General features: G+C 73.1%; 50 protein-coding genes and 2 pseudogenes (1 of these 52 only partly in view). 27 read left to right on the top strand and 25 right to left on the bottom strand.

Translation table 11 applies throughout. The features are described 5' to 3' along the window. Positions 1-769: the 3' end of a 1,4-alpha-glucan branching enzyme gene (gene glgB, locus ACIBAI_RS21660; RefSeq protein ID WP_399036477.1), read on the top strand. It extends 2069 nt beyond the left edge of the window; 769 of the gene's 2838 nt are visible here — the last part of the coding sequence; its start codon lies beyond the left edge, outside the window; it ends in the stop codon at positions 767-769. Positions 770-778: 9 nt separating this feature from the next. Here glgB and ACIBAI_RS21655 read toward each other — a convergent pair whose 3' ends face one another. The 3 genes from ACIBAI_RS21655 to ACIBAI_RS21645 form a co-directional block, all read right to left on the bottom strand. After that, positions 779-3079 (bottom strand): HelD family protein, encoded by a 2301-nt coding sequence (locus tag ACIBAI_RS21655; RefSeq protein WP_399036494.1) that lies wholly within the window; start codon positions 3077-3079, stop codon positions 779-781. A 149-nt stretch (positions 3080-3228) separates the two neighbouring features. Beyond that, positions 3229-3561, bottom strand: a complete 333-nt coding sequence (locus ACIBAI_RS21650; RefSeq protein WP_399036476.1) for a thioredoxin family protein — start codon at positions 3559-3561, stop codon at positions 3229-3231. Continuing rightward, positions 3558-5249, bottom strand: a complete 1692-nt coding sequence (locus tag ACIBAI_RS21645; RefSeq protein ID WP_399036474.1) for a cation:dicarboxylate symporter family transporter — start codon at positions 5247-5249, stop codon at positions 3558-3560. The genes ACIBAI_RS21650 and ACIBAI_RS21645 overlap by 4 nt, the downstream gene beginning before the upstream one ends. A 181-nt stretch (positions 5250-5430) precedes the next feature. On the opposite strand from ACIBAI_RS21645, the gene ACIBAI_RS21640 reads away from it, so the two are divergent. Continuing rightward, entirely contained in the window at positions 5431-7107 is a 1677-nt protein-coding gene (locus ACIBAI_RS21640) for an ATP-binding protein (RefSeq protein ID WP_399036473.1), read from the top strand. Next, positions 7104-7796 carry a response regulator gene (locus ACIBAI_RS21635; RefSeq protein ID WP_399036472.1) on the top strand — a complete coding sequence of 231 codons (693 nt, stop codon included), beginning with the start codon at positions 7104-7106 and terminating at the stop codon, positions 7794-7796. The genes ACIBAI_RS21640 and ACIBAI_RS21635 overlap by 4 nt, the downstream gene beginning before the upstream one ends. A 100-nt stretch (positions 7797-7896) precedes the next feature. Here the strand turns inward: ACIBAI_RS21635 and ACIBAI_RS21630 are convergent, their stop codons facing one another. Continuing rightward, positions 7897-8922, bottom strand: a complete 1026-nt coding sequence (locus ACIBAI_RS21630) for an ATP-dependent 6-phosphofructokinase (protein ID WP_344603499.1) — start codon at positions 8920-8922, stop codon at positions 7897-7899. A gap of 282 nt (positions 8923-9204) precedes the next feature. Here ACIBAI_RS21630 and pta point away from each other — a divergent pair, with 282 nt between their 5' ends. The 3 genes from pta (at position 9205) to pyk (ending at position 14076) form a co-directional block, all read left to right on the top strand. Then, a complete protein-coding gene (pta, locus tag ACIBAI_RS21625; RefSeq protein ID WP_399036471.1) occupies positions 9205-11298 on the top strand; it encodes a phosphate acetyltransferase in 2094 nt (697 codons plus the stop codon). After that, positions 11295-12560, top strand: coding sequence for an acetate kinase (locus tag ACIBAI_RS21620; RefSeq protein WP_399036468.1), 1266 nt, complete (start codon positions 11295-11297; stop codon positions 12558-12560). Before pta ends, ACIBAI_RS21620 begins: the two co-directional genes overlap by 4 nt. An 82-nt stretch (positions 12561-12642) precedes the next feature. Continuing rightward, positions 12643-14076, top strand: coding sequence for a pyruvate kinase (gene pyk, locus ACIBAI_RS21615; RefSeq protein ID WP_399036466.1), 1434 nt, complete (start codon positions 12643-12645; stop codon positions 14074-14076). A gap of 130 nt (positions 14077-14206) precedes the next feature. Here the strand turns inward: pyk and ACIBAI_RS21610 are convergent, their stop codons facing one another. The 4 genes from ACIBAI_RS21610 to ACIBAI_RS21595 form a co-directional block, all read right to left on the bottom strand. Beyond that, positions 14207-15766: a hypothetical protein gene (locus ACIBAI_RS21610; RefSeq protein ID WP_399036465.1), complete on the bottom strand. Its 1560-nt coding sequence runs from the start codon at positions 15764-15766 to the stop codon at positions 14207-14209. Beyond that, the gene (locus tag ACIBAI_RS21605; RefSeq protein WP_399036463.1) at positions 15756-16310 is read right to left on the bottom strand and encodes a DUF6114 domain-containing protein; all 555 of its coding nucleotides are present in this window, start codon (positions 16308-16310) and stop codon (positions 15756-15758) included. Before ACIBAI_RS21605 ends, ACIBAI_RS21610 begins: the two co-directional genes overlap by 11 nt. 131 nt (positions 16311-16441) lie before the next feature. Next, a complete protein-coding gene (locus ACIBAI_RS21600; protein ID WP_399036462.1) occupies positions 16442-17095 on the bottom strand; it encodes a DUF6230 family protein in 654 nt (217 codons plus the stop codon). Between the two features lie 647 nt (positions 17096-17742). Continuing rightward, positions 17743-18714, bottom strand: coding sequence for a tetratricopeptide repeat protein (locus ACIBAI_RS21595; RefSeq protein WP_399036459.1), 972 nt, complete (start codon positions 18712-18714; stop codon positions 17743-17745). A 369-nt stretch (positions 18715-19083) separates the two neighbouring features. On the opposite strand from ACIBAI_RS21595, the gene ACIBAI_RS21590 reads away from it, so the two are divergent. Beyond that, complete coding sequence (locus tag ACIBAI_RS21590) at positions 19084-19701, top strand: TetR/AcrR family transcriptional regulator (RefSeq protein WP_399036458.1); 618 nt, start codon at positions 19084-19086, stop codon at positions 19699-19701. A 56-nt stretch (positions 19702-19757) separates the two neighbouring features. Here the strand turns inward: ACIBAI_RS21590 and ACIBAI_RS21585 are convergent, their stop codons facing one another. The 5 genes from ACIBAI_RS21585 to ACIBAI_RS21565 form a co-directional block, all read right to left on the bottom strand. Next, complete coding sequence (locus tag ACIBAI_RS21585; RefSeq protein ID WP_399036456.1) at positions 19758-21458, bottom strand: methylmalonyl-CoA mutase; 1701 nt, start codon at positions 21456-21458, stop codon at positions 19758-19760. Positions 21459-21538: 80 nt separating this feature from the next. Next, complete coding sequence (locus ACIBAI_RS21580) at positions 21539-21877, bottom strand: DUF3817 domain-containing protein (RefSeq protein WP_399036454.1); 339 nt, start codon at positions 21875-21877, stop codon at positions 21539-21541. 55 nt (positions 21878-21932) lie between these two features. Then, entirely contained in the window at positions 21933-22442 is a 510-nt protein-coding gene (locus ACIBAI_RS21575) for a MarR family transcriptional regulator (protein ID WP_344603521.1), read from the bottom strand. A gap of 247 nt (positions 22443-22689) precedes the next feature. Beyond that, positions 22690-22983 (bottom strand): MTH1187 family thiamine-binding protein, encoded by a 294-nt coding sequence (locus ACIBAI_RS21570; protein ID WP_030187368.1) that lies wholly within the window; start codon positions 22981-22983, stop codon positions 22690-22692. Further along, positions 22980-23324, bottom strand: a complete 345-nt coding sequence (locus ACIBAI_RS21565) for a DUF3817 domain-containing protein (RefSeq protein ID WP_399036452.1) — start codon at positions 23322-23324, stop codon at positions 22980-22982. Before ACIBAI_RS21565 ends, ACIBAI_RS21570 begins: the two co-directional genes overlap by 4 nt. Positions 23325-23517: 193 nt before the next feature. On the opposite strand from ACIBAI_RS21565, the gene ACIBAI_RS21560 reads away from it, so the two are divergent. The 4 genes from ACIBAI_RS21560 to ACIBAI_RS21545 all read left to right on the top strand — a co-directional run bounded on the left by ACIBAI_RS21560 (position 23518) and on the right by ACIBAI_RS21545 (position 26168). Then, the gene (locus tag ACIBAI_RS21560; protein ID WP_399036492.1) at positions 23518-24150 is read left to right on the top strand and encodes an AIM24 family protein; all 633 of its coding nucleotides are present in this window, start codon (positions 23518-23520) and stop codon (positions 24148-24150) included. Between the two features lies 1 nt (position 24151). Beyond that, positions 24152-24802, top strand: coding sequence for an AIM24 family protein (locus ACIBAI_RS21555; RefSeq protein ID WP_344603708.1), 651 nt, complete (start codon positions 24152-24154; stop codon positions 24800-24802). After that, a complete protein-coding gene (locus ACIBAI_RS21550; RefSeq protein WP_399036450.1) occupies positions 24799-25596 on the top strand; it encodes an AIM24 family protein in 798 nt (265 codons plus the stop codon). Before ACIBAI_RS21555 ends, ACIBAI_RS21550 begins: the two co-directional genes overlap by 4 nt. 95 nt (positions 25597-25691) lie before the next feature. Next, positions 25692-26168 (top strand): MarR family winged helix-turn-helix transcriptional regulator, encoded by a 477-nt coding sequence (locus ACIBAI_RS21545; protein WP_399036448.1) that lies wholly within the window; start codon positions 25692-25694, stop codon positions 26166-26168. A gap of 12 nt (positions 26169-26180) precedes the next feature. On the opposite strand, the gene ACIBAI_RS21540 is transcribed toward ACIBAI_RS21545, so the two are convergent. Both ACIBAI_RS21540 and ACIBAI_RS21535 read right to left on the bottom strand, forming a co-directional pair. Next, on the bottom strand, positions 26181-27617 hold the full coding sequence (locus ACIBAI_RS21540; protein ID WP_399036446.1) for a sensor histidine kinase: 1437 nt from the start codon (positions 27615-27617) through the stop codon (positions 26181-26183). Continuing rightward, positions 27614-28333 (bottom strand): response regulator transcription factor, encoded by a 720-nt coding sequence (locus ACIBAI_RS21535; protein WP_399036444.1) that lies wholly within the window; start codon positions 28331-28333, stop codon positions 27614-27616. The genes ACIBAI_RS21540 and ACIBAI_RS21535 overlap by 4 nt, the downstream gene beginning before the upstream one ends. Positions 28334-28448: 115 nt before the next feature. Between ACIBAI_RS21535 and ACIBAI_RS21530 the strand changes: the two genes are divergently transcribed. After that, complete coding sequence (locus ACIBAI_RS21530) at positions 28449-29174, top strand: PepSY domain-containing protein (RefSeq protein WP_399036442.1); 726 nt, start codon at positions 28449-28451, stop codon at positions 29172-29174. 88 nt (positions 29175-29262) lie between these two features. Here ACIBAI_RS21530 and meaB read toward each other — a convergent pair whose 3' ends face one another. Both meaB and ACIBAI_RS21520 read right to left on the bottom strand, forming a co-directional pair. Further along, entirely contained in the window at positions 29263-30222 is a 960-nt protein-coding gene (gene meaB, locus ACIBAI_RS21525; RefSeq protein WP_399036440.1) for a methylmalonyl Co-A mutase-associated GTPase MeaB, read from the bottom strand. 47 nt (positions 30223-30269) lie between these two features. Then, complete coding sequence (locus tag ACIBAI_RS21520) at positions 30270-31475, bottom strand: acetyl-CoA C-acetyltransferase (RefSeq protein ID WP_399036438.1); 1206 nt, start codon at positions 31473-31475, stop codon at positions 30270-30272. A 149-nt stretch (positions 31476-31624) separates the two neighbouring features. On the opposite strand from ACIBAI_RS21520, the gene mce reads away from it, so the two are divergent. The 7 genes from mce (at position 31625) to ACIBAI_RS21485 (ending at position 41409) form a co-directional block, all read left to right on the top strand. After that, positions 31625-32065 carry a methylmalonyl-CoA epimerase gene (mce, locus tag ACIBAI_RS21515; protein ID WP_399036436.1) on the top strand — a complete coding sequence of 147 codons (441 nt, stop codon included), beginning with the start codon at positions 31625-31627 and terminating at the stop codon, positions 32063-32065. A gap of 208 nt (positions 32066-32273) precedes the next feature. After that, positions 32274-36254 carry a polarized growth protein Scy gene (gene scy / locus ACIBAI_RS21510; protein WP_399036434.1) on the top strand — a complete coding sequence of 1327 codons (3981 nt, stop codon included), beginning with the start codon at positions 32274-32276 and terminating at the stop codon, positions 36252-36254. Between the two features lie 183 nt (positions 36255-36437). Further along, positions 36438-37373 (top strand): cellulose-binding protein, encoded by a 936-nt coding sequence (locus ACIBAI_RS21505; protein WP_344603544.1) that lies wholly within the window; start codon positions 36438-36440, stop codon positions 37371-37373. 84 nt (positions 37374-37457) lie between these two features. After that, complete coding sequence (locus tag ACIBAI_RS21500; protein ID WP_399036433.1) at positions 37458-38411, top strand: ABC transporter ATP-binding protein; 954 nt, start codon at positions 37458-37460, stop codon at positions 38409-38411. Positions 38412-38413: 2 nt separating this feature from the next. Beyond that, on the top strand, positions 38414-39184 hold the full coding sequence (locus ACIBAI_RS21495; RefSeq protein ID WP_399036431.1) for an ABC transporter permease: 771 nt from the start codon (positions 38414-38416) through the stop codon (positions 39182-39184). A gap of 120 nt (positions 39185-39304) precedes the next feature. Then, complete coding sequence (locus ACIBAI_RS21490) at positions 39305-40537, top strand: ABC transporter ATP-binding protein (protein ID WP_399036430.1); 1233 nt, start codon at positions 39305-39307, stop codon at positions 40535-40537. After that, entirely contained in the window at positions 40534-41409 is an 876-nt protein-coding gene (locus tag ACIBAI_RS21485; protein ID WP_399036428.1) for an ABC transporter permease subunit, read from the top strand. The genes ACIBAI_RS21490 and ACIBAI_RS21485 overlap by 4 nt, the downstream gene beginning before the upstream one ends. 16 nt (positions 41410-41425) lie before the next feature. Here the strand turns inward: ACIBAI_RS21485 and ACIBAI_RS21480 are convergent, their stop codons facing one another. Beyond that, on the bottom strand, positions 41426-41758 hold the full coding sequence (locus tag ACIBAI_RS21480) for an ATP/GTP-binding protein (RefSeq protein ID WP_399036426.1): 333 nt from the start codon (positions 41756-41758) through the stop codon (positions 41426-41428). A gap of 242 nt (positions 41759-42000) precedes the next feature. On the opposite strand from ACIBAI_RS21480, the gene ACIBAI_RS21475 reads away from it, so the two are divergent. After that, the gene (locus ACIBAI_RS21475) at positions 42001-43029 is read left to right on the top strand and encodes an LLM class flavin-dependent oxidoreductase (protein ID WP_399036425.1); all 1029 of its coding nucleotides are present in this window, start codon (positions 42001-42003) and stop codon (positions 43027-43029) included. 103 nt (positions 43030-43132) lie between these two features. Here the strand turns inward: ACIBAI_RS21475 and ACIBAI_RS21470 are convergent, their stop codons facing one another. Beyond that, a complete protein-coding gene (locus tag ACIBAI_RS21470) occupies positions 43133-43525 on the bottom strand; it encodes an SCO5389 family protein (protein WP_265566588.1) in 393 nt (130 codons plus the stop codon). Positions 43526-43864: 339 nt separating this feature from the next. Between ACIBAI_RS21470 and nucS the strand changes: the two genes are divergently transcribed. Then, on the top strand, positions 43865-44545 hold the full coding sequence (nucS, locus tag ACIBAI_RS21465; RefSeq protein WP_399036423.1) for an endonuclease NucS: 681 nt from the start codon (positions 43865-43867) through the stop codon (positions 44543-44545). Between the two features lie 111 nt (positions 44546-44656). Here nucS and ACIBAI_RS21460 read toward each other — a convergent pair whose 3' ends face one another. From ACIBAI_RS21460 to ACIBAI_RS21445, 4 genes and pseudogenes are all read right to left on the bottom strand, one after another. Then, a complete protein-coding gene (locus tag ACIBAI_RS21460) occupies positions 44657-47245 on the bottom strand; it encodes an ATP-binding protein (protein WP_399036422.1) in 2589 nt (862 codons plus the stop codon). Positions 47246-47518: 273 nt separating this feature from the next. Beyond that, positions 47519-47842, bottom strand: a complete 324-nt coding sequence (locus ACIBAI_RS21455) for an STAS domain-containing protein (protein WP_399036420.1) — start codon at positions 47840-47842, stop codon at positions 47519-47521. A 245-nt stretch (positions 47843-48087) separates the two neighbouring features. Continuing rightward, on the bottom strand, positions 48088-48936 hold the full coding sequence (locus ACIBAI_RS21450; RefSeq protein WP_344603563.1) for a 3-hydroxyacyl-CoA dehydrogenase family protein: 849 nt from the start codon (positions 48934-48936) through the stop codon (positions 48088-48090). A gap of 209 nt (positions 48937-49145) precedes the next feature. Beyond that, a pseudogene (locus ACIBAI_RS21445) lies at positions 49146-49607 on the bottom strand (TetR/AcrR family transcriptional regulator); the annotation flags it as partial. Here ACIBAI_RS21445 and ACIBAI_RS21440 point away from each other — a divergent pair. The 3 genes and pseudogenes from ACIBAI_RS21440 to ACIBAI_RS21430 all read left to right on the top strand — a co-directional run. Beyond that, positions 49596-50327 (top strand): annotated as a pseudogene (locus ACIBAI_RS21440) (ABC transporter ATP-binding protein); the annotation flags it as partial. The pseudogenes ACIBAI_RS21445 and ACIBAI_RS21440 sit on opposite strands and share 12 nt — an antisense overlap. A gap of 10 nt (positions 50328-50337) precedes the next feature. Further along, a complete protein-coding gene (locus ACIBAI_RS21435) occupies positions 50338-51087 on the top strand; it encodes an ABC transporter permease (RefSeq protein ID WP_399036418.1) in 750 nt (249 codons plus the stop codon). A 13-nt stretch (positions 51088-51100) separates the two neighbouring features. Continuing rightward, entirely contained in the window at positions 51101-51673 is a 573-nt protein-coding gene (locus ACIBAI_RS21430) for a cob(I)yrinic acid a,c-diamide adenosyltransferase (RefSeq protein ID WP_399036416.1), read from the top strand. On the opposite strand, the gene ACIBAI_RS21425 is transcribed toward ACIBAI_RS21430, so the two are convergent. Both ACIBAI_RS21425 and ACIBAI_RS21420 read right to left on the bottom strand, forming a co-directional pair. Then, a complete protein-coding gene (locus ACIBAI_RS21425; RefSeq protein WP_399036414.1) occupies positions 51670-51858 on the bottom strand; it encodes a DUF5708 family protein in 189 nt (62 codons plus the stop codon). The genes ACIBAI_RS21430 and ACIBAI_RS21425 overlap by 4 nt on opposite strands. Beyond that, a complete protein-coding gene (locus ACIBAI_RS21420; RefSeq protein WP_399036412.1) occupies positions 51858-52442 on the bottom strand; it encodes a hypothetical protein in 585 nt (194 codons plus the stop codon). Before ACIBAI_RS21420 ends, ACIBAI_RS21425 begins: the two co-directional genes overlap by 1 nt. A gap of 152 nt (positions 52443-52594) precedes the next feature. Here ACIBAI_RS21420 and ACIBAI_RS21415 point away from each other — a divergent pair, with 152 nt between their 5' ends. The 3 genes from ACIBAI_RS21415 (at position 52595) to ACIBAI_RS21405 (ending at position 56370) form a co-directional block, all read left to right on the top strand. Next, positions 52595-53794 (top strand): sensor histidine kinase, encoded by a 1200-nt coding sequence (locus tag ACIBAI_RS21415; protein ID WP_399036411.1) that lies wholly within the window; start codon positions 52595-52597, stop codon positions 53792-53794. Beyond that, the gene (locus ACIBAI_RS21410) at positions 53791-54432 is read left to right on the top strand and encodes a response regulator (protein ID WP_399036409.1); all 642 of its coding nucleotides are present in this window, start codon (positions 53791-53793) and stop codon (positions 54430-54432) included. Before ACIBAI_RS21415 ends, ACIBAI_RS21410 begins: the two co-directional genes overlap by 4 nt. Positions 54433-54549: 117 nt before the next feature. Continuing rightward, positions 54550-56370, top strand: coding sequence for a glycosyl hydrolase family 18 protein (locus ACIBAI_RS21405; RefSeq protein WP_399036408.1), 1821 nt, complete (start codon positions 54550-54552; stop codon positions 56368-56370). Positions 56371-56511 lie beyond the last annotated feature (141 nt).

Here is a 56511-nt window from a genome sequence, read left to right as displayed (position 1 = left end):
CGGGTTCGGGCTGAAGTGGAACATGGGCTGGATGCACGACTCGCTGCAGTACATGAGCCACGAGCCGGTCCACCGCAAGTACCACCACCACGAGATGACCTTCTCGATGGTGTACGCCTACAGCGAGAACTACGTGCTGCCGATCTCCCACGACGAGGTCGTGCACGGCAAGGGCTCGCTGGTGTCGAAGATGCCGGGCGACTGGTGGCAGCGGCGCGCCAACCACCGCGCCTACCTGGGCTTCATGTGGGCGCACCCGGGCAAGCAGCTGCTGTTCATGGGGCAGGAGTTCGCGCAGGGCGCGGAGTGGTCCGAGGCGCACGGCCCCGACTGGTGGCTGCTCGACCCGGGCTACGGCGCCGAACCGGACCACCGGGGGGTCAGGGACCTGGTCCGCGACCTCAACGCCGTCTACCGCGCCACCCCCGCCCTGTGGCAGTACGACACCCGTCCCGCCGGCTTCCGGTGGGTGGTGGGGGACGCCGCCGAGGACAACGTCCTCGCGTTCCTGCGGTTCGACGCGGACGGCGCCCCCCTGCTGGCGGTGTCGCACTTCTCCCCCGTGGTCCGCCACGACTACCGTCTCGGCGTCCCCGACGACGTGCCGGCCTGGCACGAGGTCCTGAACACCGACGCCGCGCGCTACGGCGGCAGCGACGTGGCCAACCCCGACCCGGTCAAGCCCGAGCCGCAGGGCTGGCACGGCCACCCGGCCAGCATCCGCCTGACGCTGCCGCCGCTGGCCACGGTGTGGCTGCGCCCGGCCTGACGGGCTCCGCTACCTCCCGGTCCCGGAGCCGCCCGCGAAGGCGCCCGCCAGCGCCTTCGGCAGGTCGCCGGTGTGCAGCACGCCCAGCCGCTGGGTGGCCCGCGTCAGCGCGACGTACAGGTCGCTGGTGCCGTACCGGCCGGGTTCGACGACCAGGACGGAGTCGAACTCCAGGCCCTTGGCCTGGCGCGGGTCCAGCAGGACGACCGTGCGGGTCAGGTCCGGCTCCGCACCCGCCGTCACGCCGTCCAGCCGGGCCGCCAGCCGCCGGTGGAGGTCGCGCGGCGCGATCACCGCGAGCCGTCCCTCGGCGGGGGTCAGCTCCTCCACGGCCTCGGCGACGGCCCCCGGAAGGTCGTCGGTGGCGCGGGCCCAGGGCCGTACGCCCGCCGAGCGCACGGAGCTCGGCGGTTCGAAGTCCGGGTGCTCGGCACGGACCACGGCCGCCGCCACCTCCATGATCTCGGCGGGGGTGCGGTAGTTGACGCCGAGGCGGGTGTGCTCCCAGCGGTCCTCGACATAGGGTTCGAGGATCTTCGCCCAGGAGCCGACGCCGGCCGCCTCGGCCGTCTGCGCGGGATCGCCGACCAGGGTCATCGAGCGGGTCGGGCAGCGCCGCATGAGCAGCCGCCACGCCATCGGCGACAGCTCCTGCGCCTCGTCGACGATGATGTGCCCGAACGCCCAGGTGCGGTCGGCCGCCGCGCGCTCGGCGGCGCTGCGGTGGTCCTCCTCCTCCTGGCGCTCGGCGAACCGCTCGGCGTCGATGATGTCGTGCGCGGACAGCACCTCCGACGCCTCGGGGTCGTCCTCCTCCTTGTCCTCGAACTCGTACGTCCGGGACGCGTACGACACGTCCAGCACGCCCTGGGCGTAGGCGATCCGCTCCCGCCGTTCCCGTTCCGCGCGCTCGCGCGCCACCCGGTCGTCCTCGCCGAGGAGTTCGGCCGCCTCGTCGAGCAGGGGCACGTCCGCCACGGTCCACCGCCGGGTCACCGGGCGGCGGACGGCGTCCGCGTCCTCGGCGGGGAGGAAGCCCTCGGGGGCGGCGAGGAAGTCCGCCACCAGCTGCTGCGGGGTGAGTCTCGGCCACAGCTGGTCGATGGCGGCCCAGACCTCGGGGTTCTCGGCGAGCTCGTCGCGGATCTGGGTGAGGTCGCTCGCGTCGAGCAGGCTGGAGCCGTCGTAGGGGTCGGTGCCGATGCGTTCGGCGTACAGGTCGGTGAGCGTGTTGAGGATGTGGCCCTCGAAGTGCTCGCGCGCGAGGTTGTGCGGCAGCTTCGCGGCGCGGGCGCGCTCGCGGGCCACGCGCACCAGGCCGTCGTCCAGCATGAGGATCTCGCGGTCGTGCTCGATCGCGATGACCGGGTCGGGCAGCGCCTGCCGGCTGCGGACGACCTCGGCGAGCACGTCGGCCATCTCCGCGCGGCCCTTCACGGCGGCGGCCTCGGGGGTGTCGGCGGCCGTCGCCCTCACGCCGGGGAACAGCTCCCCGACGGTCGCCAGCAGCACGCCCGTCTCGCCCAGGGAGGGCAGCACCTCGCCGATGTAGCCGAGGAACGCCGGGTTCGGGCCGACGATGAGGACGGCCCGCTTGGCGAGCAGTTCCCGGTGCTCGTAGAGGAGGTAGGCGGCGCGGTGCAGCGCGACGGCCGTCTTGCCGGTGCCGGGGCCGCCCTCGACGACCAGCACGCCGCGGTGCGGGGCGCGGATGATGCGGTCCTGGTCGGCCTGGATGGTCCGCACGATGTCGCCCATGCGGCCGGTGCGCGCGGAGTTCAGCGCGGCGAGCAGCACCGCGTCGCCGGTGGGGTCCTCGTGGCCGGTGCGGGTCGCGTCGCCGAGGTCGAGGATCTCGTCGTGCAGGGCGGTGACCCGGCGGCCCTCGGTGGAGATGTGGCGGCGGCGCCTCAGCCCCAGCGGGGTGTGGCCGGTGGCCAGGTAGAAGGGGCGGGCGACCTCGGCCCGCCAGTCGATCAGGATCGGGGTGTGCTCGGCGTCGTCGGCGCGCAGCCCGATGCGGCCGATGTGGTGGCTGGCGCCCGAGGCGAGGTCGATGCGGCCGAAGCACAGGGAGCCGTCCACCGCGTTCAGCGCGGCGAGCAGCCCCGAGCGCTCGGCGACCAGGATGTCCCGTTCCAGCCGGGCCTGCATGGGCGTGTGGCCCTGGGCGAGCGCGTCCGTGACGCCGGCCTCGGTGTCGCCGCGCAGCGCGTCCACGCGCGCGTACAGCTCGTCGATGAATTCCTGCTCCTGCCGGAATTCATCGTCCGGAAATTCGGTGTTTGACAATTCCGCTCCCGCCCGGATATACTATGCGTACTGAACTTCTCCGCGCCGCGGCCGACTTCTCGGCCGACTCGAAGTCGCGAATCAATGAGAATACGCAAGGAAATCCCCCGGGCGCAATTTCCGGGGGATTTCTTCGTGTCCGGGCGCCCTGATCCGGCGAGGCCCCGCTACAGCGCCTCGGCCACCTCCTCCAGCAGCCTGCGCTTGGGCCGCGCCCCCACCATCGACCTCACCGGCTCCCCGTCCCGGAACACCATGAACGTCGGCATCGACAGCACCCGGTAGGCGTTGGTGGTCGCCGGGTTGCGGTCCACGTCCAGCCGGACCACCTTCAGGCGTTCGCCCTCCTCGGCCGCGAGGGCGCTCAGCACCGGCGCCATCTGGCGGCACGGCGGGCACCAGTCGGCGGTGAACTCCACCAGTACCGGCAGCCGGGAGCCGATCACCTCCGCCGCGAAGTCCGCGTCGGTCACCTCCGCCACGCCCTCAGCCCTGCTCACAGCTTCCGCCCTCCCAGTTCGCACTCCGGTTCCGGACCTCCCAAAACCGTCGCCCCGGCCGCCAGTTCGGCCTTCGTCAGCTGCGCCGCGACCTTGTCCCGCGCGGCCTTCAGCTCCTCGATCAACCCGTCCAGTTCCGCCAGCTTGCGCCGGTAGACCGCGAGCGAGGCCGGGCACGAGTCGCCCTGCGGGTGCCCGGCCCGCAGGCACTCCACGAAGGGCCGCGTCTCCTCCAGGCCGAACCCGACGTCCTGCAGCGCCCTGATCTGCCGCAGCAGCCTCAGATCGGACTCGTCGTACCTGCGGTGCCCGTTCTCGCCGCCCCGCTCCGGCGCCTCGGCCGGGGTCTCGCCGCCGTGGCCGCCGTGGCCGTCGTCCAGGAGGGTCTTCTCGTCGAAGGGGATCCGGCCGGCGAGGACCTGCTCGACCCGCGCCTTGTCGATCTCCTTCGTCCAGGTGCCGATCAGGACGGTGGCGACGGCGTTGCCCGCGAAGTTGGTCAGGGCGCGGGCCTCGCTCATGAAGCGGTCGATGCCGACGATCAGGCCGATGCCGTCCACCAGGGCCGGCTTGTGCGACTGCAGACCGCCGGCCAGGGTCGCCAGGCCCGCGCCGGTGACGCCGGCGGCGCCCTTGGAGGCGACCAACAGGAAGAGCAGCAGCGGGATCTGCTCGCCGACCGACATCGGCGTGCCCATGGCGTCGGCGATGAACAGCGAGGCCATGGTCATGTAGATCATGGTGCCGTCGAGGTTGAAGGAGTAGCCGGTCGGGACGGTGATGCCGACCACCGGCTTGCTGACGCCCAGGTGCTCCATCTTCGCGATCAGCCGCGGCAGCGCGGACTCGGAGGAGGAGGTGGACAGGATCAGCAGGAACTCGCGGCCCAGGTACTTGAAGAGCGAGAAGGCGTTCACGCCGGAGACGACCCGCAGCAGCGCGCCGAGCACGATGAAGACGAAGAGCACGCAGGTGACGTAGAAGCCGAGCATCAGCACGGCGAGGCTCTTGAGCGCGTCCACGCCGGCCGAGCCGGTGACGGCGGCGATCGCGCCGAAGGCGCCGATCGGGGCGGCCCACATCACCATCGCCAGGATGCGGAAGACGAGGCGCTGGATGTGCTCGATGCCGCGCAGGACCGGCTGTCCGGCCGGGCCCATGGCCTGCAGCGCGAAGCCGGCGAGCAGGGCGATCAGCAGGGTCTGCAGGACCTCGCCCTCGGTGAAGGCGGAGACGATCGTGGTCGGGATGATGCCGAGCAGGAACTCGGTGGTGTCCTTGGCCTCCGCGTCGACCTGCGCGTGGCCCGTCTCGCGCACGGCGTCGGTGACCGCCAGGCCCGTGCCGGGCTCCAGGACGTTGCCGACGACCAGGCCGATGGCGAGCGCGACCAGCGACATCACCAGGAAGTAGACCAGGGCGATGCCGCCGACGGCCCCGACCTTGGCGGCTTTGCGCACCGAGCCGATGCCCAGCACGATCGTGCAGAAGATGATCGGCGAGATCATCATCTTGATCAGGTTCACGAAGCCGGTGCCGATCGGCTTCAGCCCGACCGCGAGGTCGGGCGCGGCCAGCCCGACGGCGATACCGAGGGCGACCGCGACGATCACCGCGATGTAGAGATAGTGCGTGCGGTCCCGTCTGGCACGGGGTGCGGCAGGTGCCGTATCGGCTGCGCTGGTCACGGCGGCCCTCCTTGACGACGTCGTCGGCATCACCGGCGTGCGGCTCACGTCCGGGGGTGTCCGGGAGCGGGTGCTCCCGGGGGATGCGGTTCGGGGAATGCGGTGACTATCTCCCGTCCTGTGAGCGCGGTCACCCTTCCGTTCATTTAGTTCACAATCAGCCACGAGGCAGACTGACGACATGCGCATCCCGATCCCGCGCCCCCGCAGTCTGGCGGGCCAGCTCTTCGCCATGCAGGCCGTTCTGATAGCGGTCGTCGTGGCCGGGTACGCGCTGTTCACCTACCTCAGCGACCGCAGCCAGGCCGAGGAGGCCGCGGGCCGGCAGGCCGTGGCGGTGGCCCGCGCGGTCGCCGACTCGCCCTCCGTGCGGGAGGCGATCCGCACCCCGGACCCGACCGCCGAGCTCCAGCCGTACGCGCTGCGCGTGATGCGGGACACCGACGTGGACTTCGTCACGATCATGAGTCCGCGGGGCATCCGCTGGACCCACCCCGACCGGGAACGGATCGGCGGGCGCTTCCTGGGCCACACCGAGGAGGCCCTGCGCGGCCGGACCTTCACCGAGACCTACACCGGCACGCTCGGCCCCTCGGTCCGCGCGGTCACCCCGGTCCTGGACGGGGAGCGGATCGTCGGCCTGGTCAGCGCGGGCATCCGGGTCGAGGCGATCACCGAGCGGGTGCGGAGCCAGGTCGCCGCGCTGACCGGCGTCGCGGCGGGCGCGCTCGCGCTGGGCGCGGTCGGCACGTACGTCGTCAACGCCCGGCTGCGCCGCCACACCCACGGCATGAACGCGGCCGAGCTGAGCCGGATGCACGACTACCACCAGGCCGCGCTGCACGCGGTGCGCGAGGGGCTGCTGATGCTGGACGGGCAGTACCGGGTGGCGCTGATCAACGACGGGGGGCGGGAACTGCTGGGGGTGTCCGGCGACGTGGTGGGCCGGTCGGTCGCCGAGCTCGGCCTGCCGGGGCCGCTGACCGGGGCGCTGCTGTCGGCCCGGCCTCGGGTGGACGAGGTCCACCTCACGGCGGACCGCGTCCTGGCGGTGAACATCTCGCCGGTCTCCGGCGGCGAGCGCCGCGGCACGGTCGTGACCCTGCGCGACGTGACCGAGCTGCAGTCCCTGATGGGCGAGCTGGACTCGGAGCGCGGCTTCACCCAGGCGCTGCGCTCCCAGGCCCACGAGGCGGCGAACCGCCTGCACACGGTGGTCTCGCTGATCGAGCTGGGCCGCGCCGAGGAGGCGGTGGAGTTCGCGACGGCGGAGCTGGAGCTGGCGCAGGCGCTGACCGACCAGGTGGTGGCGGCGGTGAGCGAGCCGGTGCTGGCCGCGCTGCTGCTCGGCAAGACGGCCCAGGCCAACGAGCGGGGCGTGGAGCTGGAGGTGTCCGGGGACAGCCGCCTGGACGACGGGCTGCTGCCCGAGGCGCTGCCCGCGCGGGACCTGGTGACGATCCTGGGCAACCTGATCGACAACGCGGTGGACGCGGCGCAGGGCAGCGTCCGGGCGCGGGTGACGGTGACGGCGTACACCGAAGACACCGAAGACACCGAGGCGGGCGCGGAACTGGTGCTGCGCGTGTCGGACACGGGCGACGGCGTCGACCCCGCGCACGCCGAGGCGGTCTTCCGGCGCGGCTTCTCCACCAAGCCGGCGGGCCCGGGCGGCCGGGGCCTGGGCCTCGCGCTGGCGCGCCAGGCGGTGCACCGGCACGCGGGGACGCTGACGGTGACGCGGGCCGACGAGGGCGGGGCGGTGTTCGAGGCGCGGTTGCCGCTGCGGGCCGGGGGCGGGTCCGCGGCGGCGGGGCGGCCCCGGCCGGAGGGCGCGGTTCGCGGAGGCGGCGGATGACGGCCGAGCAGCCCATCCGCGTCCTGGTCGTGGAGGACGACCCCGTGGCCGCCGACGCGCATGTGATGTACGTCGGCCGGGTGCCGGGCTTCACCGCCGTCGGCACCGCCCGTACGGGCGCGGAGGCGCGGCGCGTGCTCGACCGCACGGCGGTGGACCTGCTGCTGCTGGACCTGCACCTGCCGGACGTGCACGGGCTGCAGCTGGCGCGCTCGCTGCGGGCGGCCGGGCATCACGCGGACGTCATAGCGGTGACGTCGGCGCGGGACCTGGCGGTGGTGCGGGAGGGCGTGTCGCTGGGGGTCGTGCAGTACGTCCTGAAGCCGTTCACGTTCGCGACGCTGCGGGACCGGCTGGTGCGGTACGCGGAGTTCCGCGGGGCCGCGGGCGAGGCGAGCGGCCAGGACGAGGTGGACCGGGCGCTGGCGGCCCTGCGCGCGCCGGGACCGGCCGCGCTGCCGAAGGGCCTGAGCGCGCCGACGCTGGAACGGGTCACGGGCGCGCTGCGGGAGGCGGAGGAGGGCCTGACGGCGGCCGGTGTCGCGGAGGCCGTGGGCATCTCCCGGATCACGGCCCGGCGGTATCTGGAACACCTGGTGGACGCGGGCCGGGCGGGGCGGAACCCGCTGTACGGGCAGGTGGGGAGGCCGGAGCTGGTGTACCGGTGGGTGCGGGCGCCGTCCCGCTGAGCGGCGCGGTCCCCGCGGGCCGGCCCGGGAGTCCGGGGACCGGCCCGCACGTCCTGGAGCAGCGGCCCGCGGGACCGGCCCGCGGGCCCGGAGGGCAGGCCTAGAAGACCGACTCCGTCTCGTCCATGCGGTTCTCGGGCACCGTCTTCAGCTCGGTGACGGCCTCCGCGAGCGGCACCATCACGATGTCCGTGCCGCGCAGCGCCGTCATGTGCCCGAACTCGCCGCGGTGCGCGGCCTCCACCGCGTGCCAGCCGAAGCGGGTGGCGAGCACCCGGTCGTACGCGGTCGGCGTGCCGCCGCGCTGGACGTGACCGAGGATGACCGGCCTGGCCTCCTTGCCGAGCCGCCGCTCCAGCTCGCGGGCGAGGGCGGTGCCGATGCCCTGGAAGCGCTCGTGGCCGTACTGGTCGATCTCGCCGTGGCCGTAGTCCATGGTGCCGTCGGCGGGGTGGGCGCCCTCGGCGACGCAGATCACCGCGAACTTCTTGCCGCGGGCGAAGCGCTCCTCGACCATCTTGACCAGGTTGGCCGGGTCGAAGGGACGCTCGGGCAGGCAGATGCCGTGCGCACCGGCCGCCATGCCGGACTCCAGGGCGATCCAGCCCGCGTGCCGCCCCATGACCTCGACGACCATCACCCGCTGATGGGACTCGGCCGTGGTCTTCAGGCGGTCCATCGCCTCCGTGGCGACGCCGACCGCCGTGTCGAAGCCGAAGGTGCGGTCCGTGGAGGAGATGTCGTTGTCGATCGTCTTCGGCACGCCCACCACCGGCAGCCCGGCGTCCGACAGCATGCGCGCCGCCGTCAGCGTGCCCTCGCCGCCTATCGGGATGAGGGCGTCGATGCCGAACTCGTGGATCATGTCGGAGGCGTTCTCGCAGGCCTCGCGCAGCCGGTCGCGCTCCAGCCGGGAGGAGCCGAGGATGGTGCCGCCGCGGGCCAGGATGCCGCTGACGGCGTTCAGGTCGAGGGGGCGGTAGCGGCCGTCCAGCAGGCCCGCGTAGCCGTCCTCGAAACCGATGACCTCGTCGCCGTAGTTGTCGACCGCTCGGTGCACGACCGACCGGATCACTGCGTTCAGGCCGGGGCAGTCGCCGCCTGCGGTGAGAACTCCGATACGCATCGTGCTGTGTCTCCTGCTCGCTGTGGATACCGGTGAGCCAGTGTCGATTCTGTCACGTCCCCGGGCCCGTCGCCGCCCCGACACCAATGGCCGCCTTATCCATCGGCGGAGGTATTGTCAAGAGGGTTCTGCTCACCCCGGTGGGCGATTTCCGTGACCCGGAGGGGGACTTCACCGGCCCCGGCCAGGGCACGCGAGAACCGGCCGCGCCGGCCGGAACACCCCGTACAGCCCGCCGGGCCCGCCGCCGGCCGGCCCCGACAGACGGAACGGAGAGCACGCGTGACGCGCAGCGTGTACGTGACCGGTATCGACCGCGGCGACGGCCGCCAGGTCGTCGAACTGGGGGTCATGGAACTCCTGACCCGGCAGGTCGACCGGGTCGGTGTCTTCCGTCCCCTCGTCCACGACGGGCCCGACCGTCTCTTCGAGCTGCTGCGCGCCCGCTACCGGCTCGCCCAGGACCCGGCGACGGTCTACGGCATGGACTACCACGAGGCGTCCGCCCTCCAGGCCGAGCAGGGCACGGACGAGCTGGTGTCCGCCCTGGTCGGCCGGTTCCGCCTGGTCGCCCGCGACTACGACGTCGTCCTGGTCCTCGGCACCGACTTCGCCGGCACCCAGCTGCCGGACGAGCTCTCCCTCAACGCCCGGCTCGCCAACGAGTTCGGCGCCTCCGTGATCCCGGTGGTGGGCGGCCGCGGGCAGAGCGCCGAGTCGGTGCTCGCCGAGACCCGCAACGCCTTCCGCGCCTACGACGGGCTGGGCTGCGACGTCCTCGCCATGGTCGCCAACCGGGTCGCCCGCGAGGACCGGGACGAGATCGCCGGGCAGCTCGCCGGCCGGCTCCCCGTCCCCTGCTACGTGCTGCCGGACGAGCCCGCGCTGTCCGCCCCGACCGTCGCCCAGGTCGTGCACGCCCTCGGCGCCAAGGTGGTGCTCGGCGACGACTCCGGGCTCGCCCGGGACGTGCTCGGCTTCGTCTTCGGCGGCGCCATGCTGCCGAACTTCCTGGGCGCCCTGACCCCGGGCTGCCTGGTCGTCACCCCCGGTGACCGGGCCGACCTGGTCGTCGGCTCGCTCGCCGCGCACAGCGCCGGCACCCCGCCGATAGCCGGTGTGCTGCTCACCCTGGGCGAGGTGCCGGGGGACGACATCCTGACCCTCGCCGCCCGCCTCGCCCCCGGCACCCCGGTGATCTCGGTGCCCGGCAACAGCTTCCCGACCGCCGAGCAGCTGTTCTCCCTGGAGGGCAAGCTGAACGCGGCCACCCCGCGCAAGGCGGAGACCGCGCTCGGCCTGTTCGAGCGGTACACCGACACCGCCGCCCTCGCCCGGCGCGTCTCGGCGCCCAGCAGCGACCGGGTCACGCCGATGATGTTCGAGCACAAGCTGCTGGAGCGGGCCCGCGCCGACCGGCGCCGCATCGTGCTGCCGGAGGGCACCGAGGAGCGCGTGCTGCACGCGGCCGAGGTGCTGCTGCGCCGCGGGGTGTGCGACCTGACCCTGCTCGGCCCCGCCGACCTGATCCGCAAGAAGGCCGCCGACCTCGGCGTCGACCTGGCGGGCTCCGAGCTGATCGACCCGGCCACCAGCGAGCTGCGCGACTCCTTCGCCGAGAAGTACGCGGCCCTGCGCGCCCACAAGGGCGTCACCGTCGAGCTGGCCTACGACGTCGTCTCCGACGTGAACTACTTCGGCACCCTGATGGTGCAGGAGGGCCTCGCCGACGGCATGGTGTCGGGGTCCGTGCACTCGACGGCCGCGACCATCCGCCCCGCCTTCGAGATCATCAAGACCAGGCCGGACTCCTCGATCGTCTCGTCCGTGTTCTTCATGTGCCTGGCGGACAAGGTCCTCGTCTACGGCGACTGCGCCGTGAACCCCGACCCGGACGCCGAGCAGCTCGCCGACATCGCCATCCAGTCGGCGGCCACCGCCGCGCAGTTCGGGGTCGAGCCGCGGATCGCGATGCTGTCGTACTCGACGGGCACGTCCGGCTCCGGCGCCGACGTCGACAAGGTGCGCGAGGCGACCGGCATCGCCCGCTCCCGGCGCCCCGACCTGAAGATCGAGGGGCCGATCCAGTACGACGCCGCCGTCGAGCCCTCCGTCGCGGCGACCAAGCTGCCGGACTCCGAGGTCGCCGGCCAGGCCAGCGTGCTGGTCTTCCCCGACCTCAACACCGGCAACAACACCTACAAGGCCGTGCAGCGCTCGGCCGGCGCGATCGCCGTCGGCCCGGTGCTGCAGGGCCTGCGCAAGCCCGTCAACGACCTGTCCCGGGGCGCCCTCGTCCAGGACATCGTCAACACCGTCGCCATCACCGCGATCCAGGCCCAGCAGTCCCCCAGCGAGAAGGCAGCCGCCCAGTGAGCCCTCACCCGTCGCCCGCCGTCCCGTCCGACGAGCCGCGCCCGGACTCCCTCGCCCCCCGCGTCCTCGTGCTCAACTCCGGCTCCTCGTCGGTGAAGTACCAGCTGCTCGACATGCGCGACCGCAGCCGGCTGGCCGTGGGCCTGGTCGAGCGGATCGGCGAGGAGACCTCCCGGCTGAGGCACACCCCGCTCGGCGGCCGGAGCCGGGAGTGGACGGGCCCCGTCGCCGACCACGAGGCCGCGCTGAAGGCCGTCGCGGAGGAGCTGGCCAGGGACGGGCTGGGACTGGACTCGCCCGAGCTGGCCGCGATCGGGCACCGGGTGGTGCACGGCGGCAAGCGGTTCACCGAGCCCACCGTGATCGACGACGCCGTGCTCGCCGAGATCGAGCGGCTGATCCCGGTCGCGCCGCTGCACAACCCGGCCAACCTGACCGGCATCCGCACCGCCCGGGCGCTGCGGCCCGACCTGCCGCAGGTCGCCGTCTTCGACACCGCCTTCCACACGACGATGCCGGAGGCGGCCGCCCGCTACGCCATCGACGTCGAGACCGCCGACCGGCACCGCATCCGGCGCTACGGCTTCCACGGCACCTCGCACGCCTACGTCTCCCGGGCGACGGCGAAGCTGCTCGGCAAGGCGCCGGAGGAGGTCAACGTCATCGTGCTGCACCTCGGCAACGGGGCGTCCGCCTCCGCCGTGCGGGCGGGCCGGTGCGTGGACACCTCCATGGGGCTGACGCCCTTGGAAGGGCTTGTGATGGGTACGCGCTCGGGAGACATGGACCCGGCCGTCATCTTCCATTTGATGCGCGTTGGTGGAATGTCCGCCGACGAGATCGACACTCTTCTCAACAAGAGGAGCGGCCTGATCGGCCTGTGCGGCGACAACGACATGCGGGAGATCCGGCGGCGTATCGACGAAGGGGACGAACGGGCCCGGCTGGCCTTCGACATCTACATTCACCGCCTGAAGAAGTACATAGGCGCCTATTACGCGGTGCTCGGCCGGGTGGACGCCCTCGCGTTCACCGCGGGGGTCGGCGAGAACGCGGCGCCGGTGCGGGAGGCCGCCGTGGCGGGCCTGGAGGGACTGGGCCTGGCGGTGGACCCCGAGCTCAACGCCGTGCGCGGCGACGAGCCGCGGATCGTCTCGCCCGCGCATGCGCGGGTGGCGGTCGCCGTGGTACCGACGGATGAGGAACTGGAGATCGCTGCGCAGACCTATGCACTGGTCGGAAAGAGGAACGGAAAGGCGTGACTCGCCTGAGCGTGAAGCCGCCCATTTGTATCTTCCGCCAGCCGGAATATTCCGTAGCGAAACAAACCGATAGGATCGTCCCATGCGCCGTTCGAAAATCGTCTGTACTCTCGGCCCCGCGGTCGACTCCCACGAGCAGCTCGTAGCGCTGATCGAAGCCGGCATGAACGTGGCCCGCTTCAACTTCAGCCACGGCACGCACGCCGAGCACCAGGGCCGGTACGACCGGCTCCGGGCCGCCGCCAAGGAGACCGGCCGGGCCGTCGGTGTCCTCGCCGACCTGCAGGGCCCGAAGATCCGCCTGGAGACCTTCGCCGAGGGCCCGGTCGAGCTGGTGCGCGGTGACGAGTTCACCATCACCACCGAGGACGTCCCGGGCGACAAGACGATCTGCGGCACCACCTACAAGGGCCTGCCCGGCGACGTGTCCAAGGGCGACCAGGTCCTCATCAACGACGGCAACGTCGAGCTGAAGGTCACCGAGGTCGACGGCCCCCGGGTGAAGACGATCGTCATCGAGGGCGGCGTCGTCTCCGACCACAAGGGCATCAACCTGCCCGGCGCGGCCGTGAACGTCCCGGCGCTGTCCGAGAAGGACGTCGAGGACCTGCGGTTCGCCCTGCGCATGGGCTGCGACCTGGTCGCCCTGTCCTTCGTCCGCGACGCCAAGGACATCCAGGACGTCCACCGCGTCATGGACGAGGAGGGCCGCCGCGTCCCGGTCATCGCCAAGGTGGAGAAGCCGCAGGCGGTGGAGAACATGGAGGACGTCGTGCTGGCGTTCGACGGCGTCATGGTCGCCCGCGGCGACCTGGCCGTCGAGTACCCGCTCGAGAAGGTCCCCATGGTGCAGAAGCGCCTGATCGAGCTGTGCCGGCGCAACGCCAAGCCGGTGATCGTCGCGACCCAGATGATGGAGTCGATGATCACCAACTCCCGGCCGACCCGCGCCGAGGCCTCCGATGTGGCCAACGCGATCCTGGACGGCGCCGACGCGGTCATGCTGTCGGCCGAGTCGAGCGTGGGCGCGTTCCCGATCGAGACCGTCAAGACGATGTCGAAGATCGTCCGGGCGGCCGAGCAGGAGCTGCTCTCCAAGGGCCTGCAGCCGCTGGTGCCGGGCAAGAAGCCGCGCACGCAGGGCGGTTCGGTGGCCCGCGCGGCCTGCGAGATCGCGGACTTCCTCGGCGGCAAGGGCCTGGTGGCCTTCACCCAGTCCGGTGACACCGCGCGCCGGCTGTGCCGCTACCGCGCCGCCCAGCCGATCATCGCGTTCACCACGGACGAGTCCACCCGCAACCAGATGACGCTGAGCTGGGGCGTGGAGCCGTACGTCGTGCCGTTCGTGAACAGCACCGACGAGATGGTCGACCTGGTCGACCAGGAGATGGTCAAGATGGGCCGCTTCAACGAGGGCGACGTCGTGGTGATCACGGCCGGCTCGCCGCCCGGCGTCCCCGGCACCACCAACATGGTCCGCGTCCACCACCTGGGCGAGGGCAGCACCCGCCACTGAGCCGCCGCCGGCACCCGTACGGCGCCGCGGGCGCACCCCTGCCGGCCAATCGGCCAGGGGGCGCCCGCGGCCGTGCGGCTCCCGAGCGGGCTTCGGGCGCGCGCGCCGGCGGATCACCGGCTGCGGCGCGTCACCCGGTGTTGTACACGTGCATCCCGGGGATGTGCAGGGTGCCGCCGAACTGCGCGGCCTGCGTGACCCTCACGTCGGTGAAGTAGATCAGCGGGATGTTCAGCGGCGGCGGGTTCTCCGGGCTGAACGTGATCGGGATCAGGCCGAACAGGTTGCCGGAGATGCTCTCCGTGTACATCACGGTGTCGCCGTCGCGGATCGTCGACGTCGAGCCCTCGGCCCCCTGCACGTGGTAGGTGATCCCGGACTGCTCGTCCTTCACCAGCTGGTGCAGGTCGCCGATGTCGGTGCCGCCGGATATGACGTACTTCAGGACCTTCTTGCGCGTCCCGCCCGCCGTCTGCACCTCGACGACGCCCTGGTAGTCCGCGTCCCTGAGCAGCAGCGAGCTGGCCTCCAGGTACCACGGGGCGTCCGCCACGGGGATCGGGTTGTCGACACCGCCCTGCGCGTCGGTGGCGACCGGGCAGTCCTCCGGGTCGGTGGTGGGGCTCGCCGAAGGGCCGGGCGTGGCCGTGGCCTCCGCGGCGGTCCTGCCGACGGCCTCCTCGACCGCCTCCTCCACCGCCTCCAGCGCCTTCGCGGTGTCCTCGGCCGCTTCCTCGACCTCCTTCGCGGTGCCCTCGGTCCCCTTGCCGGCGGACTTCCCGGCGGCGTCCCGGTCCGCGCCGGCGACCTCGCCGGGGTTCTTCCCGGCGGGGTCGGAGGGCGGCGCGTCCCGGTCCGCGCCGGCGCCGTCCTCGGTCGCCGGGGCCGACGGCGCGGGGCTCGCGCCCGGCGCGGGGCTCGCGCCCGGCACGGGGCTCGCGCCCGGCACGGGGCTCGCGCCCGGCACGGGGCTCGCGCCCGGCGAGGGCGACGCGGTGCCGCCCCGGCCGCCGGTGAGGATGCCCGTGATCGTGTCGCCGATGTCCTCCAGCAGGTTCCCGTCGCCCGCCGGCGCCGACGGGGCGGGCGCCGCCGTGCCGCCAGACCCGGTGGAGGTGCCCGCCGGGGCCGGCGGAGCCGGAGCGGACCCGGCCTCGTCGTCGGAACCTGAATCCGACGAAGAGGCCTTGCCGTCCGGGGCGCCCGGAGAGCCCGAGGAACCGGCCGAACCGGAAGGACCGGCGGAGCCGCCCACGCCCGAAGAGCCCGAAGGGCCTGGGGACCCCGAGGGCTCCGCCGTGGCCGAGGGGCCCGCCGTGGCCGTGGCCGAGGGCGACGGCGTCGCGTCGCCCGTCGCCTCGTCCGCCCCGTCGCTCGCGGAGGCCGACGGGGAGGGCGTGGCCGAGGCGCTCCCGCTCGCCTCCGGGGCCAGCGCCGCGACGCACTTCTCGTACTCGTCGGCCGTCAGCGTCCTCGACGGCGACGGCGTGTTGTTGTCGGCGACGGCGAGGGAGGCCGTGAAGCCCATTCCCATGAGGACCGCCGTCGGCATCGCGGCCATGGCCATCGCCCTGCCGGCGGGCATGTGGAACCTGGTGAACAGCGGCTTCCTGGGTGCCGCGTGGCGCGGCCCGGTTCTCGCACGGGGCGTCTCCGCGTCAGCCCCGTGCGTCACCTCGTCAGTCGGCACTGTGCCTCCCGTTCGCCCCGTTGGCCGGGCTCGTTCCTGACAGATCGTTCGGCTCGCCCGCCCCGTTCCCGGTGCTCCCGACAGCGCCGTGCGCGCCCCCCGCGCCGTCCGTGCCCTCGACGCCGTCCTTCGCCGGTTCCGGCGCGGGTGCCTCGCCCGGCGCCCACGACACGGCCATCGCGCCGCCGATGAGCGCGAGCAGGAAGCCGATGACGAAGCCGCCGAAGTTGGACACCGGGAGGGACACCAGCCCGAGCAGGATCGCCGCGACGCCCGCGAAGACCCGGATGTGCTTCTGGAACCACAGGCTGACGCCCAGGACGACCAGCAGCACGCCGATCACCAGGGAGCTGGCGCCCGCGGTGGTGGACATCGCCAGCGTCAGGTGGCCGATCTGGAGGTGGGCGTACGGGAAGTACATGATCGGGAAGCCACCGAGCATGACGAACAGGCCGGCCCAGAACGGCCGCGTGCCCCGCCAGGCGCGGAACTGCAGCCTCCGGCGAGTGAACTGGCCGGATACGGCAGGAGTCTCGGCGCTCATGGAAAAACAGCTCCCTGGTGCGGCGTTGCTGTGGTGAGGGTGTGTGAGGTGGATGTGGGGGGTGTGTGCGCAGGCGGGCGAAGAGGGGACGGGCGGGGGCGCCTCAGGCTCCCCCGCCCGTCATCGAGTGCCTAGTAGCACTCGTGCACGCCCTTCTTCAGCGACATCTTCAGGCCCGGGAGCTTGAAGGTTCCGGCGGTGGTCGCCCACGCCGTCTGCTTCACGTCCGTCAGCCGGGCCGTCTCCGCCTGCTGGGCGAAACCGAACGGGTTCGCCTGCTTGTTCTGGACCTCCCCGGCCTTCATGCCGGGGCCGCGGCTGATGTCCTTGCCGGCCACGCCGATGTCGATGTTGCCGAACTCGGCGTCCGCGCCGAGGTCCTCGACGTCGATGTACAGGTTCTTGGCTCTGACCTGCCGGTCCGGGTTCGAGCTGTCACCCGCCGTCAGCTGCAGGCTGACGGACCCGAGCACCGGGATGCCCGGAGTGACGACGGACTGGCACATCCTCTCGATCCGGGCGGTCTCGAACACCGAGACCGCCACGGGGTGCTTCACCTCGTCGCCGGTGAGGGTGTACCCCTGGTCGATCGCCCCGTACTGCGAGAAACCGGTGCCGTTGAGCTCCTTCGCCGTGACCTTGAACGACTGGCCCGACACGCTGAACGACGCGGCGAGAGCGCCCTGCGCCAGGGCGACGCCTATCGCGGCCGTGGCGGCCACACTGGGCACCATCACGACGGCGAACCGCTTCCATCTGGTCCCGCCACGCACCTGGGACTCCATATTTCCTCCTTCTCGGACGTACATCTCCTGGCCCCGACGCGCCCCCGGACGGCGGCTCGGCCGGGCAGGGATGGGAGAAGTGCTACGTCCTCGGGAAGGAGAGCGCCCGCGCTCGGCGGCGCTGGACAGCGCCCGAATCACCGGCGATCACCCCCGAGCGACAACCACTGGTCGCGCCTGACACGCATCACGCACAACCTTGCTGGACAGGCTTCGCCGAAGGGCGAAGACCCCCCTGTCCGAGAGCCGGCGTCACTGCCGCCCGCTCTGCTCGGTGGGGACCCAGAAAGCCCCGTGACCCGACCGGCTGCCGGGGGACGGGAATGGACCGAGCGTGGCCGATCGTGGTGCATTCTCGGCGCACGCACAAGGGGGTTCGTTACTCACTGGTAACGGACGGATGACCGAACGCCGACCCTCGGGTCCCGACCGGCGACGCTGGGTGTCAGCCGAGGGCGGAACAAAACCATCACTCAACGGACAGAACCCGACAGGCCGGAACCCTCGACTTACTCGCAGTAACAGCGGCCGCGATTGCCAAGATTTGGCAAAGCGCGGCCGCGTCCACCGTCTGCCGGCAGGTGTTTCACTCGGGTCTCAGCGGTCCGCCCCGTACGGGAACGGCAGGAACCGGGCCGTCGCCCCGCTCAGAACAGCGCCCGGGCGAGCGCCCGGCGCGCCGCGATCACCCGCGGGTCCTCGGCGCCGACCACCTCGAACAGCTCCAGCAGCCGCATCCGCGCGGCGTCCCGGTCGTCGCCCGCGGTGCGCCGCACCGTCTCGATGAGCCGCCCGAACGCGTCCTCGACGTGTCCGCCCACCAGGTCCAGGTCGGCGGCGGCGATCTGCGCCGTCACGTCGGCCGGCTTCTCGGCCGCCTCCTTGCGCACCCGCTGCGGGTCCAGGCCCTGCACCCGCTGCAGCAACTCGGCCTGGGCCAGGCCCAGTTTGGCCTCGGGGTGCGCGGGGTCCTCGGCGAGCACGTTCTTGTAGGCCTGGATCGCGCCGCCGAGGTCGCCGGCGTCCAGCGCCTGCGCGGCGGCGTTGAGGGCGGCGTCGTACGGGCCGGCCGGCTGGGCGGGGGCCTGGCCGCCGGGCTCGGCCTCCGGGTCGACGGTGAGGCCGGTCAGGCCGAAGCGCTGCTCGGCGACCGCCACCAGCTGGTCCAGCGTCTGCCGGATCTGCGCCTCGCCGGCGGCGCCCTGGAAGAGCGGCAGCGCCTGGCCGGCGACGACCGCGAACACGGCCGGGATCCCCTGGACGCCGAACTGCTGCATCAGCATCTGGTTGGCGTCGACGTCGATCTTGGCGAGGAGGAAGCGCCCGTTGTACTCGACGGCGAGCCGCTCCAGGACGGGGCTCAGCTGCTTGCAGGGCTGGCACCACTCGGCCCAGAAGTCGATGACGACCGGGACCTCGGTGGACCGCTGCAGGACGTCGCGCTCGAAGGTGGCCTCGCTGACGTCGATGACGAGATCGGCCGGGGAGACGGCTCCCGGCCCGCCGCCCTGCCGGGCCGCTTCGGCGCGCGCCTGCTCCGCCTTCGCCTTGGCCTCCTGGGCCGCCTTCACCGCGGCGAGGTCGACGACTCCGCTCATGGACATGTTCCGTGGCTGCATGCGCCTATCCTCCCCCGTTCCGCGCGCGCATGTGAAAAGCGGTGTGAAAGCCGGTCCGTTCCGGTGGCGCCGGCCGGGTCCGGGCGTGTGACGAGCCGGGCCCCGGTGGTCGGGCGGGGCCGGCCCGTGCGGTCGAGCCGGATCGCGCCCGCGGTGTCACGGCCGGGCGGTCCCGTCTCGGTCGGCGCCGGGTCCCCACCCCGCGCCCGTGGTCGTCGCTCGCGTGCGCCGCGCGCGTACGTCGGTCACGTACGCCGCCGCCCCGCTTTCGCTACGAGTCGTAGCGTAATCCGGGGGCGGTCTTCCGGAACACCACTTTCCGGTGATCTCCCTCACGGCCGCACGGAAACCGCCGGTTATGGTCGGGGGATGCAGCGCCGCACCACCGCCGGCCGCGCCGGGCGTCCCCGCAGTGCCGCCGCGGACGCGGCGATCCTGGCCGCGACCCGGGCGGCCCTGGTCGAGCTGGGCTGGTCCGGGCTCACGCTGTCGGACGTGGCGGCGCGCGCCGGGGTGGCGAAGACCACCCTCTACCGCCGCTGGTCGGGCAAGAACGAGCTGGTGGTCGACGCGGTGGCGGAGCTCTTCGACGAGCTCCGGCTGCCCGACCGGGGCTCGCTGGCCGCCGACATCGAGGGCGTGGTCCTCCAGTTCGCCGCGATCCTGGCCCGCCCGGAGGCCGGCAGCGGGCTGATGGGGGTGGTGGCGGAGTCGACGCGGGACGACGCCCTGCGGGAGCGCATCCGCGCCTCGATCGTCCGCCGTCAGAAACGCCTCGTCCTGGCGGGCCGGGCCCGCGCCGAGCAGCGCGGCGAGCTGCCCCCGCAGGCGGACCCGGAGGCGGCGGCCCGCACGGTGGACCTGATCTTCGACATGGTCGCGGGCGCGGTGGTGCACCGCACCCTGGTGAGCGCGGAACCCGCCGACGAGGCGTGGGTGCGCGACTTCACCAGGGTGCTTCTCGGAGGGCTGACGGCCGCCGGGTAACGGCGCCGGGCCCGGAACCGGCCGGTCCCGGGCCCGGGACCGGCCGGGTGGCGGTGTCAGAACCCGGCGGGCTCGGTGTAGACGCCCCACTCGTCGCGCAGCGCCCCGCAGATCTCGCCGAGCGTCGCCTCGGCCCGCACGGCCCGCAGCATCGGCTCGATCATGTTGGCGTCGGACCGGGCGGCGGCGACCATCGCGTCCAGGGCGGACCGTACGGCCGTCTCGTCCCGTGCGGCCCTGCGCTCGCGCAGCAGCCGGACCTGCTCGCGCTCCACCTCGTGGCTGACCCGCAGGATCTCCAGGTCTCCGGTGACGGACCCGGTGTGGACGTTGACGCCCACCACCTTCTTGTCGCCCTTCTCCAGCGCCTGCTGGTACCGGAAGGCGGACTCGGCGATCTCGCCGGTGAACCAGCCGTCCTCGATGCCCCGCAGGATCCCGGAGGTCATCGGCCCGATCGGGTGCCGTCCGTCCGGGTGGGCCCTGAGCCCGCGCTCCTTGATCTGCTCGAAGATCTTCTCGGCGTCGGCCTCGATCCGGTCGGTGAGCTGCTCGACGTACCACGAACCGCCCAGCGGGTCCGCCACGTTGGCGACGCCGGTCTCCTCCATCAGCACCTGCTGGGTCCGCAGGGCGATCTCCGCCGCCTGCTCGGAGGGCAGCGCGAGGGTCTCGTCCAGGGCGTTGGTGTGCAGGGAGTTGGTCCCGCCGAGCACGGCGGCGAGCGCCTCCACGGCGGTGCGCACGACGTTGTTGTACGGCTGCTGGGCGGTGAGCGAGACACCGGCGGTCTGCGTGTGGAAGCGCAGCCACTGCGCCTTCTCGCTCCTCGCCCCGTACACGTCCCGCATCCAGCGGGCCCAGATCCGCCGGGCCGCGCGGAACTTGGCGATCTCCTCGAAGAAGTCGACGTGGGCGTCGAAGAAGAAGGACAGGCCGGGCGCGAACACGTCCACGTCCAGGCCGCGGCTGAGCCCCAGCTCCACGTACCCGAAGCCGTCCGCCAGCGTGTACGCCAGCTCCTGCGCGGCCGTCGCGCCGGCCTCGCGGATGTGGTACCCGGAGACGGACAGCGGCTTGTAGGCCGGGATGCCGGCGCTGGTGTACTCCATCAGGTCGCCGATCAGCCGCAGATGGGGCTCGGGCTGGAAGAGCCACTCCTTCTGCGCGATGTACTCCTTGAAGATGTCGGTCTGCAGCGTGCCGTTGAGCGCCGCCGGATCGACGCCCTGCCGCTCGGCGGCGACGAGGTACATGCAGAAGACGGGCACGGCCGGCCCGCTGATCGTCATGGAGGTGGTGACGTCCCCGAGCGGGATGTCCCGGAACAGGACGTCCATGTCGGCCGCCGAGTCGATCGCCACCCCGCAGTGCCCGACCTCGCCGAGCGAGCGCGGGTCGTCGGAGTCGCGCCCCATGAGCGTCGGCATGTCGAAGGCGACGGAGAGCCCTCCGCCGCCCGCGGCCAGGATCATCTTGTAGCGCTCGTTGGTCTGCTCGGCGTTCCCGAACCCGGCGAACTGCCGGATGGTCCACGTGCGCCCCCGGTAGCCGGTCGGGTACAGCCCGCGCGTGAAGGGGAACTCCCCCGGCCAGCCGATCCGCTCGAACCCCTCGTACCGGTCCCCGGGCCGGGGCCCGTACACCGGCTCCACCGGATCACCGGAGAGCGTGGTGAAGTCCGCGTCGCGCTTGCGCGCCGCGTCGTACCGGGCCTGCCACCGCCGGCGGCCCTCCTCTATGGCGTCAGCGTCCATGCCTTCGAATTTACTAGGACGTCCTAGTAATTGTCGATGGCGCAGCGCCGTACGGGTGCCCGTACGGCGCTGCGGGCCGCTTACGCCTTCGCGACCGCGGGCGCGTCCTCGGCGACCCTCGCCTGAAGCTCGTGGCTGATCCGGCGCTCCACGAAGAAGGCGGCCGTCGGGATCGTCCCGGCCAGCAGCACCCACAGCTGCTTGCCGACCGGCCACTTCGCCTTGGAGCCCAGGTCGAAGGCGAAGACCAGGTAGAGGACGTACAGCCAGCCGTGCGCGATGCCGACGATCCGCGTGAAGCCGTCCGCGCCGTCGAGGTCCAGGACGTACTTGCCGATCACGCCCAGGGTCAGCAGGACCAGCAGGACGCCGGTGACGTAGGCCATGACGCGGTAGCGGGTCAGCACGCTCTTTTTCATGCCCACGAGCCTAACCACCTGCTTGCGTGATCTTCGGGCGGGTCCGGTCCCGCCGTCAGTCCTCCTCGAAGTCCCCCGCCGCCAGCCGCAGCGGGCGGAGCATGGCGAAGATCTCCGCGCATTCCTCGGCGTCGTAGCAGCCGAGGCCGAAGTCCATGGCCATCAGGTCGCGGGTGGCCGCCTCGACGACCTCGCGGCCCTTGTCGGTGATGGTGGCGAGCGTGCCGCGCCCGTCGTTGGGGTTGGGGCGCTTGGCCACCAGGCCCGACCGCACCAGGCGGTCGACCGTGTTCGTCACCGAGGTGGGATGGACCATGAGCCGCTCGCCGATCTTGGACATCGGCAGTTCGCCGGACTTGGAGAAGGTGAGCAGCACCAGCGCCTCGTAGCGCGCGAACGTCAGTCCGTACGGCTTGACCACCGCGTCGACCTCGGCGAGCAGGATCTGCTGCGCCCGCATGATGGAGGTGATCGCCGCCATGGACGGCACGCTTCCCCAGCGCTGCTTCCACAGTTCGTCGGCGCGGGCGATGGGATCGAAGGAGAGACTGAGGGGCTTCGGCACGCCCCCGACCTTACCGACTGGTCATATGCCGGTCAGCCCTGTCTCGCCTTTCGGTCCCGCCCCCGCCGGCGCCCCGCGGCACGCCGCGGTCCGGCGGACGCCGGTCCCGCCGCGCCGGTCGCCGGGCGCCGCGGGCGCGTCCGTTGCGGCGCCGGTGCCCGGCGGGGGCCGGACACCGGCGCCCGGCCCGTTCGGCGGGGCGCGGGCGGCGGAGCGGCGGCGGGCGGGGCCGCGCGGGCGCCCCGGCCTATCCGGCGAGGTGGCGTTCCACCGTCTCCACCTTGGACGTGAGGCCGTCCGTCACTCCGGGGCGGATGTCCGCCTTGAGGACCAGGGAGACGCGCGGGGCCCGTGCCTCGACCGCGGCCACCGCCCGCCGGACGACGTCCATCACTTCGTCCCACTCACCCTCGACCGAGGTGAACATCGCGTCCGTGCGGTTCGGCAGGCCCGACTCGCGGACCACGCGGACGGCGTCGGCGACGTACTCCCCCACGTCCTCGCCGACGCCGAGCGGCGTCACGGAGAAGGCGACGATCATGCGTTCACGATCCCTTCCTTGCGGGCGCGGGAGGCGATGACCGCGTCCTCGGCCTCACGGCGCAGCCTGCGGTCGGCGAAGAAGCCGCCGGCCGGCAGGACCGACAGGACGAAGTAGAGGGCGGCGGTCTTCAGCGGCCACTTGGCCCGGTTCCAGGCGTCGGCCCAGAAGATCACGTACAGGATGAACAGGATGCCGTGGACCGCGCCCATCACCGGCACGGCGTTGAAGTCCGTGGTCCGCTTCAGCACCGAGCAGACGAGCAGGAGGAGGAAGGAGATCGCCTCGGGGCCCGAGACCAGGCGGAGGCGGCGGAGGGCGGTGGCGGTCTTGATGTCCACGGGTCACCTTCGGAGGGGAGACGGTCTGGAGGTTTGTGAACGCAGGCACAAGCGTTCGTCCATTGTGGCAAACGCGGACCCGCCCCGGGCGCAGGGGGCCGCCCCGGCGGTCCCCGGGGCGCGCTCGGGGACGGTCTCCCCCGGTGGGCCCTGTCGGCCGCGCCGGCCGGCGACTACCGTCACAGGCGTGGCGATGTTCCGACTTCAGAGCAGCAGAGTGCTCGCCGTCGACCTGGCCGGGGACGCCGTGAAGGCGAAGAACGGCTCGATGGTGGCGTACGACGGGGAGATGGCCTTCAAGAAGCTGAGCGGCGGCGGTGAGGGCCTGCGGGGGATGGTGACCCGGCGGCTCACCGGCGAGCAGATGACGGTGATGGAGGTGAAGGGGCACGGGACCTGCTGGTTCGCCGACCGGGCCAGTGAGATCAACCTGGTCGGCCTCCAGGGCGACAAGCTGTACGTGGAGTCGAGCAACTTCCTGGCGGCCGACGCCGGGCTGCGGACCGGCACCTCCTTCACCGGACTGCGCGGGGCCTCGCAGGGCAACGGGCTGTTCACCACGACCGTCGAGGGGCACGGGCAGGCGGCGATCCTGTCGGACGGGCCCGCGGTGGTGCTGCGGGTCGGCCCGCAGTACCCGCTGACCGTGGATCCGGGGGCGTACGTCGCCCACCAGGGGAATCTGCGCCAGTCGTTCCAGTCGGGTGTGACGTTCCGCACCCTGATGGGCGAGGGCGGTGGCGAGGCCTTCCAGATCCGGTTCGAGGGGGACGGGCTGGTGTACGTCCAGCCGAGCGAGCGGAACACGATCGCGGGGGAGGTCTGAGATGCCGTTCCGGGAGATCAACGCGAAGATGGTCGAGGCGACCGTGGCGCCCGGGCAGCGGCTGTTCAGCCAGCGCGGCGCGATGCTCGCCTACCGGGGTGAGGTGTCCTTCACCCCCAACACGGCCGGTGGACAGGGCGGGCTGATGTCGATGATCGGGAGGCGGGTCGCGGACGAGGACACGCCGCTGATGACCGTCGAGGGCGACGGCACGGTCCTGTTCGGGCACGGCGGCCACCACGTCCAGGTGATCCACCTCGCCGGCGACACCCTGTACGTCGAGGCGGACCGCCTGCTCGCCTTCGAGGGCACGCTCCAGCAGGGGACCGTGTTCCTCGGCGCGCAGGGCGGCGTCATGGGCATGGTGCGGGGACAGGTCAGCGGGCAGGGGCTGTTCACCACCACCCTGAAGGGGCACGGCTCGGTGGCCGTGATGGCCCACGGCGGGGTGTTCGAGATCCCCATCACCCCGCAGCGCCCGGTGCACGTCGACCCGCAGGCGTACGTCGCCCATCACGGTGACGTACGCAACAAGCTGTCCACGGCGCTGGGCTGGCGCGACATGGTCGGCCGCGGCTCGGGCGAGGCGTTCCAGCTGGAGCTGAGCGGCAGCGGCGCGGTGTACGTCCAGGCCTCGGAGGAGAAGCTGTGAACGCGTACGGAACCCCGGGCGGGCCGGTGGTGTTCGACCCCGCGACGCTGCCGTCCGACGACAACGTCAACCCGTACACCTTCTGCGTGGAGCTCAAGGGGAGCCAGTGGTTCCTGCAGAAGGGGAAGATGATCTCGTACTACGGGTCGATCGAGTTCGACGGGATCGGGCACGGCCGGCTGGACCGTCTGGTGCGCACGTCCTTCCATTCGCCTCTGCACGCGAGCGACTGGGTGGTGGCCCGGGGCTCGGGCAAGATGCTCCTCGCCGACCGGGCCTTCGACGTCAATTCCTACGATCTGGACGACGGCAACCTGACCATTCGCTCGGGCAACCTGCTCGCTTTTCAGCCAACCCTGTCGCTGAAGCAGTCGATCGTGCCGGGCTTTCTGACCCTCATCGGAACCGGAAAGTTCGTCGCCGCGTCCAACGGCCCGGTGGTGTTCATGGAGCCCCCGATCCGGGTGGACCCCCAGGCGCTCGTCGGGTGGGCCGACTGCCCCTCCCCCTGCCACCACTACGACCACGGGTACCTGACCGGCGTACTGGGCGGTCTGCGTGCGCTGACGGGCCTGGGCGGGGTCTCCGGGGAGGAGCACCAGTTCGAGTTCGCGGGGGCGGGGACGGTGCTGCTGCAGTCCAGCGAGACCCTGCGGGCGGAGCAGGACACGGGGGCGGTCCCGCAGGCGGCGGGGGTGCCCGGCGGCGGGGCGTCCGGCGGCCCCGGGCAGCAGCCCGGGACACCGCGCCTTCCCGGCCAGCTGGGGGACCTCCAGCGTCGCTTCGGGCTGTGAGCGGTAACCTGCGGAGTGTGACGTCGAACGCGTGCGCACTGCCCCAGGACAACCTTCACTAGTTCGCCTTTCAACTTCTTAGGTAGACTTCATTCATGGAGACCGAGACGGCCACGCGCTGGCTGACCGATACGGAGCAGGGTGCCTGGCGCACCCACCTGGAGGTCAACAGGCTGTTGACGTACCAGCTCGAAAAGGATCTGCAGCCGTTCGGCCTGACGATGAACGACTACGAGATCCTGGTGAACCTCTCCGAGTCGGAGGACGTGCGGATGCGGATGAGCGACCTCGCGGCCGCCACCCTGCAGTCCAAGAGCCGCCTCTCGCACCAGATCACGCGCATGGAGAACGCGAACCTGGTCCGGCGGGAGAACTGCGAGTCCGACCGCCGCGGGCTCTACGCCGTCCTCACCGAGCACGGCAGGGAGACGATGCAGAAGGTCGCCCCGCACCACGTGGCGTCCGTGCGCAGGCACTTCATCGACCTGCTGTCGCCCGAGGCGCTGGTGGAGCTCGAGAAGGCCCTCAAGCCCATCGCGGAGCACCTGCGGGGGCAGCGCGGCCGTCCCTGACCCGGACGGCCCTCACGGCCGGGCGAGCGGCAGGCGGAGCTCGAACAGGGCTCCGCCCGCCGGCGCGGCGCGGACCGTGAGCGTGCCCCCGTGCCGTGCGGCGACGTCCCGGGCGATGGCGAGGCCCAGCCCCGCCCCGCCGTCGTCGCGGCTGCGCGCGGCGTCGAGCCGCACGAACCGCTCGAAGATCCGCTCCCGGTCGGCCTCGGGCACCCCGTCCCCGTCGTCGGCGACCTCGACCACGGCGTGCTCCCCCGCCCGCCGCACCGTCACCTCCACCGCCGAGCGGGCGTGCCGCTGCCCGTTGTCGAGCAGATTGACCAGCACCCGCTCCAGCTGCCCCCGGGACCCGGTCACCCGCACGGCCTCGGCACGCACGGTCACCCCCGTCCGCCCCGCGGCCGCCTCCCGCGCCAGCGCGGCGAGGTCGACGCGCGTGTCGGCGGGCCGCTCCCCCGCGTCCAGCCGGGCGAGCAGCAGCAGGTCGGCCGCGAGGCGCTGCAGTCGTACGGTGTCCTCGACGGCGCCGTCCAGGTCGAGCAGCTCCGGGTGGGCGGCGGCCACCTCCAGCTGGGTGCGCAGGGACGCGATGGGGCTGCGCAGCTCGTGGGAGGCGTCGGCGACGAACCGCCGCTGCCGTTCCACGGACGTCTCCAGCGCGGCCAGCGTCTCGTTGGTGGTACGGGCGAGCCGGGCGACCTCGTCGTGCGTGCCCGGCACCGGCACGCGCCGCGCGAGGTCCTCGGAGGCCGTGATCGCGGCCATCTCGCGGCGGATGGACTCCACCGGGCGCAGCGCCCGCCGGGTGACCAGCCAGGTCACCGCCGCGACGACGCCGAGCAGCAGCGGGAAGCCGATCAGCATGGCGGTCAGCGCGGTGCGCACGGCACTGTGCTCGGCGGACAGCGGGGCGCCCGCGTACACGGTGAACCCGTCCCCGGCCGGGGTCCGCACGGGCACGGCGGCGAACCGGTAGTCCTCGGTGTCGCCGTCGAGCGTCGCGGAGCCGTTGGCGAAGGTGGTCCGCTCGCCGATCCCGCCGGGGGCCAGGGACTCGCCGGCCTCGGCGGAGTCGTCGCCGTCGTCGTCGCCGTCGTCCCCGTCCCCGGGGTCCTCGCCGGCGGGCGCCGGCCGCGGCGTCACCGCGTCGGTGTCCGTGCCGCTGATCCGCTCCAGGTCGTCACTGGCCGCGGCCAGCCGCCCGTCCTCGTCCACGACCTGCACCGGCCGGTCCTCCACGTCCAGCGACAGCTCGCCGTACGGCGTCCCGGCGGCCAGCTCGGCGGCGACCGCCCGTGCGGAGCGCTCCGCCTGGGTGCCGGCCTCGCCGATCAGGTTGGACCGCAGGGACAGCAGGACGGCGGCGCCGGCCGCCACCAGCGCCACGGCGACCACGAGGGTGGCGCCGAGCGTCGCCCGGGCCCGGACGGAGCCGAACAGGCGCCTCACGGTGCCGTCTCCAGCCGGTAGCCGGCGCCGCGCACGGTCCGGATCAGCCCGGCGCGCAGCTTGCGGCGCAGCGTGCTGACGTAGACCTCGACGATGTTCGGGTCGCCCTCGTAGGCGAAGTCCCAGACGTGCTCCAGGATCTCGGTCTTGGACACCACCTCGCCGGCCCGCACCACCAGCTGCTCCAGGACGGCGAACTCCTTGGCGGTGAGGGTGACCTCGCTGCCGCCGAGGAAGACGCGGCGGGCCGCGGTGTCCACTCTCAGGTCGCCGTGCACATGGACCGGCGGGGCTCCGGCGCCCCGGCCGCGGCGCCGGAGCAGGGCTTTGACACGGGCCACCAGGACGACGTACGAGAACGGCTTGGTGAGGTAGTCGTCCGCGCCCGTGTCGAGGCCCTCGGCCTCGTCGTACTCGCCGTCCTTGGCGGTGAGCATCAGGATCGGCACCTCGTTGCCGGCGGCGCGCAGGGCGGCGCAGACCCGGTAGCCGTTGAGGCCGGGCAGCATGATGTCGAGGATCACCAGGTCGTAGGCGCCCTCGGTGGCCCGGTGCAGGCCCTGTCGCCCGTCGTGGACGACGTCCACGGCGTAGCCCTCGGCCGTCAGGCCCCTGGCGAGCGACAGGGCGAGCCGCTTCTCGTCCTCCACGATCAGAAGTCGGAAGGGGCGGCGCGGGGCGCCGGCGGCGGGATGGTGGGTGACGGGCGGGCGCATGGGTCCAGGGTGGCAAAGGCAAGCTGAAGATCCCTTCAGGTGGCTTCAGGTTCCTCTCAGCGTCGGTGGGCGACGGTGGTGGCGTCGCGGAGGAAACGACTGTGGAGGAACTCGTATGAAGCGCAACATCGTGATCGCCGCCGTCACGGCCGCCGCCCTGATCGGGGGCGGGACGGCCACGGCTCTCGCGGTGGCGGGGGACGACGGGGGGACGACGGCGCGGCAGGCGGACGTCCGGGAGGCGGACGACGGCGAGCGGGACGACGACCGCGGCCGGGAGGGCGAGCGGGACGACGACGCGGCGCGGGCGGCGTCCGCCGGCGTGAGCGCGCCGGACGCCATCGCCGCCGCGCTGAAGCACACGCCGGGTACGGCCGTCTCCGCCGAACTGGACGAGGAGGACGACGGCGGGCGGACCGTCTGGGAGGTCGGCGTGCTCTCCGGGGGCGGCGACCGGCACAGCGTCCGGGTGGACCCGGGCAGCGGGAAGGTCCTCGGCTCGCACGCCGAGGACGACGACGAGGACGACGCGGCCGAGGCGCGGGCCGCGCTCGAGGGGGCGTCGGTGACGGCCGCGGAGGCGGCGAAGGCGGCCGCCGGGCGGGGCGCGGTGACGTCCGTGGACCTGGACGACGACGGGACGGCGAAGGCCTGGGAGGTCGAGACGCGCCCCGCCTCCGGGCAGGGGGAGCGGGACTGGCGGGTCGACCTGAGGACGGGCGAGGTCACGGCGGACCGGCCGGACGACGACGCCGCCGCCGACGACGACGACTCGAACGGTTCGGCGGGCTCCGGCGACGCCGACGACTCGGACGGCTCCAGCGGCTCCGACGACGACTGACCGGAGCCGCCTGCCGGGACAGGGCCGGGACGGGGCCGGGGCCGGGGTCTGCCGCGCCCGCCCCGCCCGTCCCGTCACCGCCGGTGGGTCAGCTCCCCTCCGTCAGCCCCGCCACCAGTTCGTCCGCCGCCCGGTAGGGATCCAGCTCGCCGGCGATGATCCGTTCCGCCAGCGCGCCGAGGCGGCGGTCGCCGTGGAGGTCGCCGATGCGTTCCCGCAGGGCCGTGACGGCGATGGTCTCCACCTCGCGGGCGGCGCGGGCCAGGCGGCGCTCGGCCAGGACGCCGCGCTCCTCCATCCACGCGCGGTGCTTCTCCAGGGCCTCGACCACCTCGTCGACGCCCTCGCCGCGCGCGGCGACCGTCTTGACGATCGGCGGGCGCCAGTCGCCGGGGGCGCGGGCCTCGCCGAGGCCCAGCATGTGGTTCAGCTCGCGGGCGGTCGCGTCCGCGCCGTCCCGGTCGGCCTTGTTGACCACGTACACGTCGCCGATCTCCAGGATGCCCGCCTTGGCCGCCTGGATGCCGTCGCCCATGCCCGGGGCCAGCAGGACCACCGAGGTGTCGGCCTGCGAGGCGATCTCCACCTCCGACTGGCCCACCCCGACCGTCTCCACCAGGATCACGTCGCAGCCCGCCGCGTCCAGCACCCGGATCGCCTGCGGGGCGGCCCACGCGAGGCCGCCCAGATGACCCCGCGTGGCCATGGAGCGGATGTACACGCCGGGGTCCGACGCGTGCTCCGACATCCGCACCCGGTCGCCCAGGAGGGCCCCTCCCGAGAAGGGGGACGACGGGTCCACCGCCAGGACGCCGACCCGCCTGCCCTGCCTGCGGTACGCCGTCACCAGCGCCGACGTGGACGTCGACTTGCCGACGCCCGGCGAGCCCGTCAGGCCGACGACGTACGCGTTGCCGGCCAGCGGCGCCAGGGCCGCCATGACCTCCCTGAGCTGGGGGGACGCCCCCTCCACCAGGGAGATCAGCCGGGCCACGGCGCGTGGCCGGCCCTCCCTGGCCTGGGCCACCAGTGTGGAGACGTCCTGCATCACAGCTCCGTTCGCGGAAGGGGGCGGGTCGGGGACAACCGGGCCGGTTACGCCTTGGGCACCCGGACGATCAGCGCGTCGCCCTGGCCGCCGCCGCCGCACAGCGCGGCCGCGCCGATCCCGCCGCCGCGCCGCTTCAGCTCCAGCGCCAGGTGCAGGACGAGACGGGCGCCGGACATCCCGATCGGGTGGCCCAGGGCGATGGCGCCGCCGTTGACGTTCACCTTTTCGGTGGAAACGCCCAGATCTTTCATTGACTGCACGGCGACCGCCGCGAACGCCTCGTTGATCTCGATGAGGTCGAGGTCGGAGACCTCCAGGCCCTCCTTCTTCAGGGCGTGCCGGATCGCGTTCGACGGCTGCGACTGGAGGGAGTTGTCCGGGCCCGCCACGTTGCCGTGCGCGCCGATCTCCGCGATCCAGTCCAGGCCGAGCTCCTGCGCCTTGGCCTTGCTCATCACGACCACGGCCGCCGCGCCGTCGGAGATCTGCGAGGACGAGCCCGCCGTGATCGTGCCGTCCGCGTGGAACGCGGGGCGCAGCCTGGCCAGGGACTCCACCGTGGTGTCGCCGCGGATGCCCTCGTCCTTGCCGACCAGCACCGGGTCGCCCTTGCGCTGCGGGATCTCCACCGGGGTGATCTCGGCCTCGAAGACGCCGTTCTTCTGCGCGGCGGCGGCCCGCTGGTGGGACAGGGCGGCGATCTCGTCCTGCTCCCGGCGGCCGATGCCGAGCCGCGTGTTGTGCTTCTCCGTCGACTCGCCCATGGCGATGCCCTCGAAGGAGTCGGTCAGGCCGTCGTGGGCCATGGCGTCGAGCATCTGGACCGCGCCGTACTTGAAGCCCTCGCGGGACTTCGGCAGCAGGTGGGGGGCGTTGGTCATGGACTCCTGGCCGCCGGCGACGACCACGTCGAACTCACCCGCGCGGATCAGCTGGTCGGCCAGCGCGATCGCGTCCAGGCCGGACAGGCAGACCTTGTTGACCGTGAGCGCCGGGACGCTCATCGGGATGCCGGCCTTGACCGCGGCCTGGCGCGCCGGGATCTGCCCCGCCCCGGCCTGGAGCACCTGGCCCATGATCACGTACTGCACCTGGTCGCCCCCGATCCCCGCACGGTCGAGGGCGGCCTTGATCGCGAAGCCGCCGAGGTCGGCTGCGGAGAAGGACTTCAGCGAGCCGAGCAGCCGCCCCATCGGGGTGCGGGCACCCGCGACGATGACGGACGTCGTGCCGTTCGTTGCAGAAGACATGAGCTGCGATCCCCTTACCGGCCTGCACGGCCGAGGAGTGAACGAGGGTTTACTTCGAATGTACTGAGGGGCGGTTCACGCCGTCATCCAGCTGTCGGTGTGATCGCGCGCACGTTGCGTAACCACCTCCGGAGCGCTCCACTGAATCCATGCTGACGCGAATCGACCACATCGGGATCGCCTGCTTCGACCTCGACCGGACCGTCGAGTTCTACCGGGCCACCTACGGCTTCGAGGTGTTCCACACCGAGGTCAACGAGGAGCAGGGCGTGCGCGAGGCCATGCTCAAGATCAACGATACGTCCGACGGCGGTTCCTCGTACCTCCAGCTCCTCGAACCGACCCGGGAGGACTCCGCGGTCGCGAAGTGGCTCGCGAAGAACGGGGAGGGCGTCCACCACATCGCCTTCGGCACGGCGGACGTGGACGGCGACGCGGCCGCCGTCAGGGACAAGGGCGTACGCGTGCTGTACGAAGAGCCCCGACGCGGTTCCATGGGGTCACGGATCACCTTCCTGCACCCCAAGGATTGTCATGGCGTACTGACAGAACTGGTCACTTCGGCCCCCGTTGAGTCACCTGAGCACTGACTCCCGCAGATAAGGGCCGGTAGGGTTGGGGGCGGTCGCCGCGCCCAACGGGCGACCGATGCCGGGGTCCGGGTTTCGGGGGACGAGCGTCGGGGCAGCAGCCCGTGCTCCGCCGCCCATCTGACACCATTCCCCGGGGGCGCCGTCCGGCGGATGGACGGAGCTCGTGTGGAGAGACTTGCGACCAGGGGACGGATGGGACCGCGCAGTGCGGGGCTACGAGAGCCAGGAGCGAGAGCCGGCGGCTGACGTCGACCACCTCTCTCGGTTCGAGGCCGAGATGAAACGGCTGAGGACCGAGCGGGAAAAGGCGATCCAGCACGCCGAGGACCTCGGCTACCAGGTCGAGGTGCTGCGCGCCAAGCTGCACGAGGCGCGGCGCACCATCATGTCCCGGCCCGCCTTCGACGGCGGCGACCTCGGCTGGCAGGCCGAGCAGTTGCTGCGCAACGCCCAGATGCAGGCCGACCAGATCCGGGCGGACGCCGAGCGCGAGCTGAGCCAGGCCCGCGCCCAGACCCAGCGGATCCTCCAGGAGCACGCCGAGCAGGCGGCCCGGCTCCAGGCCGAGCTGCACCAGGAGGCGGTGACGCGCCGCCAGCAGCTCGACCAGGAGCTGGCCGAGCGCCGGCAGACCGTCGAGTCGCACGTCAACGAGAACGTGGCGTGGGCGGAGCAGCTCCGCGCCCGCACCGAGCAGCAGGCCCGCCGCCTGCTGGAGGAGTCCCGCGCCGAGGCCGAGCAGGCCCTGGCGGCCGCGCGCGCGGAGGCCGAACGGCTGACCGCCGAGGCGCGGCAGCGCCTGCGGAGCGAGGCCGAGGCGGCCCGCGCGGAGGCCGAGCAGATCCTGCGCCGGGCCCGCGCGGACGCCGAGCGGCTGCTGAACGCCGCCTCCACGCAGGCCCAGGAGGCCACCGACCACGCCGAGCGGCTGCGCACCTCCACCGCCACCGAGGCGGAGGCCGCGCGCCGTCAGGCCCAGGAGCTGAGCCGGGCCGCCGAGCAGCGGATGGCCGAGGCGGAGACCGCGCTGCGCGAGGCGCGCGCCGAGGCCGACAAGCTGCTCGCCGAGGCCAAGGAGGCCGCCGCCAAGGCGCTCGCCGGCGCCGAGTCGGCCAACGAGCAGCGCACCCGCGTGGCCAAGGAGCAGGTCGCCCGGCTGGTCCAGGAGGCCACGAAGGAGGCCGAGGCCACCAAGGCGGAGGCCGAGCAGCTCGTCGCCGACGCCCGCGCCGAGGCCGAGAAGATCGTCACCGAGGCCGCCGAGAAGGCCCGGACGATCGCCGCCGAGGAGACCGCCACCCAGCTGTCCAAGGCGGCCAGGACCGCCGAGGACGTGCTCAACAAGGCGTCCGAGGACGCCAAGCAGACCACGCGGGCCGCCGCCGAGGAGGCCGAGCGGATCCGCACGGAGGCCGAGGCCGAGGCGGACCGGCTGCGTGCCGAGGCGCACGACATCGCCGAGCAGCTCAAGGGCGCCGCGAAGGACGACACCAAGGAGTACCGCGCCAAGACGGTCGAGCTGCAGGAGGAGGCCCGCCGGCTGCGCGGCGAGGCCGAGCAGCTGCGCGCCGAGGCGGCCGAGGAGGGCGAGCGGATCCGCGCCGAGGCCCGCAAGGAGGCCGTGGCGCAGATCGAGGAGGCCGCCAAGACGGCCGAGGAGCTGCTCGCCAAGGCCAAGGCGGACGCGGACGAGCTGCGCACCACCGCCCAGGCGGACAGCGAGAAGGTCCGCACCGAGGCCATCGAGCGGGCGACGGCGCTGCGCCGGCAGGCCGAGGAGACCCTGCAGCGCACCCGCCAGGAGGCCGAACGGCACCGCGAGGAGGCCGCCGAGCAGGCCGAGGCCCTCAAGGCGGACGCCGAGCGGGCGGCGCGCGAGCTGCGCGAGGACACCGAGCGGGCCCTGGCGGCCCGGCAGGAGGAGGCCGCCGGGGAGCTGGCCCGGCTGCAGAAGGAGGCCGAGGAGCGGCTCGCCGCCGCCGAGCAGGCGCTCGACGAGGCCCGCGAGGAGGCCACGCGCCTCCGCCGCGAGGCCGCCGAGGAGACCGAGCGGCTGCGCGCCGAGGCAGGCGAGCGGATCCGCACGCTCCAGCAGCAGGCCGAGGCCGAGGCCGAGCGGCTGCGCACCGAGGCCGCCGCCGACGCCTCCGCCTCCCGCGCGGAGGGCGAGGCCGTCGCCGTGCGCCTGAGGTCGGAGGCCGCGGCCGAGGCGGAGCGGCTGAGGTCGGAGGCGCAGGACACCGCCGACCGGGTCCGCGCGGAGGCGCAGGCCGCCGCCGAGCGGCTCGCCGCCGAGGCGTCCGAGACGCTGGCCGCCGCCCAGGAGGAGGCCGCCCGGCGCCGCCGCGAGGCCGAGGAACTCCTCGGCTCCGCCCGGCAGGAGGCCGACCAGGAGCGCGAGCGGGCCCGCGAGCAGAGCGAGGAGCTGCTGGCCTCCGCCCGCAAGCGGGTGGAGGAGGCCCAGGCCGAGGCCGTGCGCCTGGTCAAGGAGGCCGACCGGCGCGCCGCGGAGCTGGTGTCCGCGGCCGAGCTCCACGCCCAGCAGGTACGGGACTCGGTGGCCGGGCTGCACGAGCAGGCCCAGGAGGAGATCGCCGGGCTGCGCAGCGCCGCCGAGCACGCGGCGGAGCGCACCCGCCGGGAGGCCGAGGAGGAGGCGGACCGGGTCCGCTCCGACGCCTACGCCGAGCGGGAGCGGGCCGGCGAGGACGCGGGCCGCCTGCGGCGCGAGGCGCGGGAGGAGTCGGAGGCCGCCAAGGCGCTCGCCGAGCGCACCGTCTCCGAGGCGCTGGCGGAGGCCGAGCGGATCCGCGCGGACGTCGCCGAGCACGCCCAGCGGGTGCGCACGGAGGCCTCCGACACCATCGCGGAGGCCGAGCAGAGCGCCGCCCGCACCCGCGCGGACGCCCGCGAGGACGCCAACCGCATCCGGTCGGACGCGGCGACGCAGGCCGACACCCTCATCAGCGAGGCGCGCGCCGAGGCGGAGCGGCTCACGACGGAGACGGTCGCCGACACCGACCGGCTGCGCGCGGAGACGGTCGCCGAGGCCGAGCGGGTCCGCACCGAGGCCCTCGCCGAGGCCGAACAGGTGCGCTCCGAGGCCCGCACCGAGGCCGAGCGGGTGCGCTCCGAAGCCGCCACCGAGGCCGAGCGGGTGCGGTCCGAGGCCCGCACCGAGGCCGAGCGGCTGCTCGCGGACGCCACCGGGGACGCCGAGCGGCTGCGGGCCGAGGCCGCCGAGACGGTCGGCTCGGCGCAGCAGCACGCCGAGCGGCTGCGCGGCGAGGCCGAACGCGTCAAGGCCGACGCCGAGGCGGAGGCCGAGCGGCTGGCGGCCACCGCGCGCGAGGCGGCCGAGCGCACCCTGGACGAGGCCCGCAAGGACGCCAACAAGCGGCGTTCGGAGGCGGCCGAACAGGTCGACAAGCTCATCACGGAGACCACGGCGGAGGCCGACAAGCTGCTCACCGAGGCACAGGCGCAGGCCCTGAAGACCACCGCGGACGCGGAGGCGCAGGCCGACACGATGGTCGGCGCGGCCCGCAAGGAGGCCGAGCGGATCGTCTCCGAGGCCACCGTCGAGGGCAACTCCCTGGTGGAGAAGGCCCGTGCGGACGCGGACGAACTGCTCGTCGGCGCCCGCCGGGACGCCACCCAGATCCGGGAGCGCGCCGAGGAGCTGCGCGACCGCATCACCGCGGAGATCGAGGAGCTGCACGAGCGCGCCCGTCGCGAGGCGGCCGAGACGATGAAGTCCACCGGCGACCGCTGCGACGCGCTCATCAAGGCCGCCGAGGAGCAGCTCGCCAAGGCCGAGGCGAAGGCCAAGGAGATCGTCTCGGAGGCCAACTCCGAGGCCGGCAAGGTGCGCATCGCCGCCGTCAAGAAGGCCGAGGGGCTCCTGAAGGAGGCCGAGCAGAAGAAGGCCACTCTCGTCAAGGAGGCCGAGGAGCTCAAGGCCGAGGCGATCCGCGAGGCGCGGCGCACGGTCGAGGAGGGCAAGCGCGAACTGGAGATCCTGGTGCGGCGCCGCGAGGACATCAACGCCGAGATCTCCCGTGTCCAGGACGTGCTGGAGGCGTTGGAGTCCTTCGAGGCCCCGCCCTCCGGCAAGGACACCGGGGTCAAGGCCGGCGCCGCCGCCGGAGCTACCCGTTCGGGTGGCAAGTCGTCGGAAAGCTAGCGAGGAGGGCCGATTCCGGTGTCTGCTGGATTCTTTGACCAACTGTTTGGCAAGCTGTCCATCGGTTAGCCACCCAAAAGAGGTGTCATTCTCCAGATCAAACACGCATCCGCTCGATGACACGCCGCTTTGACCCCTAGGATTCCCCTTATCACCTCACCGGTCTCATTCGACAGGAACCCCATGAGCGACACTTCCCCCTACGGCTTCGAGCTTGTGCGGCGTGGGTACGACCGCGCTCAGGTGGACGAACGTATCTCCAAGCTCGTCTCCGACCGTGACCAGGCGCTCGCCCGCATCACCGCTCTGGAGAAGCGGATCGAGGAGCTCCACCTCGAGACGCAGAACGCCCAGGCCCAGGTCACCGACGCCGAGCCGTCGTACGCGGGCCTCGGCGCACGGGTCGAGAAGATCCTGCGCCTCGCCGAGGAAGAGGCGAAGGAGCTGCGCGAGGAGGCCCGGCGCGCGGCCGAGCAGCACCGCGAGCTCGCCGAGTCGGCGGCCCAGCAGGTGCGCAGCGACGCCGAGACGTACGCGGCCGAACGCAAGGCGAAGGCCGAGGACGAGGGCCTGCGGATCGTCGAGAAGGCCAAGAGTGACGCCGCCCAGCTGCGGGCCGAGGCCCAGCGGGACGCGCAGTCCAAGCGCGAGGAGGCGGACGCCCTCTTCGAGGAGACCCGTGCCAAGGCCGCGCAGGCCGCCGCCGACTTCGAGACGAACCTCGCCAAGCGCCGCGAGCAGTCCGAGCGCGACCTGGCGTCCCGTCAGGCCAAGGCCGAGAAGCGGCTCGCCGAGATCGAGCACCGCGCCGAGCAGCTGCGCCTGGAGGCGGAGAAGCTGCGCACCGACGCCGAGCGCCGCGCCCGCCAGACCGTCGAGACGGCGCAGCGCCAGGCCGAGGACATCGTGGCCGACGCCAACGCCAAGGCCGACCGCATCCGCTCGGAGTCCGAGCGCGAGCTGGCCGCGCTGACCAACCGCCGCGACTCGATCAACGCGCAGCTGACCAACGTGCGCGAGATGCTCGCCACGCTCACCGGTGCCGCGGTGGCCGCCGCCGGCACGTCGAGCGACGACGAGTCGGTCTCCCGCGGGGTGCCCGCGCAGCAGTCCCGGTAACGCCGGGCGTACAGCGGCTGAGAAGAGGCGGAGCCCGCTGCCACCGGGGTGGCAGCGGGCTCCGTCCCGTTTTAGCGTGTCGGCATGATCGAGCTGGCGGGACTGACCAAGCGGTACGGCGAGAAGGTCGCGGTCAACAACCTCACCTTCGCCGTCAGACCGGGCATGGTCACGGGCTTCCTGGGCCCCAACGGCGCCGGCAAGTCGACCACCATGCGGATGATCCTGGGCCTGGACCGGCCCACCGCCGGCGACGTGCGCGTCGACGGCAGGCCCTACGACCGGCTCAAGGACCCGCTGAAGTCCATCGGGGCGCTGCTGGAGGCCCGCGCGGTGCACGGCGGGCGCAGCGCCTACCACCATCTGCTGTGCCTGGCGCAGAGCAACGGCATCCCGAAACGTCGGGTGCGCGAGGTGCTCGACACCGTGGGCCTGACGGCGGTCGCGGGGAAGAAGGCCAGGTCGTTCTCGCTCGGCATGTCGCAGCGCCTCGGCATCGCCGCCGCGCTGCTGGGCGATCCGCGGATCCTGATGTTCGACGAGCCGGTCAACGGCCTCGACCCCGAGGGCATCCACTGGATCCGCACCCTGATGAAGTCGCTGGCCGCACAGGGCCGGACGGTGTTCGTGTCGAGCCATCTGATGAGCGAGATGGCGCTGACCGCCGACCACCTCGTCGTCATCGGCCAGGGCCGGCTGCTCGCCGACACCTCCATGGCGGGCTTCATCGAGCAGCACTCGCGCAGTTGCGTCCGGATCCGCACGCCCCAGCCGGAGCGGCTGCTGGACGTGCTGCACGCGGCGGGGATCACGGCCGTGGCGACCGGCACCGGCGCCTTCGAGGTCGACGGCGGCAAACCCGAGCACATCGGCGAGCTGGCCGCGCGGCACCAGGTGGTGCTGCACGAGCTGAGTCCCCGGCAGGCCTCGCTGGAGGAGGCGTTCATGCGGCTGACCGCGGAGTCGGTGGAGTACCACGCCCACGCCGGGACCCCGCCCGCCGCGCAGCGGTGGGGCGACGGCGGGGGGAGGAGCTGACCATGGCGGTCACCCAGGTCGTCCGGTCCGAATGGACCAAGATCCGGTCGGTGGCGTCCACCGTCTGGACGCTCTCCGTCGCCGTGGTCGTCACCGTCGCCCTCGGCATGCTGATCTCGGCGCTGTCGAGGAACGAGTTCGCCTCCACGAGCACGCGGGACAGGTTCTCCTTCGACCCGACGTTCACCAGCTTCGCGGGCATGAGCCTCGGTCAGCTGGCGATGATCGTGTTCGGGGTGCTCGTCGTGTCGAACGAGTACAGCACCGGCATGATCCGCACCTCGCTGGCCGCGGTCCCGCAGCGCGGCACCTTCCTGTTCGGCAAGATCGCGGTCGCCACCGCGCTGGCCCTCGTGGTCGGCCTGACCACCGCTTTCCTCGCCTTCTTCGTCGGGCAGGCGGTGCTCGGCGACCTCGGGGCGTCGATCGGCGACCCGGGCGTGCTGCGCGCGGTGATCGGCGGCGGGCTCTACATGACCCTCATCGCGACGTTCTCCATGGGCGTCGCCGCGATGCTGCGCTCGCCGATGCTCTCGCTCGGCGTCCTGATGCCGTTCTTCTTCCTCGTCTCCAGCATCCTGGGCAACGTCTCGGCGACCGAGGAGGTCGGCCGGTTCCTGCCCGACCAGGCCGGCAGCAGGATCATGCAGGTGGTTCCCCCGGTCGGCGACGACACCCCGTACGGTCCCTGGGGCGGGCTCGGGATCATGGTGCTGTGGGTGGCCGCCGCCCTCGTCGGCGGTTACGTGCTGGTGAAGAAGCGGGACGCGTGAGGTTCTGCGCGCTCTTGGGCGGAACCGTCAGCGCCCCGATATCCTCCTAACCCTTACGGGGGGCGTGTGCCCCGCTGTCCTGAAAAACCTTCGCTGGGTACCTTCCGACGGGTGGGGAGCATGATCGAGGCAGTCGGCCTGACCAAGCGCTACGGCGACAAGACCGCTGTGCACAACCTGTCCTTCCAGGTGCGGCCCGGCGCCGTCACCGGCTTCCTCGGGCCGAACGGCTCGGGCAAGTCGACGACGATGCGGATGATCCTCGGCCTGGACAACCCCACCGCCGGGCACGTCACGATCGGCGGCTACCCGTACCGCAAGCTGCCCAACGCCCCCCGCCAGGTCGGCGCCCTGCTCGACGCCAAGGCGGTGCACGGCGGCCGGTCCGCCCGCAACCACCTGCTGAGCCTCGCCCAGCTGTCCGGCATCCCGGCCCGGCGCGTGGACGAGGTGCTCGGCGTCGTCGGCCTGCACGACGTGGCGAAGAGACGGTCCAAGGGGTTCTCCCTCGGCATGGGCCAGCGGCTGGGCATCGCCGCCGCGCTGCTCGGCGACCCGCAGGTGCTGCTGTTCGACGAGCCGGTCAACGGCCTCGACCCCGAGGGCATCCTCTGGGTGCGGAACCTGATGAAGGCGCTGGCCGCCGAGGGGCGGACCGTGTTCGTCTCCAGTCACCTCATGAGCGAGATGGCGCTCACCGCCGATCACCTGATCGTCATCGGGCGCGGACAACTGCTCGCCGACATGAGCGTGAAGGACTTCATATCGGCCAATTCCGCCGACTTCGCGCGGGTGCGCACGCCCGGCACCGAGCCGCAGCAGCGCGAGAAGCTGTCGGCCGCGCTCACCGAGGCCGGCGGCCAGGTGCTGCCCGAGCAGGACGGCGCGCTGCGGGTGACGGGCCTGCCGCTGCCCCGCATCAGCGACATCGCGCACGAGGCCGGCGTACGGCTGTGGGAGCTGTCGCCGCATCAGGCCTCGCTGGAGGAGGCGTACATGCGGATGACGCAGGGGGTGGTCGACTACCGCTCGACCGCCGACCAGAAGGAAGGGCTGCACCAGCCGCTGCCGCCCGGCGCGCAGCCGCCGGTGCCGGTGCCCGGACAGGGCCAGCCGGGCTGGTACGCCCCGCCGCCGCCCCAGCAGGGCGGGCAGCCGTTCGCCGGGCCGCAGGGCGCGCCGGGCCGGACGGGGCCGTACGGCGCCCCGGACGCCCCGGGCGCCCCGGAGGCCGCGCCGGCCGCGTCCAACCCGTACGCGCAGCCCGCTCCCCCGGCACCGGCCCCGCAGCCCGCCGCCGCACGGCCCGCCGCCCCGACGACCGACGTGACCGAGCCCGAGGACGCCCGATGAGCACCCCGCAGCCCCCGACGCCGCAGGCCGCGCCCGCACCCCAGTGGCAGGCGGCGCCCGGCTCCCCGTTCCCCGTCTACACCTCGCCGATCCCGGTGGTGCGCACGCACCTCGGGCACGCCGTCGCCTCCGAGTGGACGAAGATCCGCTCGGTGCGCTCGACCCTGTGGACGCTCGGCGTGTTCGTCCTGCTGGTCGTCGGCATCGGCCTGCTGACCGGTGTCGTGGTGGCGAGCTCCCCGTCCGACCTGTCCGGTGAGAACGCCCTGTCGCTGGGCTTCTTCGGGCTGCTGCTGGGCAGCATGTGCGTCATCACGCTCGGCGTGCTCACCACGGCCTCGGAGTACGGCACCGGCATGATCCGCACCACGATGACCGCCTGCCCCACCCGCGGCCGGGTGCTCGCGGCGAAGGCGATCGTGTTCTTCCTGACGGCGTTCGTGGTGACGCTGGTGTCCGTGTCCGTCGTCGCCTTCCTGCACGTGGCCATGCTGGGGGGCAACGGCGCCCGGGAGCCCTCCGGCGGGGAATGGCTGAAGGGCACGGTCGGCGTCGCGCTCTACGTCGCGCTGCTCGGGATGCTCTCGCTCGCCGTCGGCTCGGTCGTCCGGCACTCGGCGGGCGCCATCACCATCATGATCGGCGCCGTGCTCGCGCCGCTGGTGATCGCGCTGTTCATGTTCTCCTCCTCGCTGGAGGACGTCCGCCAGGCCCTGTTCGAGTACTCGATCCCCAACCAGCTCAGCGTCTTCTACGCCAACTCCCTGAGCGAGTCGGGCCCGTCCGGCTGGGACCCGCTGTGGATCATGCTCGGCGTGACGGCCGTGGTGTTCGCCGGCGCCTTCGCGCTGCTGGAGAAGCGGGACGTGTAGGACGGGCGGACCCGGCTCAGAACCGGGGCGCGTTACGGGACCGCTGCATCCGTGTGGTGCGGCGGTCCTTGGCGTTCCAGCACGCCTTGTGCCAGTGCCGGCGGTCGTCGACGCCCACGTACGACGGCCAGGCCACCACGTGCGGCACGCCGTCGGGGATCAACTGGTCGCAGCCGGGGCAGCGGTACGCCTTGCCCCGGGCGCTCGCGCCGGCCACGTGCCGCACGTTCCACTCCTCGCCCTGCCAGCTCTCCGTGGACTCCCAGCCGCCGTAGCGGCCGGGCCGGTCGTCCTCGGCGCTCCGGCCGGACCGGCCGACTCCCTTGGGTCGGTTGCGACGCGGGGACACAGGACACCTCACGGGGCTCTACGGGATGCACGGGCCCTGTCCAGCCTACGCGGCGCGGACAGGGGTACGCGTACACCACCGGCCGCCGAAGGTCCCCTCGCGGACCGGCGCGGACGCCCTCCCCGGCGTCCGGATCTCCGGACAATCCGCAAATCCCTTCGCAGAGCCGTGTCCTCGGCACGTGTCGGCCGGTTGTGCCCGGTGGGGAGCTCCGTGTCGGAGCCGAGGAAGCAGGAAAAACGATGCGCGTAGGAAGTTTCGTGTTGGCGGCCCGATTCCCCGGGCAGGGCGAGGGGGAGGCGCTGCACCGCGCGGTCCGCTCCGCCGAGGTCGCGGAGGAGGCGGGACTCGACACGGTCTGGCTGGCCGAGCACCACTTCGTGCCGTACGGCACCTGTCCGTCGGCCGTCACCCTGGCGGCGTTGCTGCTCGGCCGGACCCGCCGCCTCCGGGTCGGGACGGCGGTCAGCGTCCTGTCCACCACCCACCCCGTGACGCTCGGCGAGCAGGCCGCGCTGCTGCATGTGACGAGCGGCGGGCGGTTCTCGCTCGGCGTGGGGCGCGGCGGGCCGTGGGTCGACCTGGAGGTGTTCGGCGCGGGCCTGGAGGCGTACGAGAAGGGGTTCCCGGAGTCGCTCGACCTGCTGGTGCGCTGGCTGCGCGAACCCGCGGTCGGAGCCTCGGGGGAACGATTCGGCTTCCGTGAGGTGCCCGTCGTCCCCCGCCCGTCGGAGGCCCTGACGGACGCCGAGGGACCGGAGGTCGTCGTCGCCTGCACCTCTCCGGCGAGCGTGCGGCTCGCGGCCGAGCGCGGGCTGCCGATGCTGCTCGGCATGCACGTCGGCGACGAGGAGAAGGCCGAGATGGCCGCCCTGTGGCGGCGGCAGGCGCGGGCGGCCGGGCGGTCGGCGGAGGAGATCCACCACGCGGCCCACGTCTCGGCCGGCGTCTGCCAGATCGCGGACCGGCGCACGGACGCGGTGGAGACGCTGGTGAAGGCGATGCCGGGCTGGCTGAAGCAGGGGCTGGACGCCCATGTCACGGTCGACGGCCGCCCCCGGCGGATGCGCGATCCGCTGGCGTACACCGAACTGCTCTGCGGCCTGCACCCGGTGGGTCCCCCGCGGCTCTGCGTCGACCGCCTCGCGGCGACCAGCGAACGGACCGGAATCTCCCGTTTCGCCCTGCTCGTCGAGGGCTCCGGGGATCTGGCGGCGACCGAGGAGAACGTACGGCGGCTGGGGTCCGAGGTCCTGCCGCACCTGAACTGACCGGGCCTTCCGCCGGGAACCACGGTGTCCCCCACGGAAGACCTGCCGCACCGGTGCGAACCGCGCCCCCGTGCACGGAGCGGCGACCCGAGGGCCGGCCGCGTCAGCAGTCCCGAAGCTCCGGCGACTGGTTCAGCAACTGGCTGCGTACCGAGGTGAAACGCGCCAGCGTCTCGTCGACCGAGGAGTCGAGCGGGAACACCGCCACCCGGTGGCAGTTCTGGAAGGCCAGCCGCACACCGAAGTGTCTCTGCAGCGCGCCGCGTATCGCGTCGCTCGCGAGCGCACGCAGCAGCTGACCACGTGCCTGCTCGTCCGGCGGGGGCGTCTGGTTGTCGGCGAACTGGCCGCCGTCCACCTTCAGCTGTGCCACCAGGGAACTGATCATCTCCCACGCGTAGGGCAGGGAGGTCCGGACGCAGTCGACGAAGTCGGCTTCGTCGACCTCGCCTCGCTCGGCCTGTTCGAGCAGGGCCGGTGAGACGTCGAGCGACATGGGTTCTCCTCTCGCACCCCCGACCAGCAGGGGCTGCCTGACAGTAAGGGAGGCCCGCGATGCAGAACACGCTGTGTAAACATTCCGCGCCCTCCCGTTCAATACCGTAAGCAACGGGCGGTGACCGCACCAGGCAAATGCCCGGATGCGCAAAGGTCGTTGGGCACACAATCGGCCACGGCGCGAACGAGGGCCTTCCGGCACAAGAGGGGCGGTCCGGCGCGCCTGCACCGGGATGACCGCGGTGGTCCGCCCGGCCTCCCGGAGGGGGCCGGACGGCGGCGGGCGCCAGGAGGGCGAATCGCGCTCACCGGGGCCCGTCGAGTAGCGTTGCCGACCATGCGTCTCGTCATTGCCCGCTGCTCCGTGGACTACGTCGGGCGGCTCACCGCCCACCTTCCCCCGGCCCCCCGCCTGATCCTGGTCAAGGCGGACGGCAGCGTCTCCATCCACGCCGACGACCGGGCCTACAAGCCCCTGAACTGGATGTCGCCGCCCTGCACGCTGAAGGAGGAGGCCGGCGGCCCCGACGGCGCCGCGGGGGCGTGGACCGTCGTCAACAAGGCGGGTGAGAAGCTCATCATCACGATGGAGGAGATCCTCCACGACTCCACGCACGAACTGGGCGTGGACCCCGGCCTGATCAAGGACGGTGTGGAGGCGCACCTCCAGGAACTGCTCGCCGACCGCATCGAGACCCTCGGCGAGGGCTACACCCTCATCCGCCGCGAGTACCCGACGGCCATCGGGCCGGTCGACATCCTGTGCCGGGACGCCGCGGGCCAGACCGTCGCCGTCGAGATCAAGCGGCGCGGCGAGATCGACGGCGTGGAACAGCTCACCCGCTACCTGGAGCTGCTGAACCGCGACCCCCGGCTCGCCCCGGTGCGCGGCATCTTCGCCGCCCAGGAGATCAAGCCCCAGGCGCGTGTCCTCGCCACCGACCGGGGCATCGGCTGCCAGGTGCTGGACTACGACGCGCTGCGCGGCATCGAGGACGACAAGCTGCGGTTGTTCTGAACCGGCGGCGCGGTCGCCGCGGACCGCCGGCGCGGCCGCTCGGGGCGGCCGTACGACGACGAGGGCCGGGTCCGGCGTACGGGCCCGGCCCTCGTGCGTCGGCGCGATGCCTCAGATCACCGTGCCCGTACCGCTGGGACCGCCCGCCCCGCCGCTCCCCGGAGCGCTCGCCGAGGTGCTCGTCTCGCCGGGGGCGCTCGACGTGACCGGGCCGCTGGCCGAGTTCGAGGTGGACGGCGAGGACGGCGGCGGCGCGGTCGTCGACGGCGCGGAGGTGGACGGTTCCGACGTCGACGGCGCGGAGGTGGACGGCCCGGGCGACGACGGCTTGGACGGGGCCGACGGCTTCGAGGTCGTGGGCGGCCTGGACGTCGGCGACTTCGACGGCGGCGGCGACGTCGACGGTCCCTCGCTGCCGCTGGGGTCGTCCGACGGCCGGGCCGAGCCCGTGCCGGTCGGCGTCGGGTCGTCGGTGGTGCCGAAGGTGCCGTCCGGGCCGGGGCCGGCCGGCCGGCTCGTCGCCGCGCCGGTGTCGCCGGAGCCGCCGCCGTCGTCCTGCGGCACGTCGGCGCCCAGGCTGCCGTCCTCGACGCCCCGGCTGGCGGAGGGGTTGACCCCGACCTCGTCGGACGGGCGGTTGGCGTCGTTGTCGGACGTGGCGCCGAGGGTCACCACCGTGCCGAGCACGGCGACGAGCAGCGCGCCCGCGCCGGCCGCCGCGAGGTTGCGCCGGGCGAGGCCCTTGATGCCGCCGCCGGCCTTGCGGGACGGCCCGGCGGACGGGGTGCGGCGGGTGACCGGGGCCGGGACGTCGGCGGGCCGCTGCAACGGCGGGAACGCCGCGGGCGCCCCGCCCGGCGGCGAGGCGGACTCGTCGTGCCGCGCCTCGGGCACCTCCTCCCCCGCGGTCGCCCCGAACGCGCCCGCGACCGCGCCGAGGCCGGGCGCGGTCCCCGAGCGGTCGGCGACCAGGGCGAGGGCACGGCGGCCGGCGACGGTGCCGCGCTTGTCGGCGAGCGCGCCGCGCAGGCCGATGGAGGCCTCCAGTTCGGCGCGGGCCCGGTCCAGCTGGCCGCCGCACAGCGCGAGGACGCCGAGCTCGTGGTGGAAGTAGGCCTGTTCGGCGACGTCCCCGGCGAGCCGGGCGGCCTCGGTGCCCGAGCGCAGCGCCCGTTCCCAGGCGCTCCAGTGCAGCCCGGCGGCGAACGCGGGCGCCGCCGTACGGGCCAGCCGGACGGCGGGGCGGTCCTCGCCCTCCTCGCCCTCCTCGGCCGGCGCGGTCGCCGGCGTCAGCACGGCGAGGGCGGCGAGCACCGCGTCGGCCTCGGCGCACACGCGTTCCGGGGTGACCGAGGGGTGCCCGGCCCACCAGGCGTAGTGCTGGGCGACGGCGAGGGCGTCGGCCTGGACGTCGTCGGCGTATCCGGCTGCCTCCAGCTGGGTCAGCACCCCGGCGGCGAGCCGGTAGCGGGAGCCCACCGGGGAGACCAGTCCGCAGCCGGCCAGCTCGCCGAGGGCGGCGTCCGCGTGGGTGTCGCCGGCCAGGGCGGGCAGGTGCGCCTGGTGCGGCACCTCGCCGCCGAGCGCGACGGCGAACCGCAGGGTGGCGCGGGCCGAGGCGCTCAGCCGGGAGGCGAGCAGCGGCGCGGGCGCGGCGGCCTCGCCGAGCGACGGCAGGGGGGCGTCCTCGTCGGCGTCGCGGGGGCTGTCCGCGGGCGGCGCGTCCGCGACGCCGGACTCGTCGGCGGCCTCGGCGCCGGCCCGCAGCCGGTCGCGCTGGCGCAGCAGGGCGCCGGCCTGGACGAAGCGCAGCGGCAGGCCCTCGGACTCGAACCAGAGGTCCCCGGCCCAGGTGGCCTCCTCCTCGGTGAGGGCGCGGCCGGCGGCGCGTTCGAGGAGTTCCAGGCTGTCCGCGCGGTCCAGGCCGCTGAGGACGACCTCCTCCACGGCCGAGCCGGCGGAGGGGGCCGGCACGTCCGGGGTGGCGGCGATCAGGAAGGCGCACTCGGGGGTGGCGTCCAGCAGGTCGTCCAGCGCGGCGCCGCCGAACTCGATGTCGTCGAGGACGACGACCGCGCCGATCTCCCGGACGTGGGCGAGCAGCTCGTCCCGGTCCGGGCGGTACAGGGGGGCGCGGTGGACGGCGTGGAAGAGGTCGTGGAGCAGGTCGTCGGCGGTGCGGCGGAAGCCGTTCAGGCGGACGACGCCGTCGGGGGCGAGGTCGGCGCAGTCCTCGGCGACGAGGTCGAGGAGGCTGGTGCGGCCGGAGCCGGCGGGGCCGGTGAGGCGCACGGAGCGGCCGCGGGCGAGCAGCCGTACCAGCTGTTCGCGTTCGTCCTGGCGGGCCAGCAGCGGCAGCGCGGGCTGCGCGGGGCCGGGCGGGACGGGCGGCCGGGCGGCGCGCTCGGTCTCGGCGCGCTCGGCCGCGGTGAGCTTCTCGGGGCGGCCGGGCCGCTCCCCGGGCGGGCAGGCCTCGATCTCGCTGCCGTCCACGGGGTTGACGGTGAGCAGGAAGTCGCCGGAGACGAGCTGTACCGTGCGGGCGAGCGCGGGCGCGTGCTGTCCGAAGTCGGAGGTGAGGGATTCCCTGGGCGGGCGCTGGCGCGGCGCGTGGCCTCCCCCGGTCTCGCGTTCGCTCGACCGGGAGGCACCTCCACCGGCGTGGCCGTACTCCTCGGGTCCGCGGGTGTTCGGGTCCATAGGTCCAAGCCCCCAAAAGCGTTCTGTGCTCTTCCAGCCCCTCCCGGCCTTGCCGCACACCGCGCTGTCGCTTCTGGTCCGGGCCCGCTAGAGGGTCGCATGGCAGCGGGCAGCCGAACCCTAAACCTTCGCTCAGTATCCCCGACAGCCCGGGGTGCCGCGCCGTCCGAGACGTCACAGTCTCGTGAGGATTGGGCGCGTCGTACGTTTCGCCGAGGGGTGTCCGGGTCCCCCCGGCCCGCCGGGCCACACCCGTCGCGAAAGCCCGGGGGGTCACACCCTGGGCAGCGTCTCCACCCCGAGGCCGCCTTCGATGGCCAGGATCCGGTACAGCCGGGTGGCCACCAGCAGGCGCTGCATCTGCGGCGGTACGCCGCGCAGCACGAGCCGTCGGCCGCAGCGGCCGGCCCGCCGGTGGGCACCCATGATCACCCCGAGTCCGGTGGCGTCCCAGGAGTCCAGCTCTGACAGGTCGAGCACCAGGTCGCCGACTCCGTCGTCGACGGCCGAGTGCAGGGCCGTGCGGGCGTCCGCCGCGCTGCGAACGTCGAGGCGGCCCCCGACGACCAGCTCGGCGTGGTCGCCCCTGATGTGCATATGCGCTCCCCGTGCGTGCGTCTCGTGCCTCGCGTCGTGGTGTCCTGCTGGCGTGCTGCGGCGTTCCACCGATGCGCCGTGACGCGCGCTGACGCACTGTGGCGTTCTGCTGTCGCGCCGTGGCGTTTTGTTGCTGTCCAGTGATGCAATCTCTGACTGCTTCGAACGGCCGGAAGTTGCCGTACGTAAGCGAACCGATACCGAATTCACCCCGGCGTGTGACGTTTCCGGGGGCTGACGCGCGGTCAGTGGGTGTAGAAGCCCTGCCCGCTCTTGCGTCCGATGTCACCGGCGTCCACCATCCGGCGCATCAGCTCCGGCGGGGCGAACTTCTCGTCCTGGGACTCGGTGTAGATGTTGTCGGTGGCGTGCAGCAGGATGTCGACGCCCGTGAGGTCGGCGGTGGCCAGCGGGCCCATGGCGTGACCGAAGCCGAGCCGGCAGGCGAGGTCGATGTCCTCGGCGCTCGCCACGCCCGACTCGTACAGCTTGGCGGCCTCGACGACGAGCGCGCAGATCAGCCGGGTGGTCACGAAGCCTGCGACGTCCCGGTTGACGACGATGCAGGTCTTGCCGACCGACTCGGCGAACGCGCGCGCCCTGGCGAGCGTCTCGTCGCTGGTCTTGTACCCGCGCACCAGCTCGCACAGCTGCATCATCGGGACCGGCGAGAAGAAGTGGGTGCCGACGACGCGCTCCGGGCGCTCCGTCACGGCCGCGATCTTGGTGATCGGGATGGCGGAGGTGTTGGAGGCGAGCACGGTGTCCTCACGCACGAGCTTGTCGAGCGTGCGGAAGATCTCGTGCTTGACCTCGAGCTTCTCGAAGACGGCCTCGACGACGACGTCCGCGTCGGCGGCGGCGTCCAGGTCGGTGGTCGCGGTGATGCGGGCGAGGGCGGCGTCGGCGTCGTGCGCCTCCAGCCTGCCCTTGGCGACGAACTTGTCGTACGAGGCCTTGATGGCGTCGGTGCCGCGCCGGAGGGCCTCGTCGGTGACGTCGCGCAGGACGACGTCCCAGCCCGCCTGCGCGGAGACCTGGGCGATGCCGGAACCCATCAGGCCGGCTCCGATGACGGCGAGCTTCCGTGCCACTGTGCGACTCCCCTGATACGCGCTGTCCCTGGGACCTGGCGTCACATCCCCGCCGGCGCCCGCGGGGCGGGTCCGGCGGTGTCCGGTACGGCGGGAATGCGAGGCCGCGGTCACTGCCTCTCGGGCGGACACTAGCGCCCGGAAGAGCCCGTGTGACCGGTAAGTAACGCGCGTCACGTCTCACATGACGGACATCACACCGGCACGGCTCATTCCGCACCCCGGACGGCGTAGTTGAGCACTTTCTCGCTCAACAGTCCCTCCATCTCGTCCAGCAGCAGGAGCACCTCGCGGGAGACCTCGTTCGGCTCCCCGCCCGCGAGCATGCGCCGGCCGACGGCGGCCCGCACCGTGCTGTGCAGCCAGCCGATCTGACCGGCCATCAGGGAGGGCACGGGGTCGTCGTCCGGGGCGCCGGTCTCCTCGCGCAGGGTCCGCTCCAGGTCGTCGAGCATCTCCTGGCCGATCGCCCACATCCGGGACCCCAGCGCGGACGACTCGTCGATGACCTTCATGAACTGCGCGTATCCGGCGAACAGGCCGGCGCGGGGCGAGACGGACTCGATCTCCTCGCGCAGCTCGCGCAGGACGGCCCCGGCGGCCGACTCCCCGTCGCGCCGCCCGCGCACCCAGCGCGAGAGCCGGTCGACGACGCCCTTGGAGCGGTCGAGGCGGTGCGCGGCATCGACCTGACCGTCCGCGAGGGGGAGATCCTCGGCTTCCTCGGCCCCAACGGCGCCGGCAAGACCACCACCCTCCGGATGCTCACCACCCTGCTCGCCCCCACCGGCGGCACGGCCACGGTCGCCGGGCACGACCTGGCGACCGACCCCGCGGGCGTGCGCGGGGCCTGCGGGTACGTGGCGCAGTCCGGCGGGGTGGACCCGCAGATCACCGTGCGGGAGGAACTGGTCACCCAGGGGCGCCTGTACCGCCTGACCAGGGCCCGGGCGAGCGAACGCGCCGAGGAGCCGGCCCGCGACCTGGACCTCACCGACCTCCTCGACCGCAAGTGCGCCGCGCTCTCCGGCGGCCAGCGGCGCCGCCTGGACATCGCGATGGCGCTCACCCACCGCCCCCGGGTCCTCTTCCTCGACGAACCGACGACCGGCCTGGACCCCGGCAGCCGCGCCGCCCTGTGGGACCTGGTCCGCCGGCTGCGCGACGCGCACGGCACGACCGTCTTCCTGACCACCCACTACCTCGACGAGGCCGACGCCCTCGCCGACCGCCTGGTGATCGTCGACCGGGGCGTGGTGGCGGCCGAGGGCACCCCGAGCGCGCTGAAGCTCCGCTACGCGGGCTCCGTCGACGCGACCCTCCAGGACACCTTCCTCGCCGTCACCGGCCGCAGCGCCTCCCCCGCCGACACCGCCCCCGCAACCGTGTGAGGACCCCCCGATGCTGTTGTCCGACACCGCGCTCGTCTACGGCCGCTACCTGCGCCAGTCCCTGCGCTCCCGCTCCGCGCTGCTCTTCGGCGTGCTGATGCCGCTGCTGTACCTGCTCTTCTTCGGTCCGCTCCTGACGGACCTGCCGCTCGGCGAGGAGGGCAGTTCCTGGCAGGTCCTCGTCCCCGGCCTGCTGCTGCAGCTGGGGCTGTTCGGGGCGTCGTTCGCGGGCTTCTCGATCATCGTCGAGAAGGGCCACGGGGTGATCGAGCGCATGCGGGTCACACCCGTGAGCCGCCTGGCCCTGCTGCTGGGCCGGGTGCCGCGCGACGCCACCGTGTTCGTCTTCCAGGCGGTGCTGCTGGTGCTGGCGGCCGTCGCGATGGGGCTGCGGGCACCGCTGCCCGGCGTCCTGATCGGCTTCGGGTTCGTCGCCCTGCTCACCGTCTCGCTCGCCTCGCTGTCGTACGCGCTGGCCATGCGGCTCAGCACCCCGCAGGGGTTCGGCCCGGCCGTCAACGCGCTGACCATGCCGTCGATGCTGCTGTCCGGCCTGATGCTCCCGATGACCCTGGGCCCCGCCTGGCTGGACGCGCTGTCCCGCCTCATGCCGTTCCGCTATCTGGTGGACGCGGTCCGGGACGCCTACGTCGGCTCCTACACGACGCCCGCCATGCTGTACGGCGTCCTGGTGGCCGTCGGTCTCGCGGCGCTGTCCGTGACGGTGGGCACACGTGTGTTCCGCGGCGCCGGAGCGTAACTACGCTGGGCGCATGGTCAATCTGACGCGCATCTACACGAGGACCGGCGACCAGGGCACCACCGCCCTCGGCGACATGAGCCGGGTCGCCAAGACCGACCTGCGCATCGCCGCGTACGCCGACGCCAACGAGGCCAACGCGGTGATCGGCACGGCGATCGCGCTGGGCGGCCTCGACCAGGAGGTCGTCGAGGTCCTCACCCGCGTGCAGAACGACCTGTTCGACGTGGGCGCGGACCTGTCCACCCCGGTGGTGGAGGACCCCGAGTACCCGCCGCTCAGGGTCGAGCAGTTCTACGTCGACCGCTTGGAGGCGGACTGCGACCGCTTCAACGAGCGGCTGGAGAAGCTGCGCTCCTTCATCCTGCCGGGCGGCACGCCGGGGGCGGCGCTGCTGCACCAGGCCTGCACGGTCGTGCGCCGGGCGGAGCGGTCGACGTGGGCGGCGCTGGAGGTGCACGGCGAGACGATGAACCCGCTCACCGCGACCTACCTCAACCGCCTGTCCGACCTGCTGTTCATCCTCGCCCGGACGGCGAACAAGGAGGTCGGGGACGTGCTGTGGGTGCCGGGCGGCGAGCGCTAGGCGCGGCCCCGCACCCGCCGGCACAGGCCGGTCGCCGCCGGCGCCCCGCCGACGCGCATCGGCACCACGCCCGCCTTGGCGAGGGTGACGACCGGCGCCTGCACGTCGCCGGCGAACAGCCGCAGCGCCGGCCCGGCGGCGAAGGCGGCGGCCCCTTCCAGCAGGTTCCGGGACGCCTCGCGCATCACCGGACTCCCTCCTTGGTGAGCGCCGGTCCGGTCTCCTCGCCCGCTCCGGCCGGGGCCTTCTTCGGCCAGACGAAGTAGGCCAGCGCGACCAGCCCGTGGATGCCGGCGGCCCGCAGCGCCGCCCACTGGAAGGCGCGCAGCGAGGAGATGTCGCCCTCGTCGCCGACGTACCAGACCGCGCCCTGGAGCAGGCCGCAGGCGACGGCCGCGGCGAGCAGCGTCCGCAGCCACAGCCGGGCCTCGTGGCGGGCGCGGGCCATGCCGTAGCGGGGCGCGCCGGCCGGTTTCGGCGCCCCGCCCAGGCGGTGCGCGGCGTGGCCGTCCAGCCAGCGGATCGTGTAGTGGCCGTAGGCCACCGTGTAGCCGAGGTACAGCGCCGCGAGGCCGTGCTCCCAGCCCGGTTCGGCGCCGTTCCTCAGGTCGACGGCGGTCGCCGCGAACAGCACCAGCTCCAGGACCGGCTCGCACAGCAGCAGCACCACGCTCGTACGGCGCCACTTCAGCAGGTAGCGGACGGCGAGGCCGAGCGCGAGCAGCACCCAGAAGCCGACCTCGCAGGCGACGATCAACGCGACGATCACGACGTGCTCCCTTCGGTCACCCCTCCAGGGTCCCGGCGGAAGCGGCGCCGCTCGTCGTCGGCGGTGACGAACTCGCGGTACATCGAAAGATGCAGCAGCGGACCGTTCCCGGGGATCAGGCGCGCCCGCCCGGCGCCGTGTTGGATGGGACCATGGCCGCTCCGCGACTCCCCCGCCCGCCCCGCTTCGACGCGTACGCCGCGCTGGCCGGACTGCTCGGCGGGCTGCTGCTGTGGGGCTTCGGCCTGGTCACCCGGCCCGGGGACGAGCCGATCGTGCTCCTTCCCGGCGCCTGGCCGGTCCTGGTGCCGCTGGCGGTGATGGCCTGCTGCGAGCTGGCGCGGCGGACCGCCCCGCGCGCCGCGCTGCTGACCGCCACCGTCACGCTGGTCCTGGACACCGTCACCCAGGGCAACCTGGTCACGCTGGTGATGTACACCGACGTGATGTACGCGGCCGTCCTGTACGGCACCCCGGCCTCGGCCCGCCGCATCCCCTGGATCACCGGACTGCTGTCGGTGGCCGCCACGGTGGCGTCGTTCGCGGCGTGGCGGGTGCCCGAGGCGCTGCTGATCGGCGCGGCCGTCGCCATCCTGACGTTCGCGCCCGCCTCCACCGGCCTGATCGTCCGCAACCACCGCGACGCCGCCGAGGCCGCCCGGCTGCGCGCCGAGCAGACCGCGCTGCTCGCCGAACTGGACCGCGCCCAGGCGGTCACCGCCGAGCGCGCCCGGATGGCCCGCGAACTGCACGACATGGTCGCCAACCACCTGTCCGCGATCGCCATCCACTCCACGGCCGCGCTCTCCCTCGACGACCCGGCCACCACCCGGCAGGCCCTCGGGGTCATCCGGGAGAACAGCGTCGAGGGGCTGGCCGAGATGCGGCGGCTGATCGGGATCCTGCGGGACTCCAGCGGTGACGTCGAGCCCGTCGCCGCGCCCACCCTCGACGGCCTGGGCGCGCTCGTCGACGGCGCCCGCGCCAACGGGCTCGACGTCGCCCTGGAGGCCGACCCCGGCGAGGGGCTGCCCGCGCCGGTGGAGCTGGCGGCGTACCGCATCGTGCAGGAGTCCTTGACCAACGCCCTCAAGCACGCGGCGCCCGGCCCGGTCACGGTCGCGCTCGGCCGGCGGGACGGCGCGCTGCACATCACCGTGACCAGCCCGTACGGCGAGGACCGGGACGGCCCGCGCGTTCCGGGCTCCGGCGCCGGGCTGGTCGGCATGCGGGAGCGGGCCGCGCTGCTGCGCGGCAGTTTCGCGGCGGGCCCGGAGGTTTCGCCCGACGGCGTGATCTGGGCCGTACGGGCTGTTCTGCCCCTCGTCGAAGCCGAAGGAGCAAGCGCATGATCCGCGTCCTGGTCGCCGAGGACCAGTCCGCCGTCCGCGCCGGTCTCGTCCTCATCCTGCGCAGCGCGCCCGACGTCGAGGTGGTCGGCGAGGCGGCGGACGGCGAGCAGGCGGTGGCGCTGGCCCGCGAACTGCGGCCGGACCTGGTGCTGATGGACGTTCAGATGCCGCGCCTGGACGGGGTGTCGGCGACCCGGCAGGTGGTCGCCGAGGGCCTGGCCGACGTCCTGGTGCTCACCACCTTCGACCTCGACGAGTACGTCTTCGGGGCGCTGCGCGCGGGCGCCGCCGGATTCCTGCTGAAGAACACGGAGGCGAAGGACCTCGTCGACGCCGTCCGCACGGTGGCGCGCGGCGAGGGCGTCGTCGCCCCGGCGGTCACCCGGCGCCTGATCGCCGAGTTCGCCGCGCGGTCCGCCCGGCGGACCACGGCCGACCCCGCGGTCCTGGACACCCTCACCCGACGCGAGCGCGAGGTGCTGTCCTGCCTCGGCGAGGGTCTGTCCAACGCGGACATCGCGGTCCGGCTCGACATGGCCGAGGCGACCGTGAAGACGCACGTCAGCCGGTTGCTGGGGAAGCTGGGACTGCGCAGCCGGGTGCAAGCGGCGGTCCTGGCGCAGGAGTTGGGGATCTAGGACGCCACCGCGCAGTGGTCCAGACCTATTGACCTATGGTCCAGACCTTTCTATCCTCGCCGCACTGCGGGCCTGATGGCTCAGTCACGCCCCGACAACCCCACGAGGAGGCGCAGCATGCGCTTCAGACACAGAGCCGCGGCGGGGTTCGCGACCCTGCTGCTCCCCTTCGCCGGCCTGATCGGCCTGGCCGGCCCCGCCCAGGCGGCCACCTCCGCGACCGCCACCTACGCCAAGACCCAGGACTGGGGCTCCGGCTTCGAAGGCAAGTGGACGGTGAAGAACACCGGCACCACCACCCTCACCTCCTGGACGGTCGAATGGGACTTCCCCTCCGGCACGTCCGTCACCTCCGCCTGGGACGCCGACGTCACCGGCTCCGGCACCCACTGGACCGCCCGGAACAAGTCCTGGAACGGCACCCTCGCCCCCGGCGCCTCGGTCTCCTTCGGCTTCAACGGCAGCGGCACCGGCTCCCCCACCGGCTGCAAGCTCAACGGCGGCGGCTGCGACGGCGCCTCCGTCCCCGGTGACGCCCCGCCCTCCGCGCCCGGCACCCCCACCGCCTCCGGCGTCACCGACACCTCGGTCAAGCTGACCTGGTCGGCCGCCACCGACGACAAGGGCGTCAAGAACTACGACGTCCTGCGCGACGGCGCCAGGGTCGCCACGGTGACGGCCGCCTCGTACACGGACACCGGCCTGAGCGCCGGCACCGACTACTCGTACTCCGTCCGGGCCCGCGACACCGCCGACCAGACCGGCCCGGTCAGCGGCGCGGTGAAGGTGCGCACCACGGGCGGCACCGGGGAACCGCCCACCGGTGACAAGGTCAAGCTCGGCTACTTCGCCGAGTGGGGCGTCCACGGCCGCAACTACCACGTCAAGAACCTGGTGACCTCCGGCTCCGCGTCGAAGATCACCCACATCAATTACGCCTTCGGCAACGTCAAGGACGGCAAGTGCGTCGTCGACGACACCTACGCCGCCTACGAGAAGGCCTACACCGCCGACCAGTCCGTCAGCGGCACCGCCGACACCTGGGACCAGCCGCTGCGCGGCAACTTCAACCAGCTGCGCCAGCTGAAGGCGAAGTACCCGCACATCAAGGTGCTGTACTCCTTCGGCGGCTGGACCTACTCCGGCGGCTTCGCCCAGGCCGCGGCCAACCCGTCCGCCTTCGCCGCCTCCTGCAAGGCGGTCGTGGAGGACCCGCGCTGGGCCGACGTCTTCGACGGCATCGACATCGACTGGGAGTACCCGAACGCCTGCGGTCTGACCTGCGACACCAGCGGGCCCGCGGCCTTCCGGGACCTCTCCCGGGCCCTGCGCGCCGAGTTCGGCCCCGACTACCTGGTCACCGCCGCCATCACCGCGGACGCCACCGACGGCGGCAAGATCGACGCGGCCGACTACGGCGGCGCCGCGCAGTACCTCGACTGGTACAACGTGATGACGTACGACTACTTCGGCGCCTGGGACAGGACCGGCCCGACCGCCCCGCACTCGCCGCTCACCTCGTACACCGGCATCCCGAAGGAGGGCTTCACCTCCGCCGCCGCCATCGCCAAGCTCCGGGCCAAGGGCGTTCCGGCGAGCAAGCTGCTGCTCGGCATCGGCTTCTACGGCCGCGGCTGGACCGGCGTCACCCAGTCCGCCCCCGGCGGCACCGCCACCGGCCCGGCGGCCGGCACCTACGAGGCGGGCATCGAGGACTACAAGGTCCTCAAGACCGCCTGCCCGGCCACCGGCACCGTCGGCGGCACGGCGTACGCGCACTGCGGCAGCAACTGGTGGTCGTACGACACCCCGGCGACCATCGGCACCAAGATGACCTGGGCCAAGAACCAGGGCCTGGGCGGCGCGTTCTTCTGGGAGTTCAGCGGCGACACCGCGAACGGCGAACTCGTGAGCGCGATCGACAGCGGACTGAGGTAACCGCCGTACGACGTCGGGGGGGCCCCCCCCCCCCCCCCGGGGGGGGGCCCCCCGGGCGGCCCCCCCCCCCCCCCCGGGGGGGGGGGGCCGCCCCCCCCCCCCCCCCGGCAACCCGCCCCCCCCGCCACCCCACAACCCCCG

Source organism: Streptomyces sp. NPDC051041 (genome assembly GCF_044456065.1).
Classification (GTDB): Bacteria; Actinomycetota; Actinomycetes; order Streptomycetales; family Streptomycetaceae; genus Streptomyces; species Streptomyces glaucus.
Note: the sequence above shows the minus strand (reverse complement) of the source record. Positions and strands in the feature narration are given on the sequence as shown.

Coding starts and splice junctions, on each gene's coding strand:
- ACIBAI_RS21560 (WP_399036492.1), top strand. CDS start 23,518: ATGTTCCGACTTCAGAGCAGCAGAGTGCTCGCCGTCGACCTGGCCGGG.
- ACIBAI_RS21455 (WP_399036420.1), bottom strand. CDS start 47,842: ATGCACATCAGGGGCGACCACGCCGAGCTGGTCGTCGGGGGCCGCCTC.
- ACIBAI_RS21520 (WP_399036438.1), bottom strand. CDS start 31,475: ATGTCTTCTGCAACGAACGGCACGACGTCCGTCATCGTCGCGGGTGCC.
- ACIBAI_RS21545 (WP_399036448.1), top strand. CDS start 25,692: ATGGAGACCGAGACGGCCACGCGCTGGCTGACCGATACGGAGCAGGGT.
- mce (WP_399036436.1), top strand. CDS start 31,625: ATGCTGACGCGAATCGACCACATCGGGATCGCCTGCTTCGACCTCGAC.
- ACIBAI_RS21590 (WP_399036458.1), top strand. CDS start 19,084: ATGCAGCGCCGCACCACCGCCGGCCGCGCCGGGCGTCCCCGCAGTGCC.
- ACIBAI_RS21555 (WP_344603708.1), top strand. CDS start 24,152: ATGCCGTTCCGGGAGATCAACGCGAAGATGGTCGAGGCGACCGTGGCG.
- ACIBAI_RS21535 (WP_399036444.1), bottom strand. CDS start 28,333: ATGCGCCCGCCCGTCACCCACCATCCCGCCGCCGGCGCCCCGCGCCGC.
- ACIBAI_RS21425 (WP_399036414.1), bottom strand. CDS start 51,858: ATGCGCGAGGCGTCCCGGAACCTGCTGGAAGGGGCCGCCGCCTTCGCC.
- ACIBAI_RS21595 (WP_399036459.1), bottom strand. CDS start 18,714: ATGCAGCCACGGAACATGTCCATGAGCGGAGTCGTCGACCTCGCCGCG.
- ACIBAI_RS21410 (WP_399036409.1), top strand. CDS start 53,791: ATGATCCGCGTCCTGGTCGCCGAGGACCAGTCCGCCGTCCGCGCCGGT.
- ACIBAI_RS21495 (WP_399036431.1), top strand. CDS start 38,414: ATGGCGGTCACCCAGGTCGTCCGGTCCGAATGGACCAAGATCCGGTCG.
- pyk (WP_399036466.1), top strand. CDS start 12,643: ATGCGCCGTTCGAAAATCGTCTGTACTCTCGGCCCCGCGGTCGACTCC.
- ACIBAI_RS21600 (WP_399036462.1), bottom strand. CDS start 17,095: ATGGAGTCCCAGGTGCGTGGCGGGACCAGATGGAAGCGGTTCGCCGTC.
- ACIBAI_RS21485 (WP_399036428.1), top strand. CDS start 40,534: ATGAGCACCCCGCAGCCCCCGACGCCGCAGGCCGCGCCCGCACCCCAG.
- ACIBAI_RS21435 (WP_399036418.1), top strand. CDS start 50,338: ATGCTGTTGTCCGACACCGCGCTCGTCTACGGCCGCTACCTGCGCCAG.
- ACIBAI_RS21635 (WP_399036472.1), top strand. CDS start 7,104: ATGACGGCCGAGCAGCCCATCCGCGTCCTGGTCGTGGAGGACGACCCC.
- nucS (WP_399036423.1), top strand. CDS start 43,865: ATGCGTCTCGTCATTGCCCGCTGCTCCGTGGACTACGTCGGGCGGCTC.
- ACIBAI_RS21605 (WP_399036463.1), bottom strand. CDS start 16,310: ATGAGCGCCGAGACTCCTGCCGTATCCGGCCAGTTCACTCGCCGGAGG.
- ACIBAI_RS21460 (WP_399036422.1), bottom strand. CDS start 47,245: ATGGACCCGAACACCCGCGGACCCGAGGAGTACGGCCACGCCGGTGGA.
- meaB (WP_399036440.1), bottom strand. CDS start 30,222: ATGCAGGACGTCTCCACACTGGTGGCCCAGGCCAGGGAGGGCCGGCCA.
- ACIBAI_RS21585 (WP_399036456.1), bottom strand. CDS start 21,458: ATGGACGCTGACGCCATAGAGGAGGGCCGCCGGCGGTGGCAGGCCCGG.
- ACIBAI_RS21475 (WP_399036425.1), top strand. CDS start 42,001: ATGCGCGTAGGAAGTTTCGTGTTGGCGGCCCGATTCCCCGGGCAGGGC.
- ACIBAI_RS21580 (WP_399036454.1), bottom strand. CDS start 21,877: ATGAAAAAGAGCGTGCTGACCCGCTACCGCGTCATGGCCTACGTCACC.
- ACIBAI_RS21405 (WP_399036408.1), top strand. CDS start 54,550: ATGCGCTTCAGACACAGAGCCGCGGCGGGGTTCGCGACCCTGCTGCTC.
- ACIBAI_RS21570 (WP_030187368.1), bottom strand. CDS start 22,983: ATGATCGTCGCCTTCTCCGTGACGCCGCTCGGCGTCGGCGAGGACGTG.
- ACIBAI_RS21415 (WP_399036411.1), top strand. CDS start 52,595: ATGGCCGCTCCGCGACTCCCCCGCCCGCCCCGCTTCGACGCGTACGCC.
- ACIBAI_RS21505 (WP_344603544.1), top strand. CDS start 36,438: ATGAGCGACACTTCCCCCTACGGCTTCGAGCTTGTGCGGCGTGGGTAC.
- ACIBAI_RS21530 (WP_399036442.1), top strand. CDS start 28,449: ATGAAGCGCAACATCGTGATCGCCGCCGTCACGGCCGCCGCCCTGATC.
- ACIBAI_RS21470 (WP_265566588.1), bottom strand. CDS start 43,525: ATGTCGCTCGACGTCTCACCGGCCCTGCTCGAACAGGCCGAGCGAGGC.
- ACIBAI_RS21640 (WP_399036473.1), top strand. CDS start 5,431: ATGCGCATCCCGATCCCGCGCCCCCGCAGTCTGGCGGGCCAGCTCTTC.
- ACIBAI_RS21500 (WP_399036433.1), top strand. CDS start 37,458: ATGATCGAGCTGGCGGGACTGACCAAGCGGTACGGCGAGAAGGTCGCG.
- ACIBAI_RS21430 (WP_399036416.1), top strand. CDS start 51,101: ATGGTCAATCTGACGCGCATCTACACGAGGACCGGCGACCAGGGCACC.
- ACIBAI_RS21630 (WP_344603499.1), bottom strand. CDS start 8,922: ATGCGTATCGGAGTTCTCACCGCAGGCGGCGACTGCCCCGGCCTGAAC.
- ACIBAI_RS21490 (WP_399036430.1), top strand. CDS start 39,305: ATGATCGAGGCAGTCGGCCTGACCAAGCGCTACGGCGACAAGACCGCT.